This window comes from Winogradskyella sp. A2, assembly GCF_046762865.1.
Lineage (GTDB): Bacteria > Bacteroidota > Bacteroidia > Flavobacteriales > Flavobacteriaceae > Winogradskyella.
On the sequence record NZ_JBKQXM010000009.1, the window covers coordinates 1 to 57,671 of the forward strand.

52 protein-coding genes (1 of these 52 running past the window's edge) are annotated in these 57,671 nt (G+C 32.7%); 37 read left to right on the forward strand and 15 right to left on the reverse strand.

Annotated features, from left to right (window positions below; translation table 11 throughout):
• Positions 1-104: 104 nt before the first annotated feature.
• A complete protein-coding gene (locus ACFWV9_RS15160) occupies positions 105-1,064 on the forward strand; it encodes a hypothetical protein (protein ID WP_411896078.1) in 960 nt (319 codons plus the stop codon).
• Positions 1,065-1,229: 165 nt separating this feature from the next.
• Complete coding sequence (locus ACFWV9_RS15165) at positions 1,230-2,165, forward strand: nuclear transport factor 2 family protein (RefSeq protein WP_411896079.1); 936 nt, start codon at positions 1,230-1,232, stop codon at positions 2,163-2,165.
• Between the two features lie 230 nt (positions 2,166-2,395).
• Here the strand turns inward: ACFWV9_RS15165 and ACFWV9_RS15170 are convergent, their stop codons facing one another.
• The gene (locus ACFWV9_RS15170; protein ID WP_411896080.1) at positions 2,396-3,235 is read right to left on the reverse strand and encodes a mechanosensitive ion channel family protein; all 840 of its coding nucleotides are present in this window, start codon (positions 3,233-3,235) and stop codon (positions 2,396-2,398) included.
• Positions 3,236-3,560: 325 nt separating this feature from the next.
• On the opposite strand from ACFWV9_RS15170, the gene ACFWV9_RS15175 reads away from it, so the two are divergent.
• From ACFWV9_RS15175 to ACFWV9_RS15240, 14 genes are all read left to right on the forward strand, one after another.
• The gene (locus tag ACFWV9_RS15175; protein WP_411896081.1) at positions 3,561-4,316 is read left to right on the forward strand and encodes a DUF6090 family protein; all 756 of its coding nucleotides are present in this window, start codon (positions 3,561-3,563) and stop codon (positions 4,314-4,316) included.
• Positions 4,317-4,604: 288 nt separating this feature from the next.
• Positions 4,605-4,940 (forward strand): DoxX family protein, encoded by a 336-nt coding sequence (locus ACFWV9_RS15180; protein ID WP_411896082.1) that lies wholly within the window; start codon positions 4,605-4,607, stop codon positions 4,938-4,940.
• A 9-nt stretch (positions 4,941-4,949) separates the two neighbouring features.
• Positions 4,950-5,300: a DoxX family protein gene (locus ACFWV9_RS15185; protein ID WP_411896083.1), complete on the forward strand. Its 351-nt coding sequence runs from the start codon at positions 4,950-4,952 to the stop codon at positions 5,298-5,300.
• A 298-nt stretch (positions 5,301-5,598) separates the two neighbouring features.
• Positions 5,599-6,054 (forward strand): DUF423 domain-containing protein, encoded by a 456-nt coding sequence (locus ACFWV9_RS15190; protein ID WP_411896084.1) that lies wholly within the window; start codon positions 5,599-5,601, stop codon positions 6,052-6,054.
• A gap of 188 nt (positions 6,055-6,242) precedes the next feature.
• A complete protein-coding gene (locus ACFWV9_RS15195) occupies positions 6,243-6,824 on the forward strand; it encodes a Crp/Fnr family transcriptional regulator (protein ID WP_411896085.1) in 582 nt (193 codons plus the stop codon).
• Between the two features lie 91 nt (positions 6,825-6,915).
• Positions 6,916-7,392, forward strand: coding sequence for a YybH family protein (locus ACFWV9_RS15200; protein WP_411896086.1), 477 nt, complete (start codon positions 6,916-6,918; stop codon positions 7,390-7,392).
• Positions 7,393-7,418: 26 nt separating this feature from the next.
• On the forward strand, positions 7,419-7,796 hold the full coding sequence (locus ACFWV9_RS15205) for a hypothetical protein (protein WP_411896087.1): 378 nt from the start codon (positions 7,419-7,421) through the stop codon (positions 7,794-7,796).
• A 736-nt stretch (positions 7,797-8,532) separates the two neighbouring features.
• A complete protein-coding gene (locus ACFWV9_RS15210) occupies positions 8,533-9,789 on the forward strand; it encodes an alpha/beta hydrolase-fold protein (RefSeq protein ID WP_411896088.1) in 1,257 nt (418 codons plus the stop codon).
• A gap of 153 nt (positions 9,790-9,942) precedes the next feature.
• The gene (locus ACFWV9_RS15215; protein WP_411896089.1) at positions 9,943-10,857 is read left to right on the forward strand and encodes a VOC family protein; all 915 of its coding nucleotides are present in this window, start codon (positions 9,943-9,945) and stop codon (positions 10,855-10,857) included.
• A 452-nt stretch (positions 10,858-11,309) separates the two neighbouring features.
• Positions 11,310-12,029 (forward strand): DUF6090 family protein, encoded by a 720-nt coding sequence (locus ACFWV9_RS15220; protein ID WP_411896090.1) that lies wholly within the window; start codon positions 11,310-11,312, stop codon positions 12,027-12,029.
• 156 nt (positions 12,030-12,185) lie between these two features.
• On the forward strand, positions 12,186-12,965 hold the full coding sequence (locus tag ACFWV9_RS15225; protein WP_411896091.1) for a CPBP family intramembrane glutamic endopeptidase: 780 nt from the start codon (positions 12,186-12,188) through the stop codon (positions 12,963-12,965).
• 280 nt (positions 12,966-13,245) lie between these two features.
• Positions 13,246-13,596: a hypothetical protein gene (locus ACFWV9_RS15230; RefSeq protein WP_411896092.1), complete on the forward strand. Its 351-nt coding sequence runs from the start codon at positions 13,246-13,248 to the stop codon at positions 13,594-13,596.
• Between the two features lie 799 nt (positions 13,597-14,395).
• Entirely contained in the window at positions 14,396-15,526 is a 1,131-nt protein-coding gene (locus ACFWV9_RS15235; RefSeq protein WP_411896093.1) for a toll/interleukin-1 receptor domain-containing protein, read from the forward strand.
• 1 nt (position 15,527) lies between these two features.
• Positions 15,528-18,317, forward strand: a complete 2,790-nt coding sequence (locus ACFWV9_RS15240; RefSeq protein ID WP_411896094.1) for a tetratricopeptide repeat protein — start codon at positions 15,528-15,530, stop codon at positions 18,315-18,317.
• A gap of 641 nt (positions 18,318-18,958) precedes the next feature.
• Here the strand turns inward: ACFWV9_RS15240 and ACFWV9_RS15245 are convergent.
• Positions 18,959-19,495, reverse strand: coding sequence for a hypothetical protein (locus ACFWV9_RS15245; protein WP_411896095.1), 537 nt, complete (start codon positions 19,493-19,495; stop codon positions 18,959-18,961).
• Positions 19,496-19,589: 94 nt separating this feature from the next.
• A complete protein-coding gene (locus tag ACFWV9_RS15250) occupies positions 19,590-20,066 on the reverse strand; it encodes an Hsp20/alpha crystallin family protein (RefSeq protein ID WP_411896096.1) in 477 nt (158 codons plus the stop codon).
• A 408-nt stretch (positions 20,067-20,474) separates the two neighbouring features.
• Here ACFWV9_RS15250 and ACFWV9_RS15255 point away from each other — a divergent pair, with 408 nt between their 5' ends.
• Positions 20,475-21,233, forward strand: a complete 759-nt coding sequence (locus tag ACFWV9_RS15255; protein ID WP_411896097.1) for a DUF6090 family protein — start codon at positions 20,475-20,477, stop codon at positions 21,231-21,233.
• Positions 21,234-21,397: 164 nt separating this feature from the next.
• Complete coding sequence (locus ACFWV9_RS15260; protein WP_411896098.1) at positions 21,398-22,501, forward strand: two-component regulator propeller domain-containing protein; 1,104 nt, start codon at positions 21,398-21,400, stop codon at positions 22,499-22,501.
• Between the two features lie 253 nt (positions 22,502-22,754).
• Here ACFWV9_RS15260 and ACFWV9_RS15265 read toward each other — a convergent pair whose 3' ends face one another.
• Positions 22,755-23,447, reverse strand: a complete 693-nt coding sequence (locus ACFWV9_RS15265; RefSeq protein ID WP_411896099.1) for a hypothetical protein — start codon at positions 23,445-23,447, stop codon at positions 22,755-22,757.
• Positions 23,448-23,762: 315 nt separating this feature from the next.
• On the opposite strand from ACFWV9_RS15265, the gene ACFWV9_RS15270 reads away from it, so the two are divergent.
• The 5 genes from ACFWV9_RS15270 to ACFWV9_RS15290 all read left to right on the forward strand — a co-directional run bounded on the left by ACFWV9_RS15270 (position 23,763) and on the right by ACFWV9_RS15290 (position 30,360).
• The gene (locus tag ACFWV9_RS15270) at positions 23,763-24,131 is read left to right on the forward strand and encodes a hypothetical protein (RefSeq protein ID WP_411896100.1); all 369 of its coding nucleotides are present in this window, start codon (positions 23,763-23,765) and stop codon (positions 24,129-24,131) included.
• A gap of 279 nt (positions 24,132-24,410) precedes the next feature.
• Complete coding sequence (locus ACFWV9_RS15275) at positions 24,411-25,310, forward strand: GNAT family N-acetyltransferase (protein ID WP_411896101.1); 900 nt, start codon at positions 24,411-24,413, stop codon at positions 25,308-25,310.
• Positions 25,311-25,613: 303 nt separating this feature from the next.
• Complete coding sequence (locus tag ACFWV9_RS15280; protein ID WP_411896102.1) at positions 25,614-26,468, forward strand: toll/interleukin-1 receptor domain-containing protein; 855 nt, start codon at positions 25,614-25,616, stop codon at positions 26,466-26,468.
• Positions 26,469-26,893: 425 nt separating this feature from the next.
• Positions 26,894-29,125: a SulP family inorganic anion transporter gene (locus ACFWV9_RS15285; RefSeq protein ID WP_411896103.1), complete on the forward strand. Its 2,232-nt coding sequence runs from the start codon at positions 26,894-26,896 to the stop codon at positions 29,123-29,125.
• A 173-nt stretch (positions 29,126-29,298) separates the two neighbouring features.
• The gene (locus tag ACFWV9_RS15290; protein ID WP_411896104.1) at positions 29,299-30,360 is read left to right on the forward strand and encodes a hypothetical protein; all 1,062 of its coding nucleotides are present in this window, start codon (positions 29,299-29,301) and stop codon (positions 30,358-30,360) included.
• A 165-nt stretch (positions 30,361-30,525) separates the two neighbouring features.
• Here the strand turns inward: ACFWV9_RS15290 and ACFWV9_RS15295 are convergent, their stop codons facing one another.
• Positions 30,526-31,377 carry an aldo/keto reductase gene (locus ACFWV9_RS15295; RefSeq protein ID WP_411896105.1) on the reverse strand — a complete coding sequence of 284 codons (852 nt, stop codon included), beginning with the start codon at positions 31,375-31,377 and terminating at the stop codon, positions 30,526-30,528.
• Between the two features lie 389 nt (positions 31,378-31,766).
• On the opposite strand from ACFWV9_RS15295, the gene ACFWV9_RS15300 reads away from it, so the two are divergent.
• From ACFWV9_RS15300 to ACFWV9_RS15330, 7 genes are all read left to right on the forward strand, one after another.
• Positions 31,767-32,258 carry a hypothetical protein gene (locus tag ACFWV9_RS15300; RefSeq protein WP_411896106.1) on the forward strand — a complete coding sequence of 164 codons (492 nt, stop codon included), beginning with the start codon at positions 31,767-31,769 and terminating at the stop codon, positions 32,256-32,258.
• 264 nt (positions 32,259-32,522) lie between these two features.
• Entirely contained in the window at positions 32,523-33,212 is a 690-nt protein-coding gene (locus ACFWV9_RS15305; RefSeq protein ID WP_411896107.1) for an intradiol ring-cleavage dioxygenase, read from the forward strand.
• Between the two features lie 32 nt (positions 33,213-33,244).
• A complete protein-coding gene (locus ACFWV9_RS15310) occupies positions 33,245-33,601 on the forward strand; it encodes a bleomycin resistance protein (RefSeq protein ID WP_411896108.1) in 357 nt (118 codons plus the stop codon).
• 135 nt (positions 33,602-33,736) lie between these two features.
• Positions 33,737-34,099: a DUF2200 domain-containing protein gene (locus ACFWV9_RS15315; protein WP_411896109.1), complete on the forward strand. Its 363-nt coding sequence runs from the start codon at positions 33,737-33,739 to the stop codon at positions 34,097-34,099.
• A gap of 18 nt (positions 34,100-34,117) precedes the next feature.
• Positions 34,118-34,660, forward strand: a complete 543-nt coding sequence (locus tag ACFWV9_RS15320; protein ID WP_411896110.1) for a DUF4287 domain-containing protein — start codon at positions 34,118-34,120, stop codon at positions 34,658-34,660.
• A 4-nt stretch (positions 34,661-34,664) separates the two neighbouring features.
• Positions 34,665-35,048, forward strand: coding sequence for a VOC family protein (locus ACFWV9_RS15325; protein WP_411896111.1), 384 nt, complete (start codon positions 34,665-34,667; stop codon positions 35,046-35,048).
• A 131-nt stretch (positions 35,049-35,179) separates the two neighbouring features.
• The gene (locus ACFWV9_RS15330; RefSeq protein WP_411896112.1) at positions 35,180-35,656 is read left to right on the forward strand and encodes a hypothetical protein; all 477 of its coding nucleotides are present in this window, start codon (positions 35,180-35,182) and stop codon (positions 35,654-35,656) included.
• Positions 35,657-35,782: 126 nt separating this feature from the next.
• Here ACFWV9_RS15330 and bshA read toward each other — a convergent pair whose 3' ends face one another.
• The 9 genes from bshA to ACFWV9_RS15375 form a co-directional block, all read right to left on the reverse strand.
• Positions 35,783-36,925, reverse strand: a complete 1,143-nt coding sequence (bshA, locus tag ACFWV9_RS15335) for an N-acetyl-alpha-D-glucosaminyl L-malate synthase BshA (protein WP_411896113.1) — start codon at positions 36,923-36,925, stop codon at positions 35,783-35,785.
• A 93-nt stretch (positions 36,926-37,018) separates the two neighbouring features.
• Positions 37,019-39,976: a glycoside hydrolase family 3 N-terminal domain-containing protein gene (locus tag ACFWV9_RS15340; RefSeq protein ID WP_411896114.1), complete on the reverse strand. Its 2,958-nt coding sequence runs from the start codon at positions 39,974-39,976 to the stop codon at positions 37,019-37,021.
• Positions 39,977-40,102: 126 nt separating this feature from the next.
• A complete protein-coding gene (serB, locus tag ACFWV9_RS15345; RefSeq protein WP_411896115.1) occupies positions 40,103-41,326 on the reverse strand; it encodes a phosphoserine phosphatase SerB in 1,224 nt (407 codons plus the stop codon).
• 75 nt (positions 41,327-41,401) lie between these two features.
• Positions 41,402-41,887, reverse strand: coding sequence for an ABC transporter ATPase (locus ACFWV9_RS15350; RefSeq protein WP_411896116.1), 486 nt, complete (start codon positions 41,885-41,887; stop codon positions 41,402-41,404).
• Between the two features lie 37 nt (positions 41,888-41,924).
• Positions 41,925-42,557 (reverse strand): hypothetical protein, encoded by a 633-nt coding sequence (locus ACFWV9_RS15355; protein ID WP_411896117.1) that lies wholly within the window; start codon positions 42,555-42,557, stop codon positions 41,925-41,927.
• 12 nt (positions 42,558-42,569) lie between these two features.
• Positions 42,570-43,352 carry a (Fe-S)-binding protein gene (locus ACFWV9_RS15360; RefSeq protein WP_411896118.1) on the reverse strand — a complete coding sequence of 261 codons (783 nt, stop codon included), beginning with the start codon at positions 43,350-43,352 and terminating at the stop codon, positions 42,570-42,572.
• A gap of 12 nt (positions 43,353-43,364) precedes the next feature.
• Positions 43,365-44,681, reverse strand: coding sequence for a 4Fe-4S dicluster domain-containing protein (locus ACFWV9_RS15365; RefSeq protein ID WP_411896119.1), 1,317 nt, complete (start codon positions 44,679-44,681; stop codon positions 43,365-43,367).
• Positions 44,682-44,696: 15 nt separating this feature from the next.
• On the reverse strand, positions 44,697-45,638 hold the full coding sequence (locus ACFWV9_RS15370) for an MlaD family protein (protein WP_411896120.1): 942 nt from the start codon (positions 45,636-45,638) through the stop codon (positions 44,697-44,699).
• A gap of 54 nt (positions 45,639-45,692) precedes the next feature.
• A complete protein-coding gene (locus ACFWV9_RS15375; RefSeq protein ID WP_411896121.1) occupies positions 45,693-46,811 on the reverse strand; it encodes an N-acetylmuramoyl-L-alanine amidase in 1,119 nt (372 codons plus the stop codon).
• A 108-nt stretch (positions 46,812-46,919) separates the two neighbouring features.
• Here ACFWV9_RS15375 and ACFWV9_RS15380 point away from each other — a divergent pair, with 108 nt between their 5' ends.
• From ACFWV9_RS15380 to ACFWV9_RS15400, 5 genes are all read left to right on the forward strand, one after another.
• Positions 46,920-49,682, forward strand: a complete 2,763-nt coding sequence (locus tag ACFWV9_RS15380; protein ID WP_411896122.1) for a putative LPS assembly protein LptD — start codon at positions 46,920-46,922, stop codon at positions 49,680-49,682.
• 76 nt (positions 49,683-49,758) lie between these two features.
• Positions 49,759-50,139 carry a RidA family protein gene (locus ACFWV9_RS15385; protein WP_411896123.1) on the forward strand — a complete coding sequence of 127 codons (381 nt, stop codon included), beginning with the start codon at positions 49,759-49,761 and terminating at the stop codon, positions 50,137-50,139.
• A 17-nt stretch (positions 50,140-50,156) separates the two neighbouring features.
• A complete protein-coding gene (locus ACFWV9_RS15390) occupies positions 50,157-50,933 on the forward strand; it encodes a TIGR02757 family protein (RefSeq protein WP_411896207.1) in 777 nt (258 codons plus the stop codon).
• A 47-nt stretch (positions 50,934-50,980) separates the two neighbouring features.
• Entirely contained in the window at positions 50,981-52,471 is a 1,491-nt protein-coding gene (locus ACFWV9_RS15395) for a S10 family peptidase (RefSeq protein ID WP_411896124.1), read from the forward strand.
• A gap of 5 nt (positions 52,472-52,476) precedes the next feature.
• Entirely contained in the window at positions 52,477-52,710 is a 234-nt protein-coding gene (locus tag ACFWV9_RS15400; protein WP_411896125.1) for a hypothetical protein, read from the forward strand.
• A gap of 45 nt (positions 52,711-52,755) precedes the next feature.
• Here ACFWV9_RS15400 and ACFWV9_RS15405 read toward each other — a convergent pair whose 3' ends face one another.
• On the reverse strand, positions 52,756-54,648 hold the full coding sequence (locus tag ACFWV9_RS15405) for a peptidase M61 (protein WP_411896126.1): 1,893 nt from the start codon (positions 54,646-54,648) through the stop codon (positions 52,756-52,758).
• 84 nt (positions 54,649-54,732) lie between these two features.
• On the opposite strand from ACFWV9_RS15405, the gene ACFWV9_RS15410 reads away from it, so the two are divergent.
• Together ACFWV9_RS15410 and ACFWV9_RS15415 are read left to right on the forward strand one after the other, a co-directional pair.
• Positions 54,733-55,740, forward strand: coding sequence for a glycosyltransferase family 2 protein (locus ACFWV9_RS15410; protein ID WP_411896127.1), 1,008 nt, complete (start codon positions 54,733-54,735; stop codon positions 55,738-55,740).
• A 72-nt stretch (positions 55,741-55,812) separates the two neighbouring features.
• A protein-coding gene (locus ACFWV9_RS15415; protein WP_411896128.1) for a BatA domain-containing protein crosses the window boundary here: on the forward strand, positions 55,813-57,671 show its 5' portion. Its footprint extends 67 nt past the window's final position; only the first 1,859 of its 1,926 coding nucleotides appear in the window; it begins with the start codon at positions 55,813-55,815; the stop codon falls past the right edge of the window.

The following is a 57,671-nucleotide window of genomic DNA, read 5'->3' on the forward strand; positions in this document are numbered from 1 at the left end:
GGAAGTACGCTTCTCTAATTATTGTTGGAGAATTTATTATCTTTTCATTCTCAAACCAGAACTACGTTTAACCCTTGTGTTAGGCAACATTAAAAACAAACGCTTTGAAAAAAACAAACATCCTTTTCATAATTATAATTTTCGGATTTTTAAGTTGTAATAACGAACAGAAAAAACCGGTAGTTAAATACTCATCAGAAATAGTTTCAAACCCAACCCCATTTGCAAAAGGAATAATTTCAACTGAAAATAACAGTGAATTTGAGTTAACATTTTCTGCTGATGGACTAAAAACCTACTTTTCTAGAAGAGCACCCGAAGAAAAGCAAATGATTTATGAGAGTGATTTTAATAATGGTAAATGGTCAACACCAAAACTTGCCGAATTCTCAACTGATAGAGACGAAACAGCTATGATAACGCCAAACGGAAAATTTCTTTTTTTTGGTTCAGAGCGTGAAATCCCAAACAAGCCGAATAAAGGAAATTTTGATATGAATATTTGGATGATGGAAAAAACAGACAAAGGCTGGAGTAAACCAAAACCATTACCTGAACCAATTAATGCTGTTCAAATAGAAAAAGAACAATGGCCATCTTCAAACAATAATTTCTTTTGTTCTAATGATAACGAAACTTTTTATTTCACAACTATGATGCGTGGAACAAAAAGCATAAAACTTTATGAAACAAAATTTGATGGCAAAGTTTTTTCTGAACCGAGAGAAATTGAAGGCATTTGGGATGACGAAAAGTTTTGGGTTTATTCGGCAGTAATTTCACCTGATGGAAAATATTTGCTTTTCAATTCTTACGATGCACCAGGTGGAAAGGGTGGCGAAGATATTTTTGTCTGTAAAAAAACAGAAAATGGATGGAGCAAAGCAAAACCTATCGGACAGTTGATCAATTCAAAAAATGAAGAAAGTAGTCCAAGATTCTCGAGAGACGGAAAATATTTCTTTTTTAGCCAATCAGAGAATTTAGGGAACTATGAATATGGAGAATGGAGCATCTTCTTTGTCGAAACTGAATATCTGAATTTGGAAAAAATATTTGAATAAAAAACGTTGCCTAACACCGTGTATAATTAATTGCTAGTACTCGCCCACTTACGAAAATTAGTTTAATTTTAAACGGCTGGATTTCTACGGTCGAAAATTCCGCTGGAATTTTCAACGCAACGAAATCATAGCCGAGACCGTTAGCAGCAATAAATTCTAAAGTAAATGTCAAAACTCTCATCTATCCAAATTATTTCATTCTTGACACTACCATTCTTAATTTTCAGTTGTCAATTTAGTCAGAAACAACCAGAGTTAGATCATCAATCGAAGGTCAAAGCAGACTCAATTCAAAATCAACAAAATCAACAAAATCAACAAATAGTGAAATTTGTCGAAGAGCTTCTCTTCGCGGCAGGAAACAAAAATGTCGATGCAATGAAAGAATTGATTTACGATGAGGCCATTGTAGGGAACACATCCCTAAGTAATGAGAAATGGATGACTAAACATTGGACTGTTGATGAAATTTATGAAATATACAGTGCCAATCAATCCATACCTTATTTAGAGATCGTTGATGATTATGAGATCATTGAAACTGAGCGAATGGCCCTGGTAAAGGCCGATGCGATTATTAACAGATTTGGGGTGCCTGGAAAACGAGAAATAAACCATATAACGCTTATAAAATCAGATAACCAATGGAAACTTTTTAGTATTGCTTGGTCAGTTCACGAGCAACCTAAAGAAAAATTAAAATTTGACATAAACCTTTTTGCACAAGGTTATGCCCAGGTCTGGGGTAGTCAACGACCTGAGTTTGTTGCGATGTTTTTTGAGGATGACGGAGCATTGCAGGTAAACGATGGTGAACCAGCTATTGGGAGAAATGAAATTTTCAATGTTGCACAAAGTTTTATGACCAAATTTCCAGATATGAAGGTAAGTTGTGACAGTTTAGTTCACAAAACTAATGGAATCGAATTTCATTGGACCCTAACTGGAACCGATACTGATCCACAAGGAAAAGGACATAAAGTGAAAGTTAGTGGATTTGAGCTTTGGACAATGAGCGAGAATAATCTGATTAAAGATTCAAAAGGCACTTTCTCCTCTGAAGAATACAACCATCAACTCGAATTTGGAATCGATAATTAAATACTGCTGCTAACACCGTGTATAATTAATTGCCAGGTAACTACCGACTTACGAAAATTCCGCTGGAATTTTCTATCTGTGATTATTTGCTAACTTTAGAGCTTAAACACGCAACGAAATCATACACTTTACCGTTGTCTATAATACAAAGGAATAATGTTCTTTGAAATAATAATTTAGAAATTCAAAAAAAATTAATTCTATAAACCATTAACCTATTGGTACTTATTTTATTCACTAATATTGGATTTAAGATGCAGATCCATTTGAGGAAATGCAATTACTATATTATTGTCAGAAAAATTCTTATTAATTAGTCTTCTAATGTCACTTTTCATTTTTCCAATTCTAAAAATATTTGCACTGAAAAATAAAAGTTGAAAATCTAATGATGAGCTTCCAAAATTTAACAAACGAGCTTCAATCAATTTCTTATTGTGAATTTCGGGATGTTCAAAGGCACTTTTTTCTAAATTTTTAATCACAAAATCAACATCACTTCCATAAGCTACACCAACATTAATTTTAAAACGGGTTTGATGTGATTGATGACTCCAATTAATTACTTTACTAGTAGTAATCAAAGAATTTGGAATAATAATAGAAATATCATCCCTATTCATTGCTTTGGAAGTTCTTAAACCTATACTTTCAATTATAACTACATCATTATCAATTTCTAAAACATCTCCCACTTCTATAGAGCGTTCTGAAAGTAATATAATACCAGATATTACATCGTTAAATGTTTGCTGCAATCCCAAACCAATACCTACTAATAATGCGGCCGAACCTGCTATTAATAAAGTAACTTTAATACCAATGGATTCTAATACTAATGCGATTGCAATAATCCATACGATATATTTAATAATTTTTAATAAGGCATAGGTGCTTCCAGTATCTATTTTGCTAGATTTATTTTTACGAAAAAATGCTTTTTTAAGTACCCAAAGTATTAATTTAGTCACAACAACGATTACTAAAATACTAACCAATTGAGAAACTTTTAGTGTGTAAGTCCTTAAAGTAAAGATTTCAGATTCTAAAATTTGATTTAATGTTTCCATTCTAATTTATAACTAGCCAATCTATTTATCAGATTTAGTGCTTCGTTATAAGGTAGTTTAAATAATATATCTTTATTACGATTTCTAACTATTTCTACGAATATAATACGAGACACTTTCAAAATAGTACTATAGACAACAACGTGTATAATTAATTGCTTTGGCAAGTGCTTATTTGGAAAATTCCTTCGGAATTTTCTCGCGTTCGTTTTTGTGTATGGTTAGTTGCTGAAACACGCAACTAACCATACACAAAAACGTTGTGCTTCATTATACGGACTTCCCAATTCAAATAATATCATATCTTTAAAGAAACTAACCACTAATGATTAAATTCTTTCGAAAAATCCGTCAAAAATTGCTGACTGAAAATAAATTCAGTAAGTATCTGATTTATGCAATCGGAGAAATCATACTAGTTGTTATTGGTATTTTGATTGCTTTGCAATTAAATATTAGTCGAGAGAATAGTGATTTAAGAAAAAATGAGATTGTACATCTAAATAATATTCTTCAGGATTTAAATCAAGAAGTAATTGCTTTAGAAAAAATGATAAAATTTAAAGAAAACCAATCTAAAGCTTCTGATACTATAAGGGATTACATTGATGGAAAAAGACAACAAGATTTAGTCTCTTTCAATAAAAATCAGTTCAGAGCATTTATTTGGAGAGTTCATCACCCAAACAACAACTCATTTAGCGAACTTAAAAGTTCCGGTCAATTGTCATTAATTAATAGTAATGAAATACGACAACATCTTTTAAATTTAAATTCAAAATATGTGCAACTTGCAATGATGGAAGAACATTTAAAATATGAGTATCACGAATTCCTTTATAAAAAAAATATTAATTCTATCGATTATGAGCTAATGTTTAATAGGAAAAAAGTGAATTTTGATAAAAATGATTCCATTTTATTAAAGCAGAATATTGAAATGATTAAAGGTGATAAAAGTTTAAAAAATACATATGTTTTAGCTTCATCAAATAATTCCTACATAGCATCAATTTGTAAAAATATTCTAGACATAGTAGAAAAAACTATAGTATTAATTGAAGAAGATATTGAAAAATAACGAAAGCACAACACCGTGTATAATTAATTGCTAGTTCACTGCCGACTTACGAAAATTCCGCTGGAATTTTCTATCTGTGATTTGTTTGCTAAATTAGTTGCTAAAACTCGCAACACACGAGATACTAAAAGCGTTGAACTGGCGAAGCTAAACCATAAACAAACACGTTAGCTTCAATTATTCGAAACGAAAATTTAATAGTTATTAAATAAGGAAGACGGTAATTTTATATAAAACAGGGCGATATCCGAAAAGCCAAAAGAGTAGGAAAAATTAAATATAAAAATAATGGAAAATTTATTATACCTGGCACAACTTATCGTTGCAATATCTGTGGTATTTGTTTGGACGTTTAGATTTCATAATGTATTAAAAGAATTCGAACAATTTGGATTAAGTGATTTAACTCGAAGTTTAGTAGGAGCAACAAAAATAGCTTTAGCAACATTGCTTGTTGCAGGCATTTGGTATTCTTCACTAGTTCTTATTCCATCTATTCTTATGGGATTATTAATGATAGGCGCTCAATATTTTCATTACAAAATAAGGAATCCATTTATTAAACATTTACCATCTCTAATTCTTTTAGCCCTAAGTGCTTTCATAGCATATTCATCAATCTAAAAAACAAGCATGCTTATAGTTACAATATGTACTTTAATATCAAGTTTGTCATTTTTTGCTTATGCTTTTTCCTATTTTAACGCACCGCATATGAAAAATGAGTTTAAACGTTTTGGGCTAGAAAAAATCGGATTAACAATCGTTGTTTTAGAAATTATAGGAGCTTTGGGCTTGTTAGCTGGGCTTGTATTTAATTTTATCTTAGTGATTTCATCCCTTGGACTTGCGTTACTCATGCTCGCCGGTCTCATAGTAAGATTAAGACTAAAAGATGATATTTGGATTTCTCTACCAGCTTTATTTTATATGATTTTAAATACATATATATTTTGTTCATCAATGAATTTAATGACTAATTGAAATATTAAGTTCATAACTCTGGAAATATTGTAGTGATAAAATTTAGATGATTGAATAATAATTAAAAAACAGAAGCTAAAAACGTGTATAATTAATTGATAGTACTCTCCTACTTAAGAGAATCTTCGCGGATTTTCTATTCGGTTTGTATTTGTTAAATTAGTTGCTGAAGCACGCAACGAAATCATGCACAAACTCGATGAGAACGCATTATTCATGTCATTCCTATTGTTTTTTAAATGAATTCATGTGTTCGCTGTGCTTGTGACACCAAAGGCAAACATTAAAAACAAGAAAAATGGAAAGTTGGAATTTTAAAATAGAAAAGAGACCAAATGAAATTACTGAAAGATTAGAATCGGAACTTAATTCTATCGGTGGGTTTGTGTTTGACAGAAAGAATCCGACAACTTTTAGCTTTCGGAAACGAGTTCTTTACCCTTGGTATATGGCTTTTCAAAATTGGACTGTTGTTAACGGAAAGCTGTCGAATGACAATACAAACAATACCACAAATGTAAAAATCTCTTTTAATCAACATTTTTTGATTCAATTGATAGTTTACACTCACATAATTTTAGGATTGGGACTTATTCTTGGATTGTTTATATCTACAAAGAACGAGCCATCGACTTATATTGTAGGCGGATTAATTATCGGTTTTGGAGTAGTTATTTGGATAGCTATAAAAAGAAAGTTTAAAAAAGATACTGAAAAATATAAAGGACTGATAACTGAAACATTTGGACTATAAAAATAACGTTTGCCAACAACGACTATAGTTTATTACGGCTGAAATTGCTTACGCCAGTTCGCACTTTGTGCTCGTGTACTAATCGGAATTTCAAGTCTTTTTGCTATTTTTATGGTTACGGCGGAATGAAACTCGCGTACCATTCCGCAACGAAACCATACACTAACACGTTGTAGGTAATCTGGAAAATGAACACAGAACCAATCATAGAATACTTTTCAAATCTTCTACCTTTAGATAGTAAAGAAATAGATGCTGTAAAAACTGCATTTGTAGAACGTAAAATTAAACGCAGACAATTTATACTTCAAGAAGGTGATGTTTGCAAGCTAAATACTTTTATTGTAGAAGGTTGTTTTAGAATGTACTATGTTGATGAAAAGGGTAAGGAACATAATCTACAATTTGCGGTAGAAAATTGGTGGATTGGTGATATTGGTAGTTTTCATTCGGAAGAACCAAGTAAACTCTATATAGAGGCTATAGAGAATTCAATTATTCTTCAAATAAAAAAACAAGACCAATTAGACTTGTTTATCAACTATCCGAAATTCAATCAATTATTCAGAGTGTTTACTGAAAACGCCTTAGTAGCCTTTCAAAGACGTGTATTGCAAAATATTAGCTCAACAGCCGAAGAACGTTATCTCGATTTTTTAAAACGTCATCCATACTTCTTCAATCGCATTTCTAACGTTCAAATAGCATCATTCTTGGGCGTAACACCAGAATTTCTAAGTGTTATTCGAAAAAATATTTCAAAATCTTAATCTACATTAAGAGTCTTTCTTAAAGTACCTTATAGGTAAATCTTTCCATTCCATCACATCTTTGTAGTGTTAATAATCAATACTATAAATCATGAAACAATTAGCAATTATTTTAATGGCAATAATATTTTTAAGCTCTTGTCAAAACAAATCAGAAAATTTAATTAAAAACGCAGAAACAATGGAAAAATTAGCAAAACAAGAAATCGTAAATTTATTAATGACCTACAAAGGGACATTAAACAATTCTAACGCAAAAAAAGCAACTTCACTTTATACAAAGGATGGCGTTTTTATGCCAACTGGAGCACCTTCTGGTATTGGTACTGAAGGTATTTTAAAATCTTACAAATTTGTATTTTCTCAAATTCAATTGAACATAGAATTTTTTATTGAAGAAATTCAAGTGGAGGGAAATATGGCTTTTGCTGTAACTAGTTCAAAAGGTACAGTTAAAATACTTGTAAATGGAGCTGAAGCACCTGAAGCAAACAGAGAGCTTTTCGTATTCGAAAAAGTAGATGGGGAATGGAAAATTGCACGCTATATGTTCAATAAAACAAAATAATTTAATCAAAACTATAACCTTAAAATATGAAAAATATAATTTATAATATTAGTAAGATTGGTAAATATCTGTATGCAATACCGATGGTTATTTTTGGACTATTTCACTTTTTGAATGCCAATGTGATGGTAGACATGGTTCCAATTCCGGGTGGTGTTTTTTGGATATACCTAACAGGCACAGCATTAATTATAGCCGGAATTTGCATAATAATCCAAAAATTTGATGATTGGTCTAGTTTTTTGCTGGCAGTCTTACTCTTTGCATTTGTATTAACAATGCACTTACCAGGTATATTAGCAGGTAGAGAAATGGCACAAATGTATATGACAAATTTATTAAAAGACCTTGCTTTGGCAGGAGGTGCTTTAATTTATCTGAATTCCAAAAATTCAAATGTATGAATTGTTTGGAGTAGCCAAATAAAGGATTTAGTTGCAAGCGAATGTCTGAATAACAAAAGACTACCTACAACAACGTGTATAAGTAATAGCGATTTGAGTTATAACTCAAATCGCTATTCTTTTTTATTTTGTAAATTACTTTCAGAAAAGTAGTGGTATTTAATTCGCTACTACTCATACACAAGACCGATGAGAACACATTCGCCAAAGGCGAACTTTAATTACTACGTGCTTTCGCACTCTCGTCCTTAAAGTAAATGTGTTCTCATCTCAAGGGTTAAACCAAATTACACAAGTGACTTTACAATAAACAATCGCCTTAGACAGGCTTCGAGCCAAATCGAGCTTGCGAGATTCATGAGCTCAAAAAATAAAATAAAATCTTGGCGAATAAAACGTGTGCCATCGTCGGTTAAAAGTAATTTAGTTCAGAGCATTTCAATTGTAATAAATCTGTATTCATGAATGCTTCGCATTTGGCCCTGGCCCTCGAATTCTTAATCTAATAAATTCTAAAATTTACACCTCGCTCCGCGAGGCTAATTGACGACCAATAATTAGAAATTATATGGAAGTCCACTTATTTAATTATTGTTTAAGATTTTATTATCTTTTCATTCTCAAACCAGAACTACGTTTAACCCCTGTGTTAGACTTCATTATGAACAACTAATAACCAATTTAAATTTTTAGTTTAACGATTGTATTTAGTTAAATTTAAATTCAAAAGAAATTAATGAAATATTACATCTACTTATTAGTACTTATCGGATCGATTTTAATGGTGAATCAACATGCAATTGCACAATCAACTGAGTCCCAAACAGAGCAATTTCAAAATCGAATAGTAGATTCCATATTTTCTAAAACTTTAAGTGAAAGCCGTGACTTTTGGGTAAGATTACCAGCTAATTTTCAGCCAGATAATAATGAAAAATATGCCGTAATTTATCTAATGGATGGATTTTCACTAGAAGGCACTTTAGAAGCTGTTTATGGTAATTATTGGGGGCATTATCTTCCACATATGATACTTGTTGGGGTTTCTAATCGCAGCAACCGGGTAAGAGATTTAACTACTTCGCAGATAAAAATGAGACGCGGTAGTGCATTCAATAGTGAAACAGGAGGTGCAGAAACCTTTATTAAATTTATGGAAGAGGAACTCATCCCATATATTGATAGTAAGTACCCAACCATGGCTTATCGTACCTTAATAGGGCATTCTTATGCCGGTTTGTTTACTATAAATATGTTGGTTAATCATGCACATATTTTTCAAAATTATATAGCGATAGATCCGAGTTTGGATTGGGACGACCAGAAATTATTGAAGGAGGCAAAAGAAAAGCTAAGTACAGCAAGTTATGAAGGCAAATCCCTTTATGTGTCTTTAGCAGCAGAGCAGCTACATATGTGGAATGAAGAAATAACCATGGAGAATATTATGGATGACTCTTCAGAGTTTACTTTGTCTGCACGTTCAATCATTGAGTTTTCAAATTATACTAAATCTCAAAAACAGAATGGATTAAATTTTTCATGGAAGGTCTATAATGAAGATTTACATGGTACAGTTCCGTTACCATCAATAAGAGATGGGCTGATTTTTCTTTTTGAATGGTATCAATTTAAATCTCCACAAAAATATAATAATCCAGAAACCCCTATAGAAGAATTGGTTTCGCTATTAAAGGAGCAAGAACAAATTTACACTGAACATTTTGGTGTTCCCACTGCACCAATGATAGACGAAATGTTAAATGGCTACGGCTACATGAATATGCAAATGGGACAACCTAAGAAGGCGTTCATGTTTTTTGAAATGAATATTAAGTATAATCCAACAAGTGCAAATGCTTATGATTCGATGGCTGAGTATTATGAATCTCAAAACGACAAAGAGAATGCCTTAAAATACTTAAACAAGGCCTATGAAATAAGTGGTGACGATTACTATAAAGAAAGAATTGAAGCTCTAAATAAAAAATAACGAAAGGCTAATAACGTGTATAATTAATTGCTTGGGTGTCTAAGTGATATTCGGGAAATTCAGAGAATTTCCTTCAGACTCGTCCCCTTTTGTTATAGTAGTTGCTAATCACAACTAACCAAGCACAAGACTGTTAGAAGCAATTTAAACGAAATGAATCCGAATACTATGTATAACATAAAATATAGAAATACCTTGATTGTCTTGACTGTTCTAATATTTCAATTTTTTGGATGTAAACAGGTACCTGAAAAATCCCAAGATGTTGGGAAATTAGGTAAAGTGAATTTTCATCATGTCCATCTAAATGTTACAGACAGAGATTCAACTATTGCATATTATCAAAAATACTTTGGTGCAACTGAAGTAAAATACCGAGATCGCGTGGATGCTCTTTTTACGGAAAAATCGTTTTTACTAATGAATCTTGTCGATACTGCACCACCAACACATTTGGGTTCTAGTTTATGGCATATTGGTTGGTCTGGTGTAGATGGTCAATCTGAATTTGACTGGAGAGTCAAAGAAGGAATAGCAGTACATACACCCATTACGCCTCTTGGCAATAATTTTTACATGTACTTTCGTGGCCCAGAAAAGGAGATAATCGAAGTTTGGACTGGGAATAAAAACCATAGATTTGAACACATACATTTACTATCAACTAATGTTGATAAAACTATGAACTGGTTTGAATCCCATCTTGGCTTGATTCCAGCATCTGAAGAAGTGAAATACTTTGGGAAGAACGAGTTTCGGCGGAAATGGAATCGATTAAAAATCAATAATATTAATATCATCGTGTTTGGTAAATCAGTTGGGGAAGTATCATGGTGGCCTAACAAAGAAATTAAACCAACTGATGGTAGCGCAATCGATCATATTGGTTTTTCAACTGAAAATATTGAGCATCTAAGGAATAAAATGAGATCTGATGGGCTGGATATAGTACATGATATAAAAATTGATCCTATTCATGGTATGAAAAGTTTTTTTGTTAGAGGTCCAGACAGTCTGCTAGTAGAAATAGTAGAGGAAAAGCTAATTCCGGAAGGTATCTGGCACTGATAACCCGAATAGACTAAACATTTTAACAAATTGACAAAAAACTGTTGCTAACAATGGCTATAATTCATTGCTTATTCTCGACTACTTACGAAAATCCTATCGGATTTTTGCTACGCACAGTTCACTTTGTTCGTCTCTATTCGATGTTTATTTGCTAAATTAGGTGCTTAACCACGGAACACACGAGATAATGAAAGCATTGAACTGGTGAAGACAACTATTAAAACTAAGAGATTTTTGTTCGACATTTTACAAAAATGGCGGATACAAAAACGAACTAGTGAAAATAATCAGCGAAGCTAAACCATACAGAAGAGCGTTGTGCTTCATTATAACTAACCAATAACGAATGGTATTATCGAAACACAATTTTACAAAGCAAAATCAAAGGTCTGGTAGAACTTTGGTTGAGATAGCCGCTTGCGGATTTATTAAATGCTTAAATTAGGTTTATGATTAAGTTTTTTAGACGAATTCGCTACGACCTTATGGAGAAAAATAAAACTGGAAAATATTTAAAGTATGCGGTTGGTGAGATTGTTCTTGTAGTTATAGGAATACTTATTGCTTTGCAGATCAATAATTGGAATGAAGCTAAAAAGTATACAAATGACAAAATGGAATTCTTAAATGGCATTAAAAATGAATTACAATTAGATTCTAAAAGAGCGGATACATTAATCCTTAGATATCAAAAACACCTATCTTATTTTAATATGGTAGATTCTACTTTCGACCTTCACGAAGTAGATTTGATCCCATTACTTGATTCCAGTAATGTGTTGAATTACAAAAGGTTAATGAATAAACCCTCCCCTTTTGTACCAAACAATGGAACATACCAATCATTTATATACTATGGTTCTGTTAAAATTGTAAAAAATAAAGAGCTTATAATCGATTTACAAAAATATTATTCAATTATAGAGGATTATAATTCTGGTATTTATGAAAAGATTAATAGTATTGAGTCACAATTAAATTGGAAAAGGGCGTACGAAAAAAAATATGAACCTTATAAAACTATAGAAGATCTAAATGACAAGCAGTTCATAGCTGAGTTAAATCAATTTTTTAACAAAATACATGATTATTTAAGACTGTTATTCTATGTTAAGGAAGAGGCCAATGAATTAATTATTGGGATAGATAATGAATTGAATAAAAAATAACGAAAGCACAACAACGCGTATAGTTCATAGTTTTTAAGGATTATTCAGGAAATTCTGCCGAATTTAAACACTCTTGGTCCTTTTTTCCTAACTTAGTTTATCAACACTACAATGGATACACGAACACGTTGGCTTTAATGCTAAAAAATAATTGCGATGCCATTAAAAAACGTAAAGCTCTCACAATATTTCAGCATTTTTGGAATAACAGTTTTATTCATGTTCCTATCTGGTATATTAATGTTCTTTACATTTGATTTAGAAGAAAATAGTATAAAACTTAGTATCCAAATATTTTCCATCGGATTATACGTTGTGGTAACTTATTATATAAGTAATTATTATTTTAAGAAAATCAATTTAAATCCACCGAAGTTAATTGGAATAAACTTTTCTTTATTCATAACTATACTAATTGGGATTTTGTTTGCCTTGCTAATACAATTTCCATATAGAATTTACGCCACAATTAGAACAGGGGATTTTGTATACCTTCTTTTGGCTTTTAAAATAGAGAATTTTATTGAGGCTCTAGGCGCTGGAATATTTGAAGAAATTACATTTAGAGGTACATTATTAAATTTCTTTAACCAAAAGAATAAGAAATATTTAGGCTTAATTATTTCTTCTCTGATTTTCGGCTTAATCCATATTGGAAATGCACTCGTAGGAGTAGAAGTATCTTTTATTTACGTTGTATATATTATCCTTTATGGTTTCTTATTTGGTCTAATTTATTTAAATTTTGGACTTATTGCTTCAATTACAGCTCATGTCGTTGGCAACTTTCTTATTGGTGGATTTATTAAACCTAACAGAACTGGTTTTTATTATACTTTAGCAATAATTATAATTTTATGTGTTTGGTTGTTTTTTAGAGATAAAAGAAAACAATGTAATAAAAACACTAAAACCAACAATGTGTATAATTTATAGCTAGTTAGAGCCTACTTACGAAAATTGCTTCGCCAGTTCGCTAAGCTCGTGTCCGCTGGAATTTTCTATATTTGATTTGTTTTCTAAATTAGCCGCTGAAACGCGTATCACACGAGACGCTGAAAGCGTCGTACTGGCTAAGACAACTATTAAAACTATGAGATTTTTGTTCGACATTTTAAAAAAATGGCGGATACAAAAACGAACTGGGGAAAATAATCAGCGAAGCTAAACCATAAACAAACACGTTGCCCACAATATGAAAAAATTACTCGCAATAATGATAATTCTGACTTTGAACTCATGTTCTTTGTTCAAAGAAAAAGGAATTGAGATGGAAATTAAAAACAACTCAAACAAACCGATAACCGACGTGGAATTTACAACATCGGAAAGATTGGAAGTGATAAAAATTGATAGAATTCAGCCAAATGAAAGCGTGACAGAATTTTTATCGATGGTACAAAATAAATCTGATGGTTTTTACTGGTTGACATTCACTCGGTCGGATGGAAAAAAGGAAATAAGTGGTGGTGGATATTATACGAATGGAGAATCTCTAGACAAATGGGTGAAATTTGAAATAAAATCTGATACAACATTTTATAAATTTAGTGGAACTGGATATTAAAAATACAGTGGGCAACAATCTATAACCGCAATTACGGCGAATTCGACTACGTCCGAATCCACTCGGAATTGCTAAAGACAAGGTCAAACCGAAAAATTGAAGCATATAAATCCGTAACTGAAGGTTATACAAGACCGATGAGAACACATTATTCATGTCATTCCTATTGCTTTTTAAAGGAATTCATGTGCTCGCTGTATCCGTGATGCCAAAGGCGAACTTTAATTACTATGTGCTTCGCACTCTCGTCCTTAAAGTAAATGTGTTCTTATCACAAGGGTTAAACCAAATTATAAAAGTGACTGTACAATAATCAATCGTCTTCGACGGGCTTCGAGCCAAATCGAGCTTGCGAGATTCATGAGCTCAAAAAATAAAATAAAATCTTGGTAAATAAAACGTGCACCATCGTGGGTTAAAAGTAATTTAGTTCATAGCAATTCTAAGGTAATAATTCTGTATTCATGAATGCTTCCATTTGGCCGTGGTCCTCGAATTACCAATCTAATAAATTCTACAATTTGCACCTCGCTCCGCGAGGTTAATTGACGACCAATAATTAGAGATTATATAGAATTCTGCTTCTCTAATTATTGTTTGAGAATTTATTTTCTTTTCATTCTCAAACCAGAACTACGTTTAACTCTTGTGTTGTGCTTCATTATAACCAACAAATAACCAATGATAAAATTCTTTAGAATAATTGGACAGGTTGCAAAATCACGATTTTCTTCGAAAAAACTAGAAACTGCAACTAAGTTGAGTAGTTTAAAACAAAATTAATTAACTTGTTAGTCTCATGCATGATATCTTTATAAGTTACGCCAAGAAAGACAAACAATATGCGCAATATATTGCAGATGTTCTGGCGCAAGAAGGTTTTGATGTATGGTGGGATATCGAAATACCTGCAGGTAAAACGTTTGATAGTGTTATTGAAAAAGCTATAGCAGAATCTAAATGTGTAATTGTTCTCTGGTCTCATAATTCTATAGGAAGTGAATGGGTGGCCGTTGAGGCTGCTGAGGGTAAAAAGCGAAATATTTTAATCCCTGTTCGTATAGAGGAAGTTGAAATTCCTTTGGCTTTTAGAAGAAGACAATATGTCGATTTAGTAAATTGGAATAAAAAATCAACGGATCCCTTATTTAGAAGATTAATAGAGGATATCCACCTTATAACCAAAAAGAATTGCTCACCAGAAAATGAGCTAATCGAACTGGTCAATCCACCAAACAAAAGACGCTTTACCAAAAAAAAGTCAATTAATAAATCTAGCATATTAAAACCAGTAATTTGGAAATACGTATTTATTGCATCTCTAATTATTGGCATATTTGGCAGTCTTGCTGAGATTATGGGTTATATAAATGTTTTTCCAAAAATTGGAACATCAGAAAAATATCAATTGACGGTTTTTGTCACAGACGAAGATGGCAATGTTGTACTTGAACATAGTGGAGAATTAAACACTTCTATCGGAAACCGTCCCATGAGAGAAACAATCGGAGAAGATGGAAGAACCAATTTTGGTGACATCCTTCCAGACTATCTTGGCGATACTATAACTATTGGATTTAAGTCAGAAGGTTGGGAACTAGCCAACAGCAATAACGTTTTTGTGTTTGATGGTAATCCCATTTCCTTGAAAATAAAAAAGGATAGTAGTTTAGGGATTATTAAAGGTGTGGTTAAAACACGAAACGGTCAGAATTTTATTGATAATGCAAAGGTAATGATTAATACAGATACCATAATACTTACAGATGTCAATGGCATTTTTAAGGTGACGTTACCATTAAACATGCGTGCAAATAAAGTCACAGATGGTTACAAGCTCACAATTTCAAAAGAGGGATTCGAAACCAAAAGCCAATATTTTTATCCGAAATCTTCTGATGCCGAAATCAGACTTACAAAAACCGAATAATATGAAAAGATTTGTTTTTCTCTTTGCCGTAACCATTCTATTTGCTCAGGTTCTAACAGCGCAAGAAAACAATACGCTCCGTGGGAAGATATTATTCCTTAATAGTGGCAAAAAACCTGCAGTAGGTGTTGAAATATCAGCCAGCATTAAAAGTTTAGAAAAGGCAAATGTTGTTTACACTGCAGATGATGGTGCATATAACTTAGTATTCCAAAATGCACGTGTAGGCTATCCTGTAAATATCTCTTTGGGGAATAAAGATGCTAATGGAAAGATCATAGAATTGGTTAATGACAAGGAAGTAGATATTTGCAAAGTTCCTGCCTATGCATCAGATGAGTTTGAAATAATCGTTTGTCTAAAAGGGGAACGCGACCGTGTTGCCCAACGATATTATAAAATCATAAAGACGTCATCGGACCGTGCTTTAGCTAAAAAAGAAAAAGAGTACAATCAGTTATTATCGGCTCAAAAAAAGGATTATGCTCAAATAAATACTATAACGGCGAAGCTTGCTAATCTTCAAAAACAGGCCGATTCTCTGATTATTTATAAGGAAGCTATAAACATTGCATCTATCAATAAAGATAATGCCTCGATACGGGTCTTACGCTATATTCAATTATTAGATGAAGGTAAAACTATACAGGAAGCAAGGGAAGCTCTAAGTATTAACGATGCAGCTTTAGACTTGGCAGCCAGCTCAAAGCTATTTAAAGCGGCCATTAAAGAATTGGAAACCCGTGCAGGTGCATCTGAGTCTATTTTTGATTATAAAGATGCCATCTTATGTTATGATACCATGATAAAGTATTCGGTAGAGCTAAATCTTGATAAACAAGAACTAGCGACATGGTACACTAAAACCGCTAAACTTTTTAACTCCGATGGTAAATTTGAAAAAGCATTGGAATATCTGCAAAAGGCCATAGACATTCAAGAAGTAGTTTTAGACTCCAAGCATCCTGATTTAACATATTCGTATGACAATATTGCGCTTGCGTACCAAGGCCTAGGGCAGTACGAAAAAGCATTAGAATTTCATCAAAAATCATTTGATATTAGAGAAGAAATTTTAGACCCCAAGCATCCCAATTTGGCGATATCCTATAATAATATTGGTACGACTTATCTATTCTTAGGGATGTACGAAAAAGCATTGAAATATCAGCAAAAAGCAACAGAAATTCAGGAAGCTATTTTAGACCCCAAACATCCTGAATTAGCCACATTTTACAACAATATTGGCAACATCTATAAAGATATAGGTCAATATGAAAAAGCGCTGGAATATCAGCAAAAATCTATTGGCATACGTGAAGAAGTTTTAGACCCTAAACATCCTGAATTAGCGCGTTCGTACAACAATATTGCTATGATCTATCAAGGTTTAGGACAGTACAAAACAGCCTTGGAATATCATCAGAAAGCTATAGGCATCCAGCAAGATATTTTAGACCCCAAACATCCTGATTTGGTGCTATCTTACAATGATATTGCTTTAACCCATCAATTCTTGGGTCAGTACAACAAAGCATTAGAAAATCAGCAAAAAGCCATAGCCATATGGGAAGAAATTTCAGATCTCAAGCATCCTGAGTTGGCAACTTTGTATGATAATATTGGCAGTAATTATCAAAACTTAAGGCAGTACGAAAAAGCACTAGAATATCAGCAAAAAGCCATTGTTATTCGGCAAGAGGTTTTAGACCCAAAACATCCTAAGTTGGCAGGGTCGTATAATAATATTGGTGTGACTTATCTCTACTTAGGGCAATTCGAAAAATCATTGGAATATCATAATAAAAATATTGCTATTAAGGAAGAAATATTAGATCTCAAACATCCCGAACTGGCAGGATCTTACGACAATATTGGCTATACCTATCGGTCTTTGAAGCAGTACGATAAAGCATTAGAATATCAGCTAAAAGCCATTAGTATTAGAGAAGAGATTTTAGATCCCAAACATTTTTCTTTAGCGACCTCGTATGGTAATATTGGCAGTACTTATGATTCTGTTGGAGATTTTGAAAAGGCACTGGAATATAAGCAAAAATCCATAGCAATTTTTGAAGATATTTTAGATCCTAATCATTCCTATTTGGCGATTTCATATCGGAATATAGCTTTTAGTTATAAAGGCTTAAAGCGATACGACAAAGCAGTGGAATTTCAGCAAAAAACCATTAGTATTTGGGAAGCAAATACAGACACCAAGAATCCTTCTTTAGCCAGATCATATGATGACATAGCATATACCTATCGCATTTTGAAGCAGTTCAATACAGCATTGGAATATCATCTAAAATCAATGGCTATTGCAGAACAAATTTATAAATCAAACAATCCTTCACTGGCAAATTCATATGATAATATTGGCAATACCTACACTTCTTTAGGCCAGTATACAAAAGCAATAGAATTTCATCAAAAAGCTTTGGTAATTAAGGAAGGTGCCTTGGAAGCTAATAATCCGTCTTTAGGATGGTCTTATAATAATATTGGCTTTGCATACACCAAAAACAATCAATTCAAAGAAGCTCATACCGCTTTCGCTAAGTTCGAAAAAATAATGCCCAATGAAGGCAGAGTCTTCCGTAACTGGTCAATGTACTATGCTATGAAAGATCAAAAAGAAAAAGCACTGCAACAGCTCCAAAAAGCCATAGATATGGGCTATAAAGACACGAACTGGTTGAAAACGGATAAAAGTATGTATAGCCTCCGAAAAGAGCAGGCTTTCATAGAAATAATTGAAAAGTTAGAAAAAGAATTAGAAAATAATTGAATAACGAAAGCACAACAGCGTGTATAATTTATTGCTTGTTCTCGCCTACTTTGGAAATTCCTGCAGAATTTCCAACTTGGTGTGTGTTTTCAGAATTAAATGCTAACCCACACAACTACTCATAGCCGAAACCGATGAGAACACATTATTAATGTCATTCCTATTACTTTTTAATGGAATGCATGTGTTGACTGTGCTCGTGACGCCTAAGGCGAACTTTAATTACTAAGTGCTTAAAGTAAATGCGTTCACATCGCAAGGTTAAACCAAATTATAAAAGTGACTGTACAATAATCAATCGTTTTCGACGGGCTTCGAGTTAAATCAAATTCAATTATCCACTTCCAAAATCACTTCAGAAAAATATAATTAAAAAATGATTAATTGTTACGAGCAATCATTAACAGTTCATGTTATTAAAAAATAACATCTAACAAGTTCTCCTGATAGAGGTATTAGAAGAAATAAACTTGTACTCAGTGCTATGTAGCATTTTGTTATATAACTTTTTGTTTACTGTAACAGGGATTTTTAGATATGGAAATTGAATCTTATAAGAATCTCCCTCTTGGCTTAGTATTCTTAATTTAATAGATTTTTTCTTCATAATCTAATGCTTTAAATATTAAACCATATAAATTTTATATCTGTTTTTTCTCAATAGTTTTAGATTTGTTAGTTTTTTTGTTTTCCGCTATTGGCGGAATTATGTATCTGCGATTATCATTAAAAAAATGCTGTCTCATGGCCTCCATTCGCTTCATAATCTCATCTACATTAGGTGTTCCTAAGGTTATACCATTCGAGAAAAAGTCATCCATTAAGAAATCATCTGAAAAAAATTGCCTCATTAAAGAATCGTGTTGAGTAAAACCACTAATACTCGGTGATTGAATCATTGAGAAACGCTTTTGCATTAAGGATTGCATCCTATTGATAATACTGTCGTTATCAATACCTTTCAGGCTCTCATAAGAAGACCAACTATAAACACTATCTAACCTTGTAAGATTCCCATTTTCATCAAACTCTTTATTAACCTGCCATGAACCTTCAGGGACAATATTCTCTTTATTTTCATCTTGTTTGGAAGTCTCATTTTTTTTCTGCTCTTCTACTTGCCCATTACAACTTATACTTAAAAATGTAAAAAGAAACAGATAAACATAACTTTTCATATCAATACGCTTTAAAGATTAATAGTTATTTTTTATTTGAAATAAATGAAAGTAAGGAAGCGATATAGCACCTCCTTACAATTTAAATTATAATTTAGGATATCGTTATTGTTCGTGGAGGCTTTTGTCTTGCCTCTTCTTTTTTAGGCAAATGAACACTTAAGATGCCATCATTATACTTAGCCTTTATCTTTTCTTCACTAACCGTTTCTGGTAAAGTAAAAGATCTCTTAAAGGCAGAGTAACCGAATTCTCTTCTTGTAAAATTATCCTCTTGGAACTCATTTTGATCTTTTATCTCAGATGAGATGGACAATAATTGGCCCTCTAAATGAATTTCAAAATCTGATTTTTTCATTCCTGGAACTGCCATGTCTACAAAATAGGCATCCGAAGTTTCTCTAATGTTAACTTTTGGCAGTGTCATTCCAGTATTAAAATTAGACGTGAAAACCGAAGCTACATCTCGATTAAAAATTTCGTCAATCCAACTTGACCAACTCGGGAAGTTTAAATTTGAATTAGTGTTACTTAAACTTCCATTTTTAGGAACATTAATTAAATTGCTCATAATAACAAATATTTAAATTAAACAATATTTCAAAAAGAAATCTATACTGATTTCGATACTAAAACGGCAAATTAAATGCCATTTTATATAAAATGTCAAAATGACATTTTTCTATAAACCGTGCAAAACACAGCAACATTTATAGTGCATTGCTCGGAAATTGCTCACGCCAGTTCACTTCGTTCGTGTCCTATTCGGAATTTCTGTCACTTCTGAAAAAGGGGTTCACTCCTATTTGCTATCTTAGTGCAAACGCAACAAACCATACAACAACACATTTTATTACGTTATAACCAACCGCTAACCAATGATATTATCAAGCCAAGATATACTTAGTAAATTAAATATCCGGTGGACATTTAGGCGAGATACCCGCTTGCGGACAATCTAAATGCTTAAATTAGATTTATGATAAAGTTTTTTAGAAAAATTAGATACGACCTTATGGATAAAAACAAAGCTGGAAAGTATTTTAAATATGCTATTGGAGAAATACTTCTTGTAGTGATCGGAATTTTAATTGCACTTTCAATAAACAATTGGAATCAATCCAGATTGAATGCTATTACTGAAACGAAAATTTTAGAAGAAATAAAAAATGATTTAATTGAAACACTAAAGGACGCAAATAATGATCTTAAAGATCATAATGAAATGCTTTCAAGTACTTTTAAAAGTATACAATTCCTTCAACAAAGCAAGGTTAATTTAGATACACTATCCAAAACACTAAGACGTTCTTTTGGTGATACTCGAACATACGCAAAATCTGGTGGTATGGAATATTTAAAATCTAAAGGTCTTGCCATTGTTAAATCAGATTCATTACGAAAGGCAATCACAGATTTGTATGAGTTATCTATTAAGAGATTAGATCAATCAGCTGAAGAATATGATAATGATAATGCGTTTGCACCCTATCTCAAATCATACTTTACAATAACAAGTGATCCCGTCCGGAATATAAAACCATCTTATTTAAACGATTCAATCCCTCTATACCGTTATAAAATTAAAGATTATAATAAAATAAAAATTGATAGCTCACTACTCACCGCCTTAAAAAATTTATCCTTATTTCGACTTCGAAAAATTAGGCGCACAGTGAGCGCAATAGAAAATATTAATTATGTGCTAGATTTAATAAACAATGAATTAAATAAATAACGAAAGCCCAACAACGCGTATAATGCATTGCTTCTTCCCTAACCTTACGCAATAATTGAGACATGCGCTAAAGTTCGTGTTTCATTTACTAACTTAGTTCAGACGCAACGAAACCATGAACGAACATGTTGTAAGCAAACTGAAAAACCAAATCCTGCGTGAAAATGAGAACGAGATTAAAAATGACAATATTTAAAATAATTCTAATCTTTGGGACTTTATCTATATTTTTTTCTTGCAACGGACAAAATAAATTTAAAAACTTAAATTCACCTGGAAAAGTTATTCCTCTTGGTGAAACTGTTTCTAAACTTGACCAAAAAATATTACTGATCTTCCAAGACTCTAATAATAATCTTTGGTTTGGAGGAAATGATAAAGGAGTTTATAAATATGATGGCAAAGGTCTAGTTCTTTACACTGAGAAAGATGGGCTTATTGAAAATAATATTTGGGGGATACAAGAAGACAGATTTGGAAACCTCTACTTCGATACCACAGAGGGTGTGAGCAAATTTGACGGGCAACAATTTACGGCTTTAGATATAATAGAAAACAACTCAGGCAAGAATGAGTGGAAGTTAGAACCGAACGATTTATGGTTTAGAATGGGATGGAATAATAGCGGACCTTATCGATTTGATGGGATACATTTATATCATTTACAATTTCCAAAAAATGAAATGGAGAATGAATTCAATTCTATTAATCCAAATGCTAGTTACAATCCTTATAGTGTTTATTATATCTATAAAGACTCTAAAGATCATATGTGGTTTGGCACTTCCAATTTAGGAATATATAAATATGATGGAAGTGATATTAGTTGGATGTATGAAAATCATTTAACACAAACACCTAAAGGCGGATCTTTCGGAATTCGTTCAATTATTGAAGATAAAGATGGATATATTTGGATTTGTAATTCGAAGTACAAGTACAAAATATTGCGAGATAACGTAAAAACTAACGACCTCAAACAAATAAATTATCAACGAGAGTTAGGAATTGAAAGTAAAGGCTTAGAAAGATTGTATTTTATGTCAATGACAGTAGACAATAACGGAGACTTATGGATGGTAACTTATGATAATGGTGTTTGGAGAAATAAGGGAAATGAGCTAATTCATTATCCTATTAATGATGGTGACACGGAAGTTTTACTCTTCTCAATTTACAAAGACAAACAAGGTACTCTTTGGCTTGGAACACATAATGCCGGAGTTTATAAATATAATGGAGAGTCATTTGAAAAATTTGAACTGTAGAAAGCCAGATTACAACACCGTGTATAAACCATTGCATGGTCACTGCGGACTTACGAAAATTGCTTCGCCAGTTCGCTAAGCTCGTGTCCGCTGGAATTTTCTATCTGTGATTTGTTTACTAAATTAATTGCTTAAAACACATAACACACGAGACACTGAAAACGCAGAACTGGCGAAGCTAAACCATGCACAAGACCGGTAACCTCCATTAAAGTATACTGACGAAAGATAGCACTATTCTTAAAAATATTATTTATTTACAATCTTGATCGTATGCGTATATATGCTGTGTAAAATCTCCCCATTTGATTTTCTCACCGAATTCAGTCTTCATAGCATCACAATCTCCAAAAATCTTTGGAAACAACTTTTTATATTTCGACTTTTTTACATAAATACCTTTTTCGTCGGTTCCTTTTGTTAAGTAATAGGATTTTGCAGTTTCTTTACCTAACATCCCAGCAATACTAGAATCTTTAGATTTAGCATCTACATAAACTTGGATATTACTATCAAATCCCGGATTTAAAAGTTGCATAAGTCTAGGCTTACCTTTTTTATCTAAAACTGTTCTAAAAATATAATAATCAGATTTCATGTCTGCATAAAACTTTATCTGCAAACTACTATCATTATTGGCATCACTACTTGACATATCTGACCAATTAGCCTTAATTTTAATTTCTTTAATGTCTTTTGGCTTGTACTTTAGATTTTTTTCTCCTTTTTTGAATACAACCACAGAAGTGATGCGCTGAAGACCAGAAGATGTTTGCACAGTAGCCAATCCCATTTCACCATCCAGTATCTCTCCATTCATCAATGTTAGTTCACTTTCGTTTGAAGAAAGGCTAGTGATTTCCATTTCAGGATAAAGTCTAAACTTTTGACAAAAAGCGACTTGGACAGAAAATAAAAATGCGAAAATTAAAAGTAAATTTTTCATAAAAGGAATTAATTGTGAATGGAATTATTTATGAAATTTACAAAATTTAAAACTAACATTAAATTATTTTTGAACTAAGAAATATGAATCCAGGTGCGCATCATAAAACAAAAAAATAACGAAAGGCCAACACCGTGTATAAACCATTGCTTGGCCACTGCCAACTTACGAAAATTGTTACGCCAGTTCGCTGCGGTCGTGTCCTCTGGAATTTTCTATTTTTTTGTTTGTTAACTTAGTTGCTTAATCGCGCAATTTACCATACACAAACTGGTTGGCAAACCTTTATAAAACCGATCGAATACTTAAATAATTATGACTGAAAACTCAAAAGGAACTGAAAAAATTATACACAAAATATTAGTTTGGCTACCTTCATTAATAATAACTCTGTTCTATATTCCAAACGCTTTGGATAAAATCCTTAACTCAAATCAAACGGAAAAAATTGTAGCGAATAGCAGTATAATGATTGCTACAGGAATATTCCTTTTAATTTCTACAGCAATGTTCTTATACAATAAAACTATACTAATTGGAACTACTCTTTTAGCAGTTTATATGACTTTTATTGTGTGTATTCATATGTACAAAGGAAAGCCTTATGAAGTGACAATTTTGATTGTAATCGCGACCATATTTGCTTCTTACATTAGGAAACCACAATTATTTCATCAGAAATAAGAAACATAGTTAATAAATAATTGGTCTGATTTGGCAACTGATAAACTGAATAAAATCAAAATTGAAAATTATTTAATTAAGGATCGATAAATATGGTGAAAGAAATGAAAAACGATTTTACAACAATGGCTATAAGTATTTACTTGTTCTCGCCTACTTTTGAAAATTGCTTGCACCAGTTCGCTTTGCTCTTGACGCCAAAGGCGATTGTTTATATTAAGGCCAATGCTGTAATTTAGTTTAACTCTTGTATCATGCATAATTAGAAAACAAACATTGATGGAAATTATTGAAGTCAACAATACAAACTATGGGTTTGTAAAAGATTTTAAAGACAACCAAGAAATTAGAGCAAGTTTCAATGAATTGACTCAGGCCATATTTGAATTCAATTTCGAAAATTGGTACTTAAATGGTTACTGGAATGACAATTATATTCCTTATTCATTGTTGCATAAAAATAAAGTGATATCAAATGTTTCGGTAAGTAAAATGGAACTTATTATCGAAAATGAGAAAAAAACAGGTATTCAAATTGGTACTGTTATGACTGATAAGAATTACAGAAATAGAGGACTTAGCAAGTTCATAATGGAGCAAGTAATAAATGAATGGAAAGAACAGTCTGATTTTATATATCTATTTGCCAACAACAGTGTTCTTGATTTTTATCCCAAATTTGATTTCGAGATTATAGATGAATACCAATATTCGAAACAGCCCAACATTAGTAAATCTCTAAAGTCATCATTAAAAAAACTCAATATAGATGATAAATATGATGAGGAATTATTTCTAAGCATTGTAAATGATTCAAGTCCAATATCTAAATTGTCAATGCAAAACAATACATCATTAATTATGTTTTATTGTTCCTTATTTAAGAAAAATAGTATTTATTACCTCGAAAAACTCAATACTGCAATTATTATGGATATTGAAGATGACACGTTATACTTAAGTGATGTATTTTCAAAAGAAAGTGTTAAACTAAACGATGTAATTCAATTAATAACGAATGAAAAAATAAAAAGAGTAATATTAGGATTTACCCCATTAAATGAAACCGATTACCAAAGAAGTTTGTTGAAAACAGAAGATACTCTATATGTAATTAAGGATAAGGCTAATTATTTTAAAAATAAGAAATGGCGGTTTCCAGTTTTATCGCACGCCTGAAAAATTGACTCGGTAAAATTAAAAAATAACGAAAGTACAACTATGTACCAGATCGTCTCAATAAAAGTTTAAAGTGGCAAGCGGGTACTATGCATACTTCTATGAAACTTGGCTTAAAAAATCCTATCTTTAGCAAACATCTGATTTGCAACTGCTTCTGACATATCACCTTCATCAGGAATACGGTGTTCGATAGGTCTGATCCAATACAAATCATTTACATATCAAGTTATACTTTATTTAAATAAGTATTCCTCATATGAATAAGTAAAATCAATCGATTATGTTAATTATTCCCTAATTGTGAGTCGTATCTTTATTACATATCGAAGGCTAGATTCTGCTTCCGAAACAGGACGCATTGCCGACAGGTTACAATCTCATTTTGGCCAGGACAGTGTATTTTACGATATAGCGACAATTCCGCTGGGAATTGACTTTCCCACTTTTATCAATAGTCAATTAAATACCACGGAAATCTTTCTTGTAGTTATTGGCGACAACTGGTTGGATTTAAAAGATGCCGAGGGCAACCGTAGAATTGACGATCCAAATGATTGGGTCAGAATTGAAGTTTCTGCTGCATTGGCGCGTGAAGGTTTGCCAGTTATTCCAGTGTTGGTAGGCGAAGCCTCTAATCCGCCACCAAAAAGGCTATTACCTAAAGACATTGCAACCATAGCAGATAGAAATGGTATTTTATTGCGCTCAGACAGTACTTTCGAAGGTCAGATCAAAAGATTGATCAATTACATCGCGGATTATTTTGATGATAACTCAAAACATGAAGTCACTAAAGACAAGCAACTCTTAATTGGCAAAAATGCAGATGAGGTTTTAATACGGACAAAACGGCTAGATGTAAAAGATAAGGATTCGATTAGATTCTCTTTATCTACGGCACATAATATCACTTGGTGGAAAGCCATAAAAGTTTTTGATAAACGTGGATTGGTATCTCGCCTAACAACTGAGGATGATGATCACGGCCCTATATTAAGTCCGTGTATTCCCATTTCGCAATTTGGTGAAGAAATCACCATTGAGTTCCATAAAGCCAAGACATTTGGCGTACCTGCCAATGTTGATACTTTGAAATTACCGACGATTCAATTTAAAGGCACTGATGTTTCTTTTATCTGGTTAACTGACAAATAATAAGAGCTTTAGAATTAAGTGAAATTACTATTGCGAAAATAGATTATAAAGGCAGTTTTAAAGCAACTGGAAAAGCTTATGGATTATTAATGAATTTGGAACATAAGAAAGTATATAATTAATTGCTTCTTAATTTCCTATCGGAAAATCCTTGCACTTTCACTATCTTGGTTTCCTAATCTGAAATTCCTTACGGATTTTCATGCAACGAAACAATGCACCAAACCGTTAGGCACAATCAACAAATTAAATCAGTTTATATAGTTTTGATACAACATTATGTTATAAATCATCGATTTATATTCAATTTTCTCAAAAGTAAAACTAGGTGTCATTTTTCACATGATTTAAAGATTATGAAACATTCTATTGACACGTTATATTTTAAAAACCTTAATACTCTTTAATTACAGATAGTTAAATAAATGGAAAATTTACCAAAAAAAGGATTTAAGGGTTTAATTGAAAATTGGCAAAGTGATTTAATCGCTGCAGTCAGTGTCGCACTTATTGCCTTACCTCTTTCATTAGGTATTGCTTTAGCAGCAGGAGCTCCAGCAATGTCTGGTATCTTTTCAGCAATAGTTGGTGGTGTCGTTACTACGCTTTATCGAGGTGGGCACATATCAGTCAATGGCCCTGCCAAAGGAGTCATTGGTGTTATACTATTGGGTATTGCAATAATGGATGATGGTTCAGGACAAGCATTTAATTATGTGTTGGCAGCAGTTGTTGTTTCAGGTGCAATTCAAATGTTATTGGGTATAATGAAATTGGGTAGATTAGCGGATATCTTTCATAGTTCCGTGATTCATGGCATTTTGGCGGCCATAGGAATTATCATATTTGCAAAACAGATCCATGTTGCGATGGGAACTCATTCTGATAGCCCCAGCATTGTACAAAACCTTATTGATGCGGTTATATACTTACCCAAAGCCAATCCTTTTGTACTGATTATTGCCTTGTCAGGTTTGCTCTTATTATTATTTCATTCTAAAATTAGTTACAGATTTTTCCATCTCTTGCCGGCACCCATTTGGGTTATAGCACTTTCCATTCCACTTGTCTATGCTTTTAATTTCTTTGAGGAACAAACGCTTTCATTTTTTGGAAAAGCATATGAGGTGGGACCTCATTTATTGTTGGACATTCCAGATACTATTATGGATTCCATTATGCATCCCAACTTTGGAAAAATTAATACTCTCGAATTCTGGACCACTGTATTTTCCCTTTTAATTATAACAAGTATAGAATCCTTAGCCATTGCAAAAGCAGTTGACAAAATAGACCCTTATAGACGAAAAACAGATTTAAATAAGGATTTAACAGGTATAGGGTTTAGTACGATGATAGCAGGTTTAATTGGAGGTCTGCCAATCATAGCGGTGATTATTCGAAGTACCGTTAATATACATAATGGTGCAAAGACAAAGTGGTCTAACATGTATCAAGGCCTTTTGCTGCTGCTTTTTATTGTGGTATTGAGCCCCATAATGAGACAAGTACCGTTATGTGCTTTTGCTATTTTACTTGTTTATACTGGTTTTAAATTGGCATCACCAGCGGTTTTCAAACAAGTGTATAATCAAGGTACTGAACAACTCGTTTTCTTTATCGGAACGATGATTTTAACCCTCTACACTAATTTGTTAATAGGTTTAATTGGTGGTTTATTATTGGCATTGATTATTCACATGTTATTGGCTAAAGTACCCATTCCTCAATTTTTTAAAATGGTTTATAATTCGCGTACAAAATTGATGAAGCGACCAGATGGCAGTTTTGATTTAAAGATAAGAGGAATTGCGAATTTTTTAGGAATTCTAAAAGTAGATAAACTTGTGGCTCAAATTCCTGCTGGGGCAGATGTAAATATTGATTTATCAGAAACAAGATTGGTTGGCATGACCTATATGGACTACTTGGTAGAATACTTAAAGATTCAAAAGGCTACTGGCGGTGAGGTCTTAATAACTGGATTAGATTCACATGTTTCATCATCTACACATAATAGAGCTCTAAAACTTAGTTTGACCAGTTCTACAGTTAAATTGTCTCAAAGGCAAAAACGACTGCGAAATTTGGCAACTGAGAAAGATTATGAATTCTCGAGTAAAGTTGATTGGAATACAATTTATTTAAAGAAGTTCCACTTTTTTGAAATTAGACCCATTGAGCGTAAATATAATTGTCTCAAAGGAACATTTGAAGATTTAAATGTGTCGTGGGAAATTGCAGATATAACTTTCAATGAGGGCCAAGCTTTTACAGCTGAGACGTTTAACACAACACTTATGGTTTTAAAATTGAATAGAAAAATACCCATATTCACGATGGAAAAAGAAGCTGTATTAGAAAAATTATTTGACCGTGTGATGGCATTTACGGGATATAAAGACATAGATTTTGAGATGTATCCGGATTTTTCTAAAAAATTCTTGCTTATGGGGAACAATGAATCTGAGATTCGGTCATTCTTTACAGATGAAATTGTTCGCTTTTTTGAAAATAATCATATTTATCATTTAGAAAGTAATGGTGAGGCCTTAATAATTTTTGATAAAATAAAATTAGCCCGAACAGATGAAACAATAGCCTTTATAGATTATGCCAAAGAATTGGCTACCCTGTTAGATGCAAAAACAAGTTAAGTATTTGGAAACTTAAGATTACATAACAGTAATGATATCCATAATTGTGTAGATTGAATAACCAATGATAAAATTCTTTAGATTATCGAAACACAATTTTGCAAAGCAAAATCAAAGGTCTGGTAGACGTTTGGTTGAGATTGCCGCTTGCGTAAAAATAAATACTATAAAACATGATTAAGTTCTTTAGACATATCCGAAAACGACTACTAACTGAAAATAAAGTCAGTAAATATCTACTTTATGCCATTGGAGAAATCTTTTTGGTCTTTATAGGGATTATGATTGCGCTCTATGTCAACAACAAAAATCAAGAACGTGGGGAAGAAAAGGAAATCAGAGCAGCACTTATAGAAATACAGCGTGATCTTTTTCAAGATGTCGGAACCAGCGGTTTTACTTATTATCGCTATATATATAAAGATTCCATCAAGAATCTGGTCATGAACAATAAGGTGAGCTATGATGATATAAAGACAAAACGAGTGCCTGTGGCTACGCTTGCCTACCAGTACACGCCAATGTGGAGACAAACTAACGGCTATGAGCAGTTTTTACAAATGACCAAGGGCATGCCAGAAAAATACAAGGAACTTCTACCAGAACTTAACGAATTACATAATGTTAGAGGTTATCAGGTAGATGCTTACCATAAAAAGTATTTAGCAACCCTTACAAATATCCAGAAGGAGTCCTACAGTGAACTAGAATGGTATACGCAAGATAATTTCACAGGTGAGATGAGTGATGAACAAATCGATTTTTATATGCATAGCCCTAAATTTAGAAGTTATGTTATGAGAATGAATAGTGAAGCCGCAAATATGGCAGGAGCTGTTGGATGGTATAGAGCATTGGCCATGAGAATATATTTTAGAATTGATGAATTGTTAGACGTTCAGGGTTTGGAAACGCCTGGCTATTTCCGCTCGACTTCACTTGCAGATTCTACTCAAGCCAAACCTTTGATAGGCCGTTATAAACAGATTTCAGGTCCTGGGATGTCTTCTGGAGCAACTGTAGAGATTACTGCACAAGGCAAACAACTCTATGCAGATTTAGAAGGTAAACAACAAGTGCTCTTGCACTATTGGATGCCAAATAAAATGCAGTTCTTTATTGAGTCCACAAACATGATGTTGAAATTCGATCCTGTAGATAATGGTGAATTTATCATGATAGGTGATAATCTCGACGAAAGACGATGGCGGAAAGTTGAAAAAATCAAAGAGTAGCGCTAAACGATAATAACGAAATCGCAACAAAGTGCATAATTCTAGAGGCAAAATCTGTTATTGCTTAAATTATACCACTTATAAGTTTCAAAATAACATGAAACGAATTTGTTAAGCCAAACATGCTAAATCAGATACCATCACATTTCAACTCATTAATACGATCTAAAGTACCACCGACCACTCAAAATTATCTGGATTTGGCCCAGTACGGAAGTTTCTGTCCATCGCATCTATAAAATTCATATCAGATTCAGATATTTCAAAATCAAATATATCAGCATTAGCAATAATACGTTCCTCCTTGCACGATTTTGGAATTGTAATTACCCCTTTTTGTAAATCGTATCTTAAAATAACTTGGGCAATACTCTTATTGTACTTTTCGGATAATTTCTGGAATTCTGGTAATTCAAATACCTTGCCTTGCATTAATGGAGACCATGCCTGATATTGAATATTATTTTGATTACAAAAATTAATCAACTCTTGTTGCACTAGATACGGATGGAATTCCATTTGATTTACCATAGGGACTACCTCTGCATCTTCCATTAAATCCTCCAATTGATGCTTAAGGAAGTTGCAGACACCAATTGCCCTTACTCTTCCTTGCTTATATAAGTCTTCTAAAGCTCGCCAAGTATCTTTATATAAACCTACTACCGGCCAATGAACAAGGTAAAGATCTACGTAATCCATTTGAAGGTTACCGAGACTGCGCTCAAAGGCATTAATGGTTTTATCATAACCATGATCACTATTCCACACCTTAGTGGTTAAAAAAATGTCCTTTCTTGGAACATTACTTGCTTCAATGCCCATTCTAACATCGTTCTCGTTTCTATAAATCCCAGCAGTATCAATATGTCTATATCCATTCTCTAATGCTAATCGCACAGAATTAGTTACTTCATACCTATCCTTTGGCATATATGTTCCTAGACCCAAATATGGCATCTCTACGCCATTATGTAACTTGAACGTACCTGTTAAATCGGTAATTTTCTTACTCATAGTAATGTGTTTATATTTAATAAAAACTAACCTTCTTTATTATGCCTTACAAGAGGTTAAAATTATCTTTGTTCTCAAAGCTATAAAAGTAGGACAAATTTTACGCAATTATTCTGTGTTATTACATTTTTAGAAGATGAAACGACTAAATATAAAAAGTCCATTACTCTTTTGGTAGTAAATCTGTATTTGAGTCTAAGCTAAGACTCAAATATTATCTCAACTTTTTTAAAGTATTTGAATTCTTTAAGTTCCAAAATTATCCTTTAGCCGCACAAATAGGTAAATGACCTCAAAAACTATTCATAATTTGAAATTTTCGAAATAATTGTTTTTTATTTGTCTTAAGATCTTGAAAATTAACAGAATTCAAATAAAATATATTTATAATGAAAAAAGAGTATTTAGAAAAGGTTCAAACCATCGATGATTTAATAACTGCTTTTTATGCTTGCCTCGGTGGAGAACCAGGTGAAAAAAGAGATTGGGAGTTTATGAAATTTTTATTTCATCCGCAAGGGATGAAAATTGGTTATGAATTTGATATAAACAAAAATTTTAGACCTCAGTGGATACACCCGAATGATTATATAGAACGTATAGGCTATTGGTTTAACAATACTCGAGAAACTGCTTTCTACGAAAGAGAAGTAGGAAGGGTTGTAGAATCTTATGCAAATATTGGTCATGCATTTAGTCATTGCCAAGCTTTTCATAGCAAGGAAGATATGGCAAACAACAAACCTTACAAACAAGATGTAAAAAGCATTCAATTGGCTTACTACCAAGACAGATGGTGGATTGTAAACATGTTTTGGCACGGTGTTACTCCAGAATTTCCGGTGCCAGATAGATATAAGAAATTTCAGCAATTTCCATAAATTATCGCTCATTCTGTGAGCTACGAAATCTGTTGTACTAATAACAGTATTAGATCACAAAAAAAGAGGGCAAAAGCCCTCTTTTTGTTATTAAGTTATCTATAGGCCTTTTATTCGTAGATATACCATGTTTGTTTAATTTGGGTACCTAATCTAAAAACATCGACTTAAAACCAGTAACTGAAGGTTATACAAGACCTTTGTGCTTCATTATCCCATTCTCGAGTTAAAAAAATATCCTACCTTTCGAGAAACGGCTAAACAATGATAAAATTTTTTAGACATCTAAGAAAAAGTATTAATGATATATACTATTACATCTTGTCTAAATATTATAAATTAATATTAATCATATTATTATCTGTTTCGTGCAAGGGACAAACAACTACTAATGCTGAAAGACAGGTTGGCGGACCATGTCAAGACTGTGAAGCGCTTTTAGATTATAAATTGCTCAACGAACTGCCGAGGTCAATTGATACTCTCTCTGGTTTTATCAAAAATGAACCCAAAATTAAAATTACAGGAACTGTTTATGAAATAGATGGCAAAACACCTGCAGAAAACATACTAATTTATATTTACCATGTAGATAGAAATGGATTATATCAGCCCAGTGAAAATCCTATTGGTTGGGAAAAAAGACATGGTCAATATAGAGGTTGGTTAAAAACAAATAATGATGGTGAATTTACGTTTTACACCTTTAGACCAGCATCATATCCAGGAGTACAAGAACCAGAACACATCCATATCTATGTTAAAGAATCAAATACAATACCTTATTACATAGATAGTTGTCTCTTTGAAAGCGATTCACTACTTACTGAAGAGGCAAAACAATCTCAAAATAATAGAGGAGGTTCAGGGATTATAAAACTTAAAAAAGAAAATGGAATTCTTACAGCCAACAGAGATATCATTTTAGGTTTAAACATACCAGATTATAACTAAAACGTTTCATAAAAAATTAAATAATTACTGATATGCTCACAGACATCCATCCAAAAATACCAATGCGCAATAAGCATATAACCAGAGAGTTCTACATAAATAAATTGGGATTTAAACAATTAGGAACTGCAGACTATGACGGCTACTTAATGCTCAAAAGGGACCAGATCGAAGTTCATTTTTTTCAATTTACTACGTTAGACCCAAAAGAGAACTACGGACAGGTTTATATTAGAACAGATAATATTGACAAATTTTACTCATCATTAGTAGAAAATAAGACAGAAATTCATCCTAATGGGAAATTACAAATTAAACCTTGGGGACAAAAGGAATTCTCAATTTTAGATCCAGACAGCAACCTTTTAACATTCGGGCAAAAGATTTAGGAAACAACAAAGCGTCAATAAGCCTTATATTTCCTTACCACTCACCTGCTTAAAAGAAAATTACTAACTTTAAATGTGTCTAAACCATTACACGCAAGGCGATATAATGGAAATTGAAACTAAATTTATTAAGTTATGACGACAACACCAGAACACGATGCACGTGTAGATAACTTAAAGTTCTCATCAGTCTATCCTCATTACGTCACAAAAATTGAGAAGAAAGGCAGAACAAAAGAAGAATTACACCAAGTGATAGAATGGTTAACGGGATTTAATGAGAAAAAACTACAAGAGCTTATTGAGAAGCAGGTAACCTTTAAAACATTCTTTGAAAAGGCAAATTTAAATCGTAATGCACATCTTATTAAAGGTGTAATCTGTGGCTACCGCATAGAAGATATTGAAACACCATTAACAAGAGAGGCACGTTATTTAGATAAGTTAATTGATGAGTTAGCAAAAGGTCGTAAAATGGAAAAAATACTGCGCGAATAGAAGAAATAAACAGATATTATGGACAAAGCACTACAAACTATGATAGACAATATGCCTGTAAAAACAGGTAAGTCTTTAGAGGAATGGAAGAAGATTTTAAAATTAAAAGCATTTGAAAAGCATTCGGAAGGGGTTAAGTTTTTGAAAACCCAACATGGTGTAACACATGGCTTTGCAAATACTATTGTGACTTTATCCAAGGATGAAAATAATGCACTGAGCGATATGGTAGAGGCACAATACAAAGGAAAAGAGAACTTAGTACCTATTTATAAAAAACTAATTGAATATATCAATTCATTAGGTTCTGATGTTACAATCACTCCTAAAAAAAGCAGTGTTAGTATAATTAGAAAACGGCAATTTGTTTTAATAAAACCAGCCACCAAAACCAGAATAGATTTAGGGTTTAAACTAAAAGATAAACCTGTAACAGAAAGGTTAGAAAATTCAGGTCCTTTTGGAAGCATGTGTACCCACAGAGTTAGATTATCTCAAGTTACCGAAGTTGATGAGGAACTTAAAAATTGGATTAGTGAAGCCTACCAGAAATCGGTCTAAACGAATGTCTTTATATTCATTTAATCATATAGCACTTTCTGTAAGAGACGCGGACGAATCTGTAGAATTTTATCAAAATGTACTTCAACTAACAGAAATTGAAAATACAGCTTCAAATTCTAAAACTAGATGGTTAGCTTTTAACGATGATGTACAACTGCACCTTATACCTCGTCCAAATGCTGAGATAAAAACCAATAAGGCCGTTCACTTTGCTTTAGCTATAATTGACTTAAATTCAATTATTAAGAATCTAGAGGCCTTAAATATTAAATACTCAGACTGGCGTGACACACCAGACAAAAGTTACATAAGAAAGGATGGCATTAAACAGATTTACTTTCAAGATCCAAATGGGTATTGGATAGAAATAAATGAAGATGTTTAAAAGTATTTCGTTGCTCTACAGCACTGAAAACTAAGACTGATGAATATCATTTCAAATTTTTATTCTTATTTCTACATTTAACACATAAGATGCGCAGCTGTGCATTAATCATTAATTTAAATCAATTAGTTATGTCTTGTAGAATAAAACAAAACACTTTGGGCAAATTGAAGAATTTTATAATGGCCTTTGTTCTAATATCAGCAGGTTTAATCGTAAGTAGTTGCAATGAGCAAACGCGTGGTTTCGCATTACCAGAGGGTGACATTGAAAGAGGTAAAGTTATGTTTGAGCAACTATCATGTATTGAATGTCATAGTATTTCTGACATAGAATGGCGTGGTGGTATCGATAGTCTTCATATTCCACTTGGTGGTGAAATATCGATTCAAAAATCTTATGGAGATCTCGTAACTTCAGTTATTAACCCATCTCATAAAATTGCAAAACATTATAAAGCAACGGCTACGACTGAAGAGGGACTTTCAAAAATGGCGTATTACAATGAAGTTATGACTGTACAAGAATTAATTGATATAGTTACATTTCTTCAATCGGAATATAAGGTAAAAGCACCACCTTCCAATTACTATCCATATCATTATTGATACTAGATATACTAGGTTTTGATAATTACGCTTGATATCTTTTATAAAAATTGATTTCAAAAATCATTACTTTTTGTTTAACGCAATAATAGATGTAATCTCATTTAGAATTCAATACATTTCTATTTAAGGAAAAGAGACTAAGAACTTCTTTAAGGTTTCTTCATAAATAGCTTCGTATTTAGGAACAATATTGTGTATATCAAACTTCATGGATTGTGTCTTGGCATTCGTTTTAAACTTGTTCAACACATTTAAGTCCGTAATAATTCTTAAGGCATTTTTGGTCATATCATCTATTGCATTGACATCACTCAAATAACCCGAATAACCATCTTCATTTACCTCAGGTAAACCTCCTGTATTTGTAGATATTACTGGAACTCCACTTGCCATAGCTTCTAATGCTGCAAGTCCAAAACTTTCTGTTTGTGATGGCAATAGAAATAAATCACTAAAGCATAAAATTCTATCTATTTCGTTACTATTTCCAAAGAAAATAACTTTATCCGTTATTCCCAATTCTTCAACCAGTAACTCTGCTCCTTCTTTTTCTGGCCCTTCACCTACCATCATAAGTTTTGCAGGAATTTCTTTCTGAATATTATAGAATATCTTAATAATATCAGGTATTTGTTTAACCTCTCTAAAATTACTGATATGTGTTATTATACGTTCGTGATCTTCTGCCATCATACCACGCTGACAATCTGTGAAATTATTAAGATGTTTTTCTAAATCAATAAAATTAGGAACAACATGAATGTCTTTTTTAATATTAAAAAGTCTTAATGTATCCTCTTTTAGGCTCTCTGAAACCGATGTGACTGCATCTGACTTGTTAATACTAAAGGTTACTGCGGGTTTATAAAACGGATGGCTACCAACCAATGTAATATCTGTACCATGTAAGGTAGTTACAATTGGAACCAAGATACCCTCATCTAACAGCATTTGCTGTGCCATATAGGCTGCATAGGCATGTGGCATAGCATAATGAACATGCAATAATTCAATGCCATGCAATTTCACCATATCTACTAATTTACTAGATAGTGCCAATTCATAAGGCTGATAATGAAATAATGGATATTCTGGTACATGTACTTCGTGAAAATGGACATTGTTACTCAATAATTCTAATCTTACGGGCTGACTGTAAGTAATAAAATGGATTTCATGTCCTCTTCGAGATAGTTCTAAGCCTAATTCTGTAGCTACTACGCCACTACCTCCAAATGTAGGATAGCAAACAATACCAATTTTCATGTAATGTATCTAGTGTTAAGTTGATTAATTTAAAAGTCGAAGTTATTCAAAATACTTACAATCTTGGGTGTTTTTAACTTATTATTAAAAACCTTATTCAATAATAGCCTCGTAGATCAGACGCTGAATTTCAGTTCTTATGTTTTCTCTTAATAGTAAGTTCTTCCCAGCCTCAGGATAAGTTCTATTAGCTAAAAAGACATATACAATTTCTTCTTCAGGATCTGCCCAAGCATATGTACCTGTAAAACCTGAATGTCCAAAACTAGTCATTGAAATACATCCACACGTTGGACCTTCTTCACCCAATTGTGGTTTATCAAACCCAACTCCTCTCCTATTATCAGCATCGCAATAATAACATGTATTAAACTTATCGATTGTTTCACTCTTGAAATACCGTTTACCTCCGTAAAATCCCCTTTGTAAATAGAGTTGCATGATTTTGGCCACGTCATTGGCATTACTAAATACACCAGCATGACCACCAACACCACCTTGCATCGCTGCTCCCATATCATGAACATAACCATGCACTTTTTTGTATCTGTAGTATTTGTCTACTTCAGAAGGTACAATGTCCTTTAAGCTGAACTTATTTCTTGGATTGTAAGTTGTGTAATTTGTTCCTAATGATTTATAGAACCGATCTTCAGTGATTTCATCTAACGGTTTGTCATAAAACCCTTCTAAATATTCTTTTAAAATGTAGTATGGTAAGTCACTGTATCTATATCTTAACCTTGATAATAAGTCACTTTCCTTAATAATTTCTTGTATAGAATCTCTATAATCGTTACGCAAAAAAAGTGTATTGGTTACTTCAACATTAAATCCTTTAGTACGTTTTTTTCTATAATACTCAGGATCTGGCTTATTAGTTAAGGAGTCTAATGTTGAATAATAGAAAGGAATCCAAGGTTTTAATTGCGCATAATGTGATAACATTTTCTTCAGAGTAATATTCTCCTTATTTGTATCACGATAATCTAAAATTAAATCTCCAAGTTTTGAATCTAACGATACCGCACCTTTTTCTTCAATCTCCATTAAAACCGGCAAAGTTCCCAATATTTTAGTTAAAGAAGCTACATCATAAATATCATCAAAATCAACCTTATTTTTTTTGGCATAGGTGTGATATCCGAAATTTTTATTGTAAATCACCTTTCCACGCCTTGAAACTAATAATTGAATACCTGGTGTCATTCTATTATTAACTGCATAGTTGGCGACAGAATCTAACTTTTTTAATAAGTCCGAATCCATACCAACACGCTCAGGTAATCCATAGCTTAAATTTGAAATGGCATTATAGGATTTGCCAGTACCTACAGGAAAGAATTCACCTGCGCTAACCGGCAGTTTACCTTTAGCAGGTACCGCACCAAATATCAATTGAGCGGATTTATGTTGTGCAATTTCACTATTCTGATAGCTCATTACAATGCCTTCGATATTATCAATTGAAAGAATATCATTTAAAGCATACGGTCTTGCGAATAAATCTAGTACCACAGTATTATTTCGCGAAATTTCATATAACCAAGCCATTTCCTTTTGGGTAAATTTATAGCCCTTCCAAGGATTAGCATTAGACTTATGAAACCCTATAATTACGGTATTGTAATTTTGGAGCTTAGATATGATTCCATCAAGTTTATCTGCCTTGATGTGATGTACCTTAGTGTATTTTTTTAATTCGTTATAAAATGGACTTCCACTATCGTCACCCAAGTTTATATATGCAATTTTTCTTGTTTCTAAATCTCTAAGCGGCAATAATACTTTTGAATTCTTAACAACAGTAATAGCGTTCTCCATCAGCTCCTCGTATAATACATCATCTTCTAGTCTGTTTAATTCTTGTTTTAAATTAACAAGACTCACAGGACTATATTCATTTAAACCCACTTTGTATTTAGCCATTAACACTTTCTTTACGGAATGTGCTAGGCGTTCTTCTGTAATTATGCCATTCTCATAAGCTTCAACAAACTTCTCAATTCCGTAAACAGGATTCTCTGACATTAACATTACGTCGTTTCCTGCTAAAAAAGCCATAAGGTCAATCTCACCGCCAGTTTTAATAGAATTCTTATTGATACCATCTATATTCCTTTCAATATAATCTGCCGCACCTTTCATTGTCAATGCATCAGTAAAAATTAGGCCTTTAAAACCAAGCTCTTCTTTTAAAATATCGGTCACAATATGCTTTGAAAGTGATGACGGAAATCCATTTCGTTTTTCTAAGCTTGGAACGTTTAGATGTGCCACCATTACACTAGATAAACCTTCTTTAATCAGTCTACGATATGGGTGAAGCTCAACAGAATCAATACGTTGCTCGCTAAATGAAACCGTTGGTAGTGTTTTATGGCTATCATCTTCCGTATCACCATGACCAGGAAAATGCTTTGCATTAGCTAAAACACCAGCACTCTGCATACCATTCATAAAAGCTAAACCTTTAGCGGTAACATTATCTCTATCTTCTCCAAATGAGCGATTTCCAATAATAGGGTTCTTCGGGTTAGTATTAATGTCCACAACTGGTGCAAAATTAAAATGCACTCCTAGTCGTTTACAATGTTCACCAATATGCTTTCCAGTACGTTCAATTAAATCGTTGTCTGATATGGCGCCCAATGTCATATTCCAAGGAAAGGCATATGTGGAATCTAAACGCATGCTAAGTCCCCATTCTGCATCCATACCAATTAACATAGGCGTTTTAGATACAGCTTGCAATTTATTATTTAGCTTCGCTTGGCGCATTGGTCCACCTTTGGAATAAATTATACCTCCAATACCATACTCTTTTACTAGTCTAAAATATTTGTTATTAACGTCAGCATTATCTGCTGACATTATCTGTACCATAAATAATTGTGCTATACGCTCTTGCGTAGATAACGTATTGTATAGACTATCAACCCATTGTATTTGTTGGAGAGAGTCTTGCGCTAGAAGTGGATTTTTTATTTCATTCTGGGCTAATGAAAGTTGAAAGCAAATAAAGAATATGATAAGGGCAAATTTTCGCATGTACTTAAATTTCGTTTCAGATTAATCAATAACGAATACTATGCCAAAATAATATAATTAAGAGTAAGATTAAAGACTTTAAGATTCTTTTATAAACCGTATAATTAACAGTTCCATAAAATGAGTTTAATCAACTAAATCAATATGTCTATCGTGGTAACCTAAGAGGTATAAAATACCATCCAATCCGATACTTGAAATTGAATTCTGGGCATTATCTTTTACCTTAGGCTTTGCATGAAAAGCGATTCCCAAACCTGCAAGATCTAACATAGGTAAGTCATTTGCGCCGTCCCCTACAGCAATAGTTTGGCTTATATCAATACCCATTTTATCAGCTAGTTGTTGCAAGTATTCTGCTTTCTTATCCCCATTTACAATATCGCCAATATAACCACCAGTAAGCTTACCATCTTTAATCTCTAGCTCATTAGCATAAACATAATCTATGTCTAATTTTTCTTTTAAATAGTTTCCAAAATACGTAAAACCTCCTGATAGAATTGCAGTTTTAAATCCATAGCTATGCAAGGTATCTACTAGTCTTCGAGCTCCTTTAGTAATTGGTAATTTTTCCGCAACTTCTTGTAAAACTTCTTCACTAAGACCTTCTAAAAGCTTCATGCGTCTTTCAAAACTCTCATTAAAGTCTATTTCTCCCTCCATAGCAGACTCAGTAATTTTTTTCACTTGTTCACCAACACCGGCAAGTTCAGCCAATTCATCGATTACCTCGGTTTGGATGAGCGTAGAATCCATATCAAAACATACCAATCGTCTGTTTCTTCTGAATATATTGTCTTCTTGAAAAGCAATATCCACATCTAAATCATGAGCTATCTCCATAAATTTTTCTGTAAAATCACTTTTGTTTTCAATTTTACCCCTTACTGAAAGTTGAATTGATGCTCTAGGATATTCTTCCTCTTTAACCAAAGAAATCCTACCAGTTAAACGTTTTATGGCATCAATGTTTAAGTTTTTATCAGATATCACCTTGGTGACTTCTGATATCTGCTCTGCTGCAAGTTTCTCTCCTAAGATGGTAATAATGTAGCGGTCTTTTCCTTGAAGATTTACCCATTTCTCATAATCTTCTTGGGTAATAGGCGTAAATTTTGCTTGTATGCCCAACTCATAAGCCTTAAAAAGTAAATCTTTAAGCACAGCAGCAGATTTTTTACCCTTACTTATCTCAAACAGTATACCCAATGAAAGTGTATCATGAATATTGGCCTGACCAATATCCAGTACTTTTGCCCCATACTCAGCCAGTACACTTGTAAGACTAGAAGTTAATCCTGGTTTATCCTGTCCCGAAATATTAATCAAGAATATATCTGTAGCCACTGTTATATTTTATTTCTATTTAATTAATGTAATTGCTTATTAAGATTGAATTATAAAAGCTTTTTAAGGTTAGTTTTAATTTAAAAAACGACTATGCCAACTTTCACCTGCCGGCACCTCCCAGTTTTCCTTAAACTCAGCTATATTTGTAACTAGATTGTTAAAAACTATTGTTTTTTTACTAACAGCTCTATCCTTTGCCATTTTCTTAAAATCCAGTAAAGGTTTATAAGCAATGAATTCACCTTGTTTATAAGACACATTCATCTTATCCATTAAATCAACATTGTATTTTTGCTCTAATCCTTGAATAAAGTGAACGGAAGCATCTATTGAACATCCTGTTGCATTATTTAAGCTTTGATTTAAGGCAACAACTATAAATCGCTTATATACAATTTTATAACCTGACTGTAAATCCTTTCCGTGTGCTGTCCAATTCTCAATAAAAATAGATAGTTCATTTCTAAGTTCATTGATTTCATCCTCAGAAAAACTTCGATTGGCTTGGTATATCCAAACCCTAGATTCATCTGGTAATGTATCAAAATCTACTAGCATTTTACTTTGGTATTTTTAGATTTATTGAATTGGATAATTAGAGTTCTTCAATTTTAGTAATCACTTTTTTAACGATGTATTGTTTCTCGCTTAAATCGAAAAACTCTGCTTCCTTAAAGGATACTCTGAATGCTTTTCCAAAACTAGCTTTTTTAAGAAGCTCGTAACCTTCAAACTCTTGAGTTATTAAAAATATATGACTCTTGTTAAAATCGTCTTTAGTTTGAATATATGATATGGCATCATTATTCATAGAAACTAATTCTACCTCTATAGAAAGATCAGATTCTTCAGTATCACCAAAACTCATTTCATCGTCATCATCAACTATATCTATTAACTCTTCAGTTGAAAAAATAGACATAAAATCATCTACACATATAGTAGCCATTACCATGCCTACTTCCTCACCTATTTTTTCAAAATTTGTTGATTTTTGTTTACTAAAATATCTAGACTTTGATTTGTGTTCATTGTAACTAGAAATTAAACAAAGACCAAGAGCCATTTGTTTATCTTCCATACTATCTTTTGGGCTTATCTTCTTCTCTGCGATACATTCACATGTGTCTTCTGCCATAAGCTCTAATACTTCTTCTTTTGATTTGTTCTGGGCATTAATTAGGTTAAGACCTAGAATGGCAATTAAAGTAAACGTGATTTTTTTCATTAATATATTTATCTAAGCATTAGCTATTAATTCAGCGATATCCATAACAGATATTTCGTCTTCTTTTTCTTTAAATTTGATACCATCCATCATCATAGTCTTACAATATGGGCAACCAGTGGCGATAATTTCTGGCTTGGTTTCTATAGCATCCTCAGTACGAAGAATATTGATGTCTAAATCTCCTTTCTCAGGTTCTTTAAACATCTGGGCACCTCCAGCCCCACAACATAATGCGGTTGACTTATGCCTTTTCATTTCTATCAATGTAGCATTAGATTTCTTTAACACATCTCTTGGCGCATCATATTCACTATTAGCTCTTCCCAAATAGCAAGGGTCGTGAAATGTGATTCGTTTTCCTTTATAGGTATTGCCCTCTATGGTTAACCTACCATCATTGATAAGCTCTTTAATATATTGCGTATGGTGAACAACCTCGTAATTACCACCTAAGCTCGGATACTCATTTTTTAAGCAGTTAAATGAATGAGGATCACAAGTTACAATGTGTTTTACCTCATAAGCATTGAGAACTTCTATATTCATCATAGCCTGCATTTGAAACAAAAACTCATTACCGGCCCGCTTAGCCACATCACCAGTATTACTCTCTTCGCTTCCTAAAACGGCAAAATCCACATTTGCCTTGTTTAGAATCTTTACAAAGGCCTTAGTTATTTTCTTAGCTCTATCATCGTAACTTCCAGCAGAACCAACCCAAAACAAGATTTCTGGCTGTTTATTCTCAGCCATAAATTCTGCCATTGTGCGTACTTTTAGTTCTTCATTCATTTCATTTCATTTTTATTCTTCCTTCGCCCAGTTTAATCTGTCCATTTGGTTATAAGGCCAAGGTGCACCATTATTTTCAATATTGGTCATCATATTGTTTAACTCCATAGGAGCTGCACTTTGCTCCATTACTAAATATCTTCTCATTTCTAAGATAATGGATAAAGGATTTATACTTACAGGACACTCCTCAACACATGCATTACACGTTGTACAAGCCCATAACTCTTCATTTGATATATAATCACCTAAAAGCTGTTTTCCATCATCCTTATATTCTCCATTATTGGCGTCAATATTTTTACCTACCTCTTCTAGACGGTCTCTAGTATCCATCATAATTTTACGAGGCGAAAGCTTTTTACCTGTTAGATTTGCTGGGCAGGCTGATGTACAACGCCCACATTCAGTGCACGTGTAAGCATTTAATAACTGGATTTGATTTAAATCCATGACATCACTAGCCCCAAACTTTGCTGGCATCTCATCATCTCCTTCTTCAGCAGGTGTGGCAAACGGGTCAGCATTTGGGTCCATCATTAACTTTACCTCATTGGTAACAGATTCAAGATTGTTAAATTTCCCTTTTGGTTCAACACTGCCTAAATACACATTTGGAAATGCCAAAAGAATATGCAAATGCTTTGAAAAGTATAAGTAATTTAAGAAAATAAGAATTCCTACAATGTGCAACCACCATGCTGTGCGTTCAATAGTATGCAACGTCGTTTCTGACATTCCATCGAACCAAGGTGCTATAAATTGCGAAATCACATTACCAGAACCTAAAGATTGGAATGAAGTGTCAGTTGCATTCATTACAAGAAATAAACACATTAAAACAACCTCAAAATAAAGTATAATATTACCATCATTCTTTGGCCATCCTTTCATTTCTGAACTTAAGAATCGCTTTAATTTAATGACATTTCTTCTTAACCAAAATACAACAACTGCAACCAAAACTAGTACAGCTAATATTTCAAAAGCTCCAATTAAGAAACCATAAACAGAAATAGGCAATATCTCTAATCCAATTCTATGCGTCCCCAATACACCATCAATAACAATCTCTAATACTTCAATATTAATTATTACAAAACCTATATACACGATAACGTGCATGATACCTGCAATAGGTCGCTTAACCATTTTACTTTGCCCAAGAGCTATCATGGCCATATTCTTCCAGCGTTGTGCTTTATTATCGCTGGCATCTACCTCTCTTCCGAGTTTAATGTTGCGAATTAACTTTTTTACATTTCTCGTAAAATAACCTACGCCTAAAACTAAAATTGCTGCGAAAAGTATATTAGGTAAGTACTCCATAGTATAATTTAAGGTCTAGTTCTTTTGTTCTTCAGTTGGTGGCTCATAAGGTATTTCCTTTTTAGATAAAATTCGTCTATATCTTGCAGGATGAAGTTTAATATCTAATAAAAGTAATTCCATTTCCTTAGATGCTGCTTCTAAATTATTATATAATGATTCGTCATTAAGCAGTTTGCCAATTGTACCTTCACTATTATCAATACTTGCAAGCATATTTTGAACACCTACTAAAGTTTTATTTATGTTATCAATAGTTTCAGATAGCCCAGCTTCTTTAATTTCATTAGAAAGCTCACTCAAATCTTTACTTGTCTTATCGAAATTGTCAAGTACAGATGCTATTTTCTCATCGTTTGCCTCTATTACATTCTGAATCGACTTAGACAGATCCTTAAATGATTTTAGTGTTTCATTGAGCTCAGCAATGGTATTTTTAAGGCTTCCTTCACTTTCATCAATAACCATGGCATTAATACTTGTCATAAGTGTATCTGCCGAACGAATTGCACTATCTAAATCCGTACTGATTCCGGAAAAATTATTTTTCAAAGTTGTTATTAATCCTGGTTGTACTTCTGAAGGTATAAAATCACCAGATTTCGCTATGTCATTATCGTTAGCCCTAATAATAGCCAAGGCATTACCACCCATCAGACCTGTTTCGTATAATCTAATCGTACTGTTTTTAGAAAATTTAAGCTTAGGATTTACCGAAAATTCAACACGAGTTTTCCCAGACTCAAAATCGTACTTAATATCTTCAATTTTACCGACTTTATTACCACGAATTGTTACTGGTGAAGACATACTAAGGGCGTTATAATCAAACTCAGTATAGTAGTTCCGTGAATCAGTAAATAGGTCTTCGCCTTTTAAATATGAAAATAGATATATAAAAAGTGCTATTCCCGAAAGTACAAGAATAGCGGTTTTAATTTCTCTAGAGATCTTCAATTGTTTTCAATTTGATTGTAAACAAAATTAGGAATATTTTTATTAATAATGTTTCTAATTAGTTGTCGATTTAAGCACATCCGAAACATCTACCTTTTCGCCATTTTTATAGGCAACTACAAAGCTCGAAGTATAACCCTTGGTTTTAGCCTCTTGCAATAATTGATTTGCTTTAATATAATCTGAAGTTTTGCCGTAAAAATATTTATACAAATTGCCAACCTTATCTTTTGTTATGTCTGTAAGACCATTAAAATTGTAGGATTTTGGTGCCAAATTTTTAGAACTTGCTGCAATTTGAACCTTAAAGGTTACGCCATCATACACTTGAGTCAATTCTTGAACACTTCCAGGTAATTCACCGTTTAGGCCAACTATATTAGTACCTATATTCTGGTCTAATTCCTTCTTGTAATTAATAATTGCATCCTTAATTGCATTGGCCATTGATGACTGACCTTTCTTAGAATTTAAATATGCGCCCTCTCTTTTATTGGTTAAAAATCCAACTTCAACCAGTACACTTGGCATATATGTGTTTCTTATAACTAGTAAACTTGCCTGCTTTAAACCTCTACTTTTCCGTTTGGACTTACCTATAAAATTATCTTCTATTTTACGCGCCAATACTATGCTCTGCTCTACATAGACTTCTTGTTCAATACCAATTGCTATGGTTGACTCAGGTGAACTAGGATCAAATCCTGCATAATTTTCTTCATAGTTTTCCTCTAAGAATATCACCTCATTTTCTCGTTTGGCCACTTCAAAATTTCTACCTGTATTCTTCTCGCCCAAAACAAAAGTTTCTGTTCCATATGCTTGAGAACTATGTGCATTACAATGTATAGATACAAATAGATCAGCGTCCGCCTTGTTTGCTATATTAGCTCGCTCGTATAATTCTATAAAAACATCCTTTTTTCTCGTATAAATAATCTTTATATCATTGTTATTCTCTAGGGCTTTGCCCACCTCCAAGGCAATCTTTAAAGCAATATCCTTTTCTTTATGTCCATTTCCCAAATTTCCTGGATCACCACCACCATGCCCTGCATCTATAACAACTACAAACTTATCATCTTGTTGTGCCTGCAATAAATCAAACGATGTTAAAGAAGTGATAAATGTAAAAACTAGAAATACTATTATATAGCTACGTTTCGTTTGCATATTTAATCTAACGGTTTAGAATCTCGGTTATTACTCAATTTTACGAGTAAATAAACATTTTTAAACTTTGTAATATTAATAATTAATCACAAAAAAATATCTGTACTTTTGGCGTTTCAAAAACCGAGCCATACTTTTACAAAAATACATTTAAAAGGATTGCGTACAAATAGCCTACACATACTTTTTACCGTGAGTTTTACAGTGCTTATCAACACTTTGAGCTTGGCGCAAGAATTACCAAAAAAGAACAAAAAAATTCCTGCAAGAGAATTAGATGATCGCATGCCAGTAAGGGCAGATTCATTAATTAACAGACCAGTTAAAACAATAGAGATAGACACTACTGAACAAGATTCTATAAAAAAAGACGAATTTCTAAAGGACGTCGTTACTTATAAGGCTTCTGACTATGTAGCAGTTAACCAAAAAAAGCAAAAGATTTATTTATTTAACGAAGCAGTCGTTAAGTATGAAGATATGGAAATTAAAGCTGGTGTGATTGAAATTGATTACAGTAAAAATTTAGTTTATGCTGGGCGATTAAAAGATTCTACTGGTTATTCACAAAAACCTGTGTTTACCCAAGGTGCAAATGTTATTGAACCTGATTCAATCATTTTTAACACAGATACTAGAAGAGCTTTAATCTTTAATTCTGTCACTGAGCAAAGTGGTGGTACAGTTATCGCAGAACGTACCAAACGCGAAAATGACTCTGTCTATTTTATTGGTAGAGGGAAATTTACCACATCAGAGAACATAGAAGATCCGGAGTATTACATATTAATGAATAGGGCTAAAATCGTACCTAATAAAAAAATTGTTACAGGTATGAGCCAAATGTATATCTACGATGTACCAACTCCTATTGCCATACCGTTTGCATATTTCCCAATGTCAAAAAAACAAACCTCTGGTATTATTTTCCCCTCTTTTGGTGAAGATACTGGTAATGACAGAGGTTATTTTTTACAGAACGGTGGTTATTACTTCGCTATAAGTGATTATTTAGATCTGGCTATTTTAGGAGACTATTATACAAATGGAAGTTATGGCTTTAGAATAGATAACAATTATGCAGTGCGTTACAAGTTTAGAGGCAACATTAGTTTTAGATATGAAAACTTATTGAATAGTGAACGTGGTTTCCCTGATTTTGCACAAAGCACAATCTATAATTTTAGATGGTCGCATAGTCAAGACGCAAAGGCTAATCCAAATTCTAGATTTTCTGCTTCGGTCAACTTGGGTAGTTCTCAATATTATCAGAGATCTATTAATCAGCTCAACCAATCTAACTTTTTAAATAATACATTAGCGTCTTCAGTTTCATATTCAAAAACCTTTCAAGGAGAACCACAGGTTAATTTAAATGTTACTGCAACCCACTCTCAAAACACCAATACTGAATCTGTTAATTTAACGTTGCCAACAGTACAAGCTTCCATGAGCAGGATTTTTCCATTTGCTCCTAAATCTGGTGCTAAAAAGGGAATCATTCAAAATATAAACTTTCAAGTTAATACAAGAGGTGAGTATCGTATCAACACAACAGATTCCTTATTTGGTAAGAGTGAAATGTTTGATGATGCCATTGCTGGTATGAAACATAGTATTCCGTTGACAACTAACTTTAAAGTTTTCAACCATTTTAGTGTAAGTGCAAGTACAAATATTGAAGAAACATGGACATTAAACACCATTAGACGCTTTTACGATTCAAGTTTAGATGAAGTTGTTACAACAGATATAAATGGTTTTGATAGATTTTTAACCTACAATTTTAGCACCAGCATAGGTACTACACTATATGGAATGTTTAATTTTGAAAAGGAAGGAAAAACCCCAAAAATACAAGCCATACGGCATGTTATACGACCCTCTCTTTCATATAGTATTACTCCTGCATTCAATCAATACTATGAGACCTATGATGTTATTGATGCTGATGGTACTACAACAGAAGAATATACCAGATTTGAAAACTCCTTGTTTGGTAGGCCAAGTAATAATTACTCTAGTAGTGTTGGGATGTCTATTGGTAATAATTTTGAGGCTAAAATACGCGACAAGGATTCCACCAAGACTGAACCTAAGAAAGTGTTTCTACTTAATAACTTAAACTTTGGAACTGCATATGATTTGGCTGCAGACTCATTAAATTGGAGTCCTGTTAGAGTTACTGGTGGTACTCAGATTCTCAATAAAAAGATGAACATAAACTTTGGGATGACCTTAGACCTTTATGCTCTAGATAGCAACAACAATAAAATCAACACCTTCAATGTTGATAATGGAGGGAGTTTATTTAGGTTAACCTCAGCTAATATGAATATCAGTTACTCCTTATCAAATGAAAGTTTTGGTGGTGGTGACGATGATGAAGAAGATAGTGCCTCCTCGAGAGAAGCAGCACGGTCTGGTGGGCGAACAGACGGTCTATTTGGAAAAACACAAGACTTTGCGGACAAGCGGCTTTCAGATAGAGATAGGGATAACAAGGAGGAGGAAGAAAATAATGAGTTCTACAATTACAAAATGCCTTGGTCCTTACGTTTATCTTATGCTGTTAATTATGCTAATACAAGACGACAAAACCAAATTTCTTCAAACTCTTTAATGTTTTCTGGTGATGTAGAATTATCACCACGTTGGTCTATAGGTGCTTCTTCTGGTTATGACTTTCTCAATAAAGGATTTACGTTTACACAATTACGTTTTGAACGGGATTTGTTGAGTTGGCGAATGAATTTTACTTGGGTACCATTTAGTGATAGATCATCCTGGAATTTCTTTATAGGTATAAAATCTAATTTATTAAAAGACTTAAAATACGACCAACGTCGTCAACCAGACCAGCAATTATAAAGCTAAATTGGTTTATCTGATTTGACTTGTATTTTCCTAATTTTGATTAACTGACAATCATTCTTAAAAATTAACGATGAAAAAAATTATTAACACTTCAAAAGCGCCTGCTCCAATAGGGCCATATAACCAAGCTGTATTAACTGGGAATACGCTTTACACTTCTGGCCAAATTGCACTCGATCCTGAAACTATGGAATTGATTACTGATTCCATTGAAGCTGAAACCACTCAGGTTATGGAAAATATGAAAGCTGTATTAGCTGAAGCAGGATTGACTTTTGAGAATGTTGTTAAGACTTCGATTTTTATAAGCGATATGAATAATTTCTCAAAGATTAATGAAATCTATGGAAAGTATTTTGATGAAGCTACAGCACCTGCAAGAGAAACTGTTGAGGTTGCAAACCTACCAAAGTTTGTTAATGTTGAAATAAGTATGATTGCGATAGTTTAATTACTTAAAAAATTGCAATTATTTTGAAACTCAAAAAAGCAGAACTTAAGGACTTCTTAGATGCCAAAGTAGAGCTATACAACAATCCGAAATTCATAGATTCTGACCCAATCCAGATTCCTCACAAGTTTTCAAAAAAAGAAGACATTGAGATTGCTGGGTTTTTAACGGCCACTATCGCTTGGGGAAATCGTAAAAGTATAATAAATAATGCCAATAGAATGGCAGAATTGATGGACCACTCCCCTTTTGAATTTGTTATGCAACACCAAAAATCAGATTTAGAACAACTTAATGGTTTTGTGCATCGCACCTTTAATGAAATAGATTTTAAACAATTTATAAAAGGCCTTCGCCATATTTATGAAAAGCATGATGGTTTAGAATCAGTATTTGCAAAGAATGCTACAAAGGATTCTTTGCAGAAGAGTATTCATAATTTCAAACAGTGCTTTTTTGAAATCAACCATTTAAAACGCACTGAAAAACATATAAGTGATCCACTAAAAAATTCAGCTGCTAAACGCATTAATATGTTTTTACGTTGGATGGTGAGAAATGACAACAATGGTGTGGACTTCGGAGCATGGAAATCTTTAAACCCATCACAACTTAGCTGTCCATTAGATGTACATTCTGGTAATGTTGCTAGAAAGTTAGGATTATTAAAGAGAAAACAAAATGATGCTAAAGCACTATCAGAATTAGATAATTCACTACGCAAATTAGACCCAAAGGATCCAGTAAAATATGACTTTGCTTTGTTTGGCCTTGGAGTTTTTGAAGGGTTTTAATTCTAGCATAGCTTTTTAGTATCTTTAGCATTCAAAAAAAATCTCAAATGAAATTTTACATCAAACTGTTCTTTATATTTTTTTCAATATGCTCAATTAATGCTCAAGATTTAAAAATTCCTGTTGACACAACTATTGTTACAAATGGTTCTGTTACGATTAAGGACAAGCAAGTTAATTATAAAGCCGAAACAGGCTTTCAACCAGTTTGGGATGAAGAAGGAACCATGATAGCTTCACTTTATTACACGTATTATAAGCGTACAAATGATAAGCCAGCCAATAAGCGTCCTATTATTTATTCATTTAATGGTGGACCAGGTTCAGCATCAGTATGGATGCACTTGGCTTATACAGGTCCTAAAATTTTAAAAATTGACGAGGAAGGATATCCTATTCAACCTTATGGTGTAAAAGACAACCCTAATTCTATATTAGATGTAGCAGATATTGTATATATAAACCCAGTTAACACAGGTTATTCTAGGAAAATTGCTGGTAAGGATGGTAAGATGCCCGAGGATAAATTATTCTTTGGTGTTAATGCAGATATAAAATATTTAGCAAGTTGGATGAATACATTCACAACAAGACATAATCGTTGGGAATCACCAAAATATATAATTGGTGAAAGCTATGGAGGTACCCGTGTAATGGGATTGTCCCTGGAGTTACAAAATAGCCAATGGATGTATTTAAATGGTGTTATCCTTGTATCTCCAGCAGATTATAAGGTTCTTCGAGTTGGAGGTCCATTATCATCGAGCTTAAACCTACCCTATTATACTGCAGCGGCTTGGTATCATAAAGTCTTACCTAAGGAGTTACAATCAAAAGATTTACTTGAAATCTTACCTGAATCAGAAGACTTTGCCATTAATGAACTTATACCTGCACTAGCTAAAGGTGGTTTTATCGATAATGACGAAAAACAAAGAATTGCAAAGAAAATGAGTTATTATTCTGGTCTTTCTGAAAAGGTGATTTTACAACAAAATTTAGACGTCCCTAACCGTTTTTTCTGGAAAGAGCTTTTAAGAGACAAAACAGGACAAACCATTGGACGGTTAGATTCAAGGTACCTTGGATTAGATAAGGTAGAGACAGGAATAAGTCCAGATTATAGTGCGGAATTAACTTCATGGTTACATAGCTTTACTCCAGCAATTAATTCTTATATAAAGAATAAGTTAGGTTTAAATATAGACGTTAAGTATAATGTTTTTGGTAACGTTGGCGATTGGGATAGAACCAATGACAATACTAGAGATAATTTGAGACAGGCAATGGCTCAAAACCCATATCTAAAAATTATGACTCAATCTGGATATTATGATGGTGCAACTACTTATTTTTCAGCAAAATACTCACAGTGGCAAATTGATCCTAGTGGAAAGATGAAAGATAGATTTTATTTTAAAGGGTATCGAAGTGGTCACATGATGTATTTGCGTAATGAAGATCTTATCAAGGCCAACGATGATTTAAGAGAGTTTATAATTAATTCATCTTCTAATGGCAAGGCTGCCAAGTATTAGCATCAATGGGTGAAATAATTGGAGAGTTTATATTTTATGTACTATTAAACTATATAGGTGGTACCACAAGATGGATATTTGGAAGTATTTGGAGATCCTTATTCAACAAGCCCAAATACACATACAAAGAATACATATACGGACCGCAAGAACCAGATTTCTATGATTCTGCACATACTTTTATAAATGGTGCTATCGCAGTTGTTTTTGTTATTATTTTAGTTGTCATATTTACATAAAAAAAGCCTCCAATATGGAGGCCTTTACTTTTTATGAATATATAATTATCCTTTTAACCAAGCATTTCTTAGTGCTACCTTATCTTCAGATGCATTTTCATCTTCAATTAGAGATTCACTTTCAGCAGTGGCTTTGGTAAGTTTCGTTTTAATTGAAACTGTTTCTCCTTTTCTATTTAATTCTACATCAATCTCCTGCCCTTCTTGCCATCCAAACATACCTGTAATGATCTGTTGAGCGTTCATTAAAGTTAAATCTTTACCATTTACCTTTTTAATAACATCACCAACTTGAACGCCTTGTGAAGCCCAAAATGAATTCTTCAATGCCATTTCAGAAAAGAATATTTCACCTTTTTGTGGATCAGCATCAAAAATGATGTTTTGACCACCAGCAAAAATATAATTAGTAGGCACTTCAGAATTACCATAGATTAAACCCACCATTTCAAAAAATTCATCATAATTAATTGGTACATCACCTTCAACATGTGTTTTAAAAAATTCGCCAATACTAGGATAGGTCATGGATGTGATCTCTGCTATAATATTATCGTCTTCAAAAGGCTTATTCTTTCCATATTTGTTAGACAATTCTTTCATTAATGAAAGCATACTTCTTTGGCCGTTACTTTCCTTGCGCATTAAAATATCTATACACATACCAATTAAAGCACCTTTCATATAAACGTTATAATAGTTTGAAGCATAAGGTTCATCTAATACATTTTCACTCATAATAGTGAAACTCATAGCGTCATCTAAGTTCTTTGAAGTCGCTATTTTTTGCATCGTTGTATTAAAAAATTGGTTATTGTCTATGAGCCCTTCATATACTTGAAAATGTTGAGCAAAATACTCGGTTACACCTTCGTACATCCATAAATGTTTAGAAAATGTAGGCTGGTTATAATCAAAATAGTGTACATCTTCAGAATGAACTGATAAAGGTGTTACAATATGAAAAAATTCATGCGCTACAACATCTATCATTTGAGCTTTTAGGCCTTCTAAAGAACTATCTTCTGGAAAAACCACGACTGTTGATGTATGATGCTCTAACGCACCAAACCCTTTTGGTGAAGTTTCATCACCACGAGATAAATACACATATATATCATATCTAGGAGTACTATTAATGTCGCCTAAATACGCTTTCTGGGCTTCCATCATTTTATATACCGTTTCTTTTAGACTAGAAGCTGTATGTTGATTTGATGGAGAATATAAACTCAATACAATTTTAATATCACCAACCATAAATTCTTCGACATCTAGATTGCCATACATCATCGGGTTATCTGTAATATCAAAATAACGAGGCGCATAATAACTACTTGTAATTGATTGACCATCTTCAGAAGTTACAGTACCTTTACTTTCTAAAGCAGAAGTTCTTACAAAATCAGCTGGTGCCGTAACATCTAATGTGTACTGATTCTTTTTCAAAGAATCAAAGTAACCTATAAATCCATGTAAGTTTAAAACATAATTTTCTGGTTCTATATTTGTTCCTGCAGGCGAAAAGGGCTGTTCTCCTTGTATACCACCACTGGTCTCAATATCATATGTGTCATTTACATAATATTCAATTTTATCTAATTGTGTAGCATTTTGTATAGACCATGAGTTTACGTCTATTTTTGAAACTTCCAATTCACTTCCGTCATATCCAAGAGCTTTAAAATCATCTACATACTTACCAAAATCACTAACAGAATATGTACCCTGAACAACTCTAGGTAATCTGTAGATAGCTGTTTCGGTTGTAAATCGTCCTGGATTTACAGTCACAGGAACTTTATCATTTGTAACGTCAGATAAATTAAGCGAGGTTTCTATTGGGTTACTTACTGCTAAATCATTAACTTTTGGTTTTACAGATCCACAAGCAAATAAAATAACACTTAGTCCAAAGAGGGCAATATACTTCTTCATATTTAATAAATTAATTTTCTACATGTCGCACAAATCTACAACCTGTTACTCCTTATAATCTAAAGGTTTTGTTAAATTCGTGCCATGTCAAAACCAATAATAAGCATATTAATACCCTTTAAAAATACAGAAGCATTCATTGAAGAATGCTTACAATCAGTTATTAATCAAAGTTGTACAAATTGGGAAGCTATTTTTGTAGATGACAATTCTAATGACACATCTTACAACATTGTTGAACACTATTGTTTAAAGGATAACAGAATAAAACTTTTAAAAAATAACGGATCAGGTATCATTGAGGCATTGAGAACAGCCTATAACGAAAGTAAGGGAGATTATATCACAAGAATGGACAGTGATGATATAATGGCTAAAAACCGTCTTATTTATATGCTTAATGATCTATCTAAATTCGGTAGAGCACATCTTTCTATAGGTTTGGTTAAATACTTTAGAGAAGATGGTATAAGTGATGGGTATTATAAATATGAAAAATGGATTAATGGCTTAACTAAAACTGGTGAAAATTATTCTGAAATCTACAAGGAATGTGTAGTGCCTTCTCCTTGTTGGATGTTACACAGGGAAGATTTTGATAATTGTGGTGGGTTTTTACCAAATCTATACCCTGAAGACTACGATCTTACCTTTAGATTTTACAAGTCTGGTTACAAATGTATTCCTTGTAATGAAGTATTGTTGCATTGGAGAGATTACAGTGCAAGAACATCTAGAACGCATGAGCATTATGCTCAAAACTACTTTTTAGATATTAAAGTACGTTACTTTTTAGAGTTAGATTATGACAAAACAAGACCGTTGACAATTTGGGGTGCTGGTTCAAAAGGCAAAACTGTTGCACAACTACTATTAAAAAGTAATATTCCTTTTCATTGGATCTGTGATAACCCAAAAAAAATAGGAAAACACATCTACGACCAACAATTATTAAACTTTGAATACCTTAAGCAACTTAACAATCCACAAAGTATCGTAACAGTTGCGAATGAAGAAGCTCAAAAGGAAATTCGTTACTACTTCTCTGAGCAGAAAATGGCATCAATGGTAGATTATTTCTTTTTCTGTTAAATTTCTCAAAAGTGCCTTACAGTTATCATTATGCATTTTCTATATTTGACGTTATAACATAGGTTAAGAGGAATGCAGTTTAAACATCCAGAATTACTTTACGCTTTATTTTTACTGATTATTCCAATTCTTATTCACTTATTTCAGTTACGTCGTTTTCAAAAGGTAGAATTTACCAACGTTAAGTTTTTAAAAGCTGTAAAATTACAGACTAGAAAAAGTTCGCAGATAAAAAAATGGTTAACGCTTCTGACAAGGTTATTACTGCTGACATCCGTTATTATTGCCTTTGCTCAACCTTTTATTTCTAAAACTGATAAGTTTAACCAAAAACAAGAGACTGTAATCTATTTAGATAATTCCTTTAGTATGGAGGCTAAGGGTCGTAACGGTAGTTTGCTAAATGAGGCCATACAAGACTTAATCAATACTGTACCTGAAGACGAAAAAATTAGTGTTTACACAAATGACAAATTATTTACAGATACTAGTATTAAAGCCATTAAGAAGGACCTCATAAATTTACCATATTCTAATAATCAAATTAATTACGGTGCGGTTATCTTAAAGGGAAAGCAAATGTTTTCAAACGATGGCAGTGCTGAGAAGAATCTTATTCTAGTTTCCGATTTTCAACAAAAATCCAAACCATTAGATACAGGCGTTGACAGTATTATAGGTATATCGTTGGTGCAACCTATATCTAATCTCATCGCAAACGTAAGTATTGACAGTATATACATAGCCGATTCAAATGCCGAGACTTTAGATTTAAATGTTAGGCTTACCAGCTATGGAGATCCTATAGACAATATTAGTATCTCATTATTTGACAATGACGAATTATTGGCAAAAAACTCAGTAAATATTGAAAATGAAACAGAAGCAACCTTTACGATAACAAATAATACTGAAATTAATGGTAAGTTGGTCATTGAAGACGCAGGATTACAATATGACAATGTGCTATACTTTAACATTGGAAAAAAACCAAAAATAAAGGTCCTTGTAATAAATGAAAATTCAAGTGATGATTTCTTAAATAGAATATTCACTGATGATGAATTTGAATTTAATTCATTCAATATAAATGCGCTTAATTTTAACTTAATTAAAGATCAAGATTTAATCATTATTAATGAACTAGAATCTATTTCTTCAGCTTTGATTTCCGCTTTAGATGCATTCAAAACGGATGGTAGAAGTGTTTTAATTATTCCTTCAAATAATATATCTTTAAATACTTATAATCAATTATTTAAAAAATTAAATTTATCATTATTTGTTGATAAGATAAATTCTACAAAGAGAATTACTACAATTAATTATGATCACCCATTGTTGCTTAATTCCTTTTATACCAGAGTTACCAATTTCCAATACCCAAGAGTGGATTTTTCATTTAAATTTGCATCAAATATTAATGGAGTTTTATCCTATGACGATGGCTCGACTTTTTTTCAAGGAATCAATGGTAGTTATGTATTTGCTTCGGCCATTAACAGTGATAATTCAAACTTCCAAAACTCACCATTAATTGTTCCTGTACTGTACAATATAGGCTTGCAAAGTCTTAAATTACCAAAGCTCTTTTATACAATTGGAGCGCCTAACTCCATTGCCATTGAAACCAATATTGGACAAGATGATATTTTAAGTTTACATTCTAATGATGCTTCAGTAATACCGCCTCAAAAAACTTTTAGCAAATATGTTATTTTAGAGACGCAGGAATTTCCAACAGATGATGGTCTTTATAGCATAAAAAATGATGATGAAAATCTCCAAAATATTAGTTTTAACTATGATAGAACCGAGAGTAATATTAATTACATAAATATAAATGCATTAGACAATATATCTATAGATAATAGTCTCTCCAAAACAATAAATACAATAAAAAGTAATGCAAATGTTAATGCGCTATGGAA

What these genes read in the sequence shown, in the direction of transcription:
- ACFWV9_RS15220 (WP_411896090.1), top strand. Translation starts at nt 11,310, where the DNA reads ATGATTAAGTTTTTTAGACGAATTCGCTACGACCTTATGGAGAAAAAT.
- ACFWV9_RS15320 (WP_411896110.1), top strand. Translation starts at nt 34,118, where the DNA reads ATGGACAAAGCACTACAAACTATGATAGACAATATGCCTGTAAAAACA.
- ACFWV9_RS15195 (WP_411896085.1), top strand. Translation starts at nt 6,243, where the DNA reads ATGAACACAGAACCAATCATAGAATACTTTTCAAATCTTCTACCTTTA.
- ACFWV9_RS15270 (WP_411896100.1), top strand. Translation starts at nt 23,763, where the DNA reads ATGACTGAAAACTCAAAAGGAACTGAAAAAATTATACACAAAATATTA.
- ACFWV9_RS15285 (WP_411896103.1), top strand. Translation starts at nt 26,894, where the DNA reads ATGGAAAATTTACCAAAAAAAGGATTTAAGGGTTTAATTGAAAATTGG.
- ACFWV9_RS15315 (WP_411896109.1), top strand. Translation starts at nt 33,737, where the DNA reads ATGACGACAACACCAGAACACGATGCACGTGTAGATAACTTAAAGTTC.
- ACFWV9_RS15225 (WP_411896091.1), top strand. Translation starts at nt 12,186, where the DNA reads ATGCCATTAAAAAACGTAAAGCTCTCACAATATTTCAGCATTTTTGGA.
- ACFWV9_RS15375 (WP_411896121.1), bottom strand. Translation starts at nt 46,811, where the DNA reads ATGCAAACGAAACGTAGCTATATAATAGTATTTCTAGTTTTTACATTT.
- ACFWV9_RS15210 (WP_411896088.1), top strand. Translation starts at nt 8,533, where the DNA reads ATGAAATATTACATCTACTTATTAGTACTTATCGGATCGATTTTAATG.
- ACFWV9_RS15385 (WP_411896123.1), top strand. Translation starts at nt 49,759, where the DNA reads ATGAAAAAAATTATTAACACTTCAAAAGCGCCTGCTCCAATAGGGCCA.
- ACFWV9_RS15240 (WP_411896094.1), top strand. Translation starts at nt 15,528, where the DNA reads ATGAAAAGATTTGTTTTTCTCTTTGCCGTAACCATTCTATTTGCTCAG.
- ACFWV9_RS15405 (WP_411896126.1), bottom strand. Translation starts at nt 54,648, where the DNA reads ATGAAGAAGTATATTGCCCTCTTTGGACTAAGTGTTATTTTATTTGCT.
- ACFWV9_RS15310 (WP_411896108.1), top strand. Translation starts at nt 33,245, where the DNA reads ATGCTCACAGACATCCATCCAAAAATACCAATGCGCAATAAGCATATA.
- ACFWV9_RS15235 (WP_411896093.1), top strand. Translation starts at nt 14,396, where the DNA reads ATGCATGATATCTTTATAAGTTACGCCAAGAAAGACAAACAATATGCG.
- ACFWV9_RS15300 (WP_411896106.1), top strand. Translation starts at nt 31,767, where the DNA reads ATGAAAAAAGAGTATTTAGAAAAGGTTCAAACCATCGATGATTTAATA.
- ACFWV9_RS15165 (WP_411896079.1), top strand. Translation starts at nt 1,230, where the DNA reads ATGTCAAAACTCTCATCTATCCAAATTATTTCATTCTTGACACTACCA.
- ACFWV9_RS15215 (WP_411896089.1), top strand. Translation starts at nt 9,943, where the DNA reads ATGAATCCGAATACTATGTATAACATAAAATATAGAAATACCTTGATT.
- ACFWV9_RS15170 (WP_411896080.1), bottom strand. Translation starts at nt 3,235, where the DNA reads ATGGAAACATTAAATCAAATTTTAGAATCTGAAATCTTTACTTTAAGG.
- ACFWV9_RS15250 (WP_411896096.1), bottom strand. Translation starts at nt 20,066, where the DNA reads ATGAGCAATTTAATTAATGTTCCTAAAAATGGAAGTTTAAGTAACACT.
- bshA (WP_411896113.1), bottom strand. Translation starts at nt 36,925, where the DNA reads ATGAAAATTGGTATTGTTTGCTATCCTACATTTGGAGGTAGTGGCGTA.
- ACFWV9_RS15400 (WP_411896125.1), top strand. Translation starts at nt 52,477, where the DNA reads ATGGGTGAAATAATTGGAGAGTTTATATTTTATGTACTATTAAACTAT.
- ACFWV9_RS15185 (WP_411896083.1), top strand. Translation starts at nt 4,950, where the DNA reads ATGCTTATAGTTACAATATGTACTTTAATATCAAGTTTGTCATTTTTT.
- ACFWV9_RS15295 (WP_411896105.1), bottom strand. Translation starts at nt 31,377, where the DNA reads ATGAGTAAGAAAATTACCGATTTAACAGGTACGTTCAAGTTACATAAT.
- ACFWV9_RS15330 (WP_411896112.1), top strand. Translation starts at nt 35,180, where the DNA reads ATGTCTTGTAGAATAAAACAAAACACTTTGGGCAAATTGAAGAATTTT.
- ACFWV9_RS15175 (WP_411896081.1), top strand. Translation starts at nt 3,561, where the DNA reads ATGATTAAATTCTTTCGAAAAATCCGTCAAAAATTGCTGACTGAAAAT.
- ACFWV9_RS15355 (WP_411896117.1), bottom strand. Translation starts at nt 42,557, where the DNA reads ATGAAAAAAATCACGTTTACTTTAATTGCCATTCTAGGTCTTAACCTA.
- ACFWV9_RS15350 (WP_411896116.1), bottom strand. Translation starts at nt 41,887, where the DNA reads ATGCTAGTAGATTTTGATACATTACCAGATGAATCTAGGGTTTGGATA.
- ACFWV9_RS15360 (WP_411896118.1), bottom strand. Translation starts at nt 43,352, where the DNA reads ATGAATGAAGAACTAAAAGTACGCACAATGGCAGAATTTATGGCTGAG.
- ACFWV9_RS15180 (WP_411896082.1), top strand. Translation starts at nt 4,605, where the DNA reads ATGGAAAATTTATTATACCTGGCACAACTTATCGTTGCAATATCTGTG.
- ACFWV9_RS15190 (WP_411896084.1), top strand. Translation starts at nt 5,599, where the DNA reads ATGGAAAGTTGGAATTTTAAAATAGAAAAGAGACCAAATGAAATTACT.
- ACFWV9_RS15230 (WP_411896092.1), top strand. Translation starts at nt 13,246, where the DNA reads ATGATAATTCTGACTTTGAACTCATGTTCTTTGTTCAAAGAAAAAGGA.
- ACFWV9_RS15200 (WP_411896086.1), top strand. Translation starts at nt 6,916, where the DNA reads ATGAAACAATTAGCAATTATTTTAATGGCAATAATATTTTTAAGCTCT.
- ACFWV9_RS15305 (WP_411896107.1), top strand. Translation starts at nt 32,523, where the DNA reads ATGATAAAATTTTTTAGACATCTAAGAAAAAGTATTAATGATATATAC.
- ACFWV9_RS15260 (WP_411896098.1), top strand. Translation starts at nt 21,398, where the DNA reads ATGAGAACGAGATTAAAAATGACAATATTTAAAATAATTCTAATCTTT.
- ACFWV9_RS15265 (WP_411896099.1), bottom strand. Translation starts at nt 23,447, where the DNA reads ATGAAAAATTTACTTTTAATTTTCGCATTTTTATTTTCTGTCCAAGTC.
- ACFWV9_RS15255 (WP_411896097.1), top strand. Translation starts at nt 20,475, where the DNA reads ATGATAAAGTTTTTTAGAAAAATTAGATACGACCTTATGGATAAAAAC.
- ACFWV9_RS15290 (WP_411896104.1), top strand. Translation starts at nt 29,299, where the DNA reads ATGATTAAGTTCTTTAGACATATCCGAAAACGACTACTAACTGAAAAT.
- ACFWV9_RS15340 (WP_411896114.1), bottom strand. Translation starts at nt 39,976, where the DNA reads ATGCGAAAATTTGCCCTTATCATATTCTTTATTTGCTTTCAACTTTCA.
- ACFWV9_RS15365 (WP_411896119.1), bottom strand. Translation starts at nt 44,681, where the DNA reads ATGGAGTACTTACCTAATATACTTTTCGCAGCAATTTTAGTTTTAGGC.
- ACFWV9_RS15275 (WP_411896101.1), top strand. Translation starts at nt 24,411, where the DNA reads ATGGAAATTATTGAAGTCAACAATACAAACTATGGGTTTGTAAAAGAT.
- ACFWV9_RS15325 (WP_411896111.1), top strand. Translation starts at nt 34,665, where the DNA reads ATGTCTTTATATTCATTTAATCATATAGCACTTTCTGTAAGAGACGCG.
- ACFWV9_RS15245 (WP_411896095.1), bottom strand. Translation starts at nt 19,495, where the DNA reads ATGAAAAGTTATGTTTATCTGTTTCTTTTTACATTTTTAAGTATAAGT.
- ACFWV9_RS15395 (WP_411896124.1), top strand. Translation starts at nt 50,981, where the DNA reads ATGAAATTTTACATCAAACTGTTCTTTATATTTTTTTCAATATGCTCA.
- ACFWV9_RS15410 (WP_411896127.1), top strand. Translation starts at nt 54,733, where the DNA reads ATGTCAAAACCAATAATAAGCATATTAATACCCTTTAAAAATACAGAA.
- ACFWV9_RS15205 (WP_411896087.1), top strand. Translation starts at nt 7,419, where the DNA reads ATGAAAAATATAATTTATAATATTAGTAAGATTGGTAAATATCTGTAT.